This window comes from Verrucomicrobiota bacterium (assembly GCA_039027815.1).
Taxonomy (GTDB): Bacteria; Verrucomicrobiota; Verrucomicrobiia; order Verrucomicrobiales; family JBCCJK01; genus JBCCJK01.
This window is the reverse complement of the sequence record JBCCJK010000005.1, coordinates 1-55,957: the sequence shown is the minus strand read 5'-3', so window position 1 is coordinate 55,957 and position 55,957 is coordinate 1. Positions and strand designations below refer to the sequence as shown.

53 protein-coding genes (1 of these 53 cut by a window edge) are annotated in these 55,957 nt (G+C 61.3%); 20 read left to right on the top strand and 33 right to left on the bottom strand.

Features of this window, described 5'->3' with window-relative positions; all coding sequences use genetic code 11:
- Both AAF555_02870 and AAF555_02865 read right to left on the bottom strand, forming a co-directional pair.
- Positions 1-64, bottom strand: the 5' portion of a protein-coding gene (locus AAF555_02870) for a hypothetical protein (protein MEM6910502.1). 167 nt of this gene lie to the left of the window's left edge; 64 of the gene's 231 nt are visible here — the first part of the coding sequence; it begins with the start codon at positions 62-64; its stop codon lies off the left edge, out of view.
- A 182-nt stretch (positions 65-246) separates the two neighbouring features.
- Positions 247-1,299 carry an Mrp/NBP35 family ATP-binding protein gene (locus AAF555_02865; GenBank protein ID MEM6910501.1) on the bottom strand — a complete coding sequence of 351 codons (1,053 nt, stop codon included), beginning with the start codon at positions 1,297-1,299 and terminating at the stop codon, positions 247-249.
- Between the two features lie 76 nt (positions 1,300-1,375).
- Between AAF555_02865 and AAF555_02860 the strand changes: the two genes are divergently transcribed.
- Entirely contained in the window at positions 1,376-1,708 is a 333-nt protein-coding gene (locus tag AAF555_02860) for a rhodanese-like domain-containing protein (protein MEM6910500.1), read from the top strand.
- Positions 1,708-2,394, top strand: coding sequence for an HAD family hydrolase (locus tag AAF555_02855; protein ID MEM6910499.1), 687 nt, complete (start codon positions 1,708-1,710; stop codon positions 2,392-2,394). The genes AAF555_02860 and AAF555_02855 overlap by 1 nt, the downstream gene beginning before the upstream one ends.
- Here AAF555_02855 and AAF555_02850 read toward each other — a convergent pair.
- The 5 genes from AAF555_02850 to AAF555_02830 form a co-directional block, all read right to left on the bottom strand.
- On the bottom strand, positions 2,363-3,109 hold the full coding sequence (locus tag AAF555_02850) for a 16S rRNA (uracil(1498)-N(3))-methyltransferase (GenBank protein ID MEM6910498.1): 747 nt from the start codon (positions 3,107-3,109) through the stop codon (positions 2,363-2,365). The two genes, AAF555_02855 and AAF555_02850, sit on opposite strands and share 32 nt — an antisense overlap.
- Positions 3,110-3,194: 85 nt before the next feature.
- Complete coding sequence (dnaJ, locus tag AAF555_02845; GenBank protein ID MEM6910497.1) at positions 3,195-4,334, bottom strand: molecular chaperone DnaJ; 1,140 nt, start codon at positions 4,332-4,334, stop codon at positions 3,195-3,197.
- Positions 4,335-4,367: 33 nt separating this feature from the next.
- Positions 4,368-5,021 carry a nucleotide exchange factor GrpE gene (locus AAF555_02840; protein ID MEM6910496.1) on the bottom strand — a complete coding sequence of 218 codons (654 nt, stop codon included), beginning with the start codon at positions 5,019-5,021 and terminating at the stop codon, positions 4,368-4,370.
- Between the two features lie 108 nt (positions 5,022-5,129).
- Entirely contained in the window at positions 5,130-5,636 is a 507-nt protein-coding gene (locus AAF555_02835) for an STAS domain-containing protein (GenBank protein ID MEM6910495.1), read from the bottom strand.
- Between the two features lie 78 nt (positions 5,637-5,714).
- Positions 5,715-6,182 carry a hypothetical protein gene (locus tag AAF555_02830; protein MEM6910494.1) on the bottom strand — a complete coding sequence of 156 codons (468 nt, stop codon included), beginning with the start codon at positions 6,180-6,182 and terminating at the stop codon, positions 5,715-5,717.
- 103 nt (positions 6,183-6,285) lie between these two features.
- Here AAF555_02830 and epsC point away from each other — a divergent pair, with 103 nt between their 5' ends.
- The gene (gene epsC / locus AAF555_02825; GenBank protein MEM6910493.1) at positions 6,286-7,152 is read left to right on the top strand and encodes a serine O-acetyltransferase EpsC; all 867 of its coding nucleotides are present in this window, start codon (positions 6,286-6,288) and stop codon (positions 7,150-7,152) included.
- 5 nt (positions 7,153-7,157) lie between these two features.
- On the opposite strand, the gene AAF555_02820 is transcribed toward epsC, so the two are convergent.
- Complete coding sequence (locus AAF555_02820) at positions 7,158-7,481, bottom strand: hypothetical protein (protein ID MEM6910492.1); 324 nt, start codon at positions 7,479-7,481, stop codon at positions 7,158-7,160.
- Between the two features lie 152 nt (positions 7,482-7,633).
- Here AAF555_02820 and AAF555_02815 point away from each other — a divergent pair, with 152 nt between their 5' ends.
- From AAF555_02815 to truA, 3 genes are read left to right on the top strand one after another with little or no spacing between them, the layout of a single operon-like run.
- A complete protein-coding gene (locus tag AAF555_02815; GenBank protein MEM6910491.1) occupies positions 7,634-8,710 on the top strand; it encodes a mannose-1-phosphate guanylyltransferase in 1,077 nt (358 codons plus the stop codon).
- Between the two features lie 21 nt (positions 8,711-8,731).
- Complete coding sequence (ruvX, locus tag AAF555_02810; GenBank protein MEM6910490.1) at positions 8,732-9,154, top strand: Holliday junction resolvase RuvX; 423 nt, start codon at positions 8,732-8,734, stop codon at positions 9,152-9,154.
- A 52-nt stretch (positions 9,155-9,206) separates the two neighbouring features.
- Positions 9,207-10,007, top strand: coding sequence for a tRNA pseudouridine(38-40) synthase TruA (gene truA, locus AAF555_02805; protein MEM6910489.1), 801 nt, complete (start codon positions 9,207-9,209; stop codon positions 10,005-10,007).
- Here truA and AAF555_02800 read toward each other — a convergent pair.
- On the bottom strand, positions 9,982-10,689 hold the full coding sequence (locus AAF555_02800; protein ID MEM6910488.1) for an ABC transporter ATP-binding protein: 708 nt from the start codon (positions 10,687-10,689) through the stop codon (positions 9,982-9,984). The two genes, truA and AAF555_02800, sit on opposite strands and share 26 nt — an antisense overlap.
- Before the next feature lie 17 nt (positions 10,690-10,706).
- Here AAF555_02800 and AAF555_02795 point away from each other — a divergent pair, with 17 nt between their 5' ends.
- From AAF555_02795 to AAF555_02745, 11 genes are all read left to right on the top strand, one after another.
- The gene (locus AAF555_02795; protein MEM6910487.1) at positions 10,707-11,510 is read left to right on the top strand and encodes an RNA pseudouridine synthase; all 804 of its coding nucleotides are present in this window, start codon (positions 10,707-10,709) and stop codon (positions 11,508-11,510) included.
- 27 nt (positions 11,511-11,537) lie between these two features.
- Positions 11,538-12,722, top strand: coding sequence for an ADP-forming succinate--CoA ligase subunit beta (gene sucC, locus AAF555_02790; protein MEM6910486.1), 1,185 nt, complete (start codon positions 11,538-11,540; stop codon positions 12,720-12,722).
- A gap of 31 nt (positions 12,723-12,753) precedes the next feature.
- Positions 12,754-13,650: a succinate--CoA ligase subunit alpha gene (sucD, locus tag AAF555_02785; GenBank protein MEM6910485.1), complete on the top strand. Its 897-nt coding sequence runs from the start codon at positions 12,754-12,756 to the stop codon at positions 13,648-13,650.
- A gap of 38 nt (positions 13,651-13,688) precedes the next feature.
- A complete protein-coding gene (locus AAF555_02780) occupies positions 13,689-14,831 on the top strand; it encodes a citrate synthase (GenBank protein MEM6910484.1) in 1,143 nt (380 codons plus the stop codon).
- A gap of 24 nt (positions 14,832-14,855) precedes the next feature.
- Positions 14,856-15,422: a methylated-DNA--[protein]-cysteine S-methyltransferase gene (locus tag AAF555_02775; GenBank protein MEM6910483.1), complete on the top strand. Its 567-nt coding sequence runs from the start codon at positions 14,856-14,858 to the stop codon at positions 15,420-15,422.
- Positions 15,423-15,613: 191 nt separating this feature from the next.
- Positions 15,614-18,088 carry a ligase-associated DNA damage response DEXH box helicase gene (locus AAF555_02770; GenBank protein ID MEM6910482.1) on the top strand — a complete coding sequence of 825 codons (2,475 nt, stop codon included), beginning with the start codon at positions 15,614-15,616 and terminating at the stop codon, positions 18,086-18,088.
- 74 nt (positions 18,089-18,162) lie between these two features.
- Positions 18,163-18,858, top strand: a complete 696-nt coding sequence (gene radC, locus AAF555_02765) for a DNA repair protein RadC (GenBank protein MEM6910481.1) — start codon at positions 18,163-18,165, stop codon at positions 18,856-18,858.
- Positions 18,855-19,643, top strand: a complete 789-nt coding sequence (gene lpxA, locus AAF555_02760) for an acyl-ACP--UDP-N-acetylglucosamine O-acyltransferase (GenBank protein MEM6910480.1) — start codon at positions 18,855-18,857, stop codon at positions 19,641-19,643. Before radC ends, lpxA begins: the two co-directional genes overlap by 4 nt.
- 75 nt (positions 19,644-19,718) lie before the next feature.
- Positions 19,719-22,106, top strand: coding sequence for an LPS assembly protein LptD (lptD, locus tag AAF555_02755; protein MEM6910479.1), 2,388 nt, complete (start codon positions 19,719-19,721; stop codon positions 22,104-22,106).
- On the top strand, positions 22,103-23,323 hold the full coding sequence (locus AAF555_02750) for an RsmB/NOP family class I SAM-dependent RNA methyltransferase (protein ID MEM6910478.1): 1,221 nt from the start codon (positions 22,103-22,105) through the stop codon (positions 23,321-23,323). Before lptD ends, AAF555_02750 begins: the two co-directional genes overlap by 4 nt.
- Positions 23,324-23,353: 30 nt before the next feature.
- Positions 23,354-23,515 (top strand): hypothetical protein, encoded by a 162-nt coding sequence (locus tag AAF555_02745; GenBank protein MEM6910477.1) that lies wholly within the window; start codon positions 23,354-23,356, stop codon positions 23,513-23,515.
- On the opposite strand, the gene AAF555_02740 is transcribed toward AAF555_02745, so the two are convergent.
- The 3 genes from AAF555_02740 to rpsO form a co-directional block, all read right to left on the bottom strand.
- Positions 23,475-25,145 (bottom strand): glycosyltransferase family 39 protein, encoded by a 1,671-nt coding sequence (locus AAF555_02740; protein ID MEM6910476.1) that lies wholly within the window; start codon positions 25,143-25,145, stop codon positions 23,475-23,477. The two genes, AAF555_02745 and AAF555_02740, sit on opposite strands and share 41 nt — an antisense overlap.
- Before the next feature lie 12 nt (positions 25,146-25,157).
- Positions 25,158-27,293 (bottom strand): polyribonucleotide nucleotidyltransferase, encoded by a 2,136-nt coding sequence (locus AAF555_02735; GenBank protein ID MEM6910475.1) that lies wholly within the window; start codon positions 27,291-27,293, stop codon positions 25,158-25,160.
- A gap of 145 nt (positions 27,294-27,438) precedes the next feature.
- Positions 27,439-27,696 carry a 30S ribosomal protein S15 gene (gene rpsO / locus AAF555_02730; protein ID MEM6910474.1) on the bottom strand — a complete coding sequence of 86 codons (258 nt, stop codon included), beginning with the start codon at positions 27,694-27,696 and terminating at the stop codon, positions 27,439-27,441.
- 204 nt (positions 27,697-27,900) lie between these two features.
- On the opposite strand from rpsO, the gene AAF555_02725 reads away from it, so the two are divergent.
- Complete coding sequence (locus AAF555_02725) at positions 27,901-28,518, top strand: LON peptidase substrate-binding domain-containing protein (protein MEM6910473.1); 618 nt, start codon at positions 27,901-27,903, stop codon at positions 28,516-28,518.
- Positions 28,519-28,524: 6 nt separating this feature from the next.
- Here AAF555_02725 and AAF555_02720 read toward each other — a convergent pair whose 3' ends face one another.
- The 3 genes from AAF555_02720 to AAF555_02710 are packed head-to-tail and all read right to left on the bottom strand — an operon-like array spanning position 28,525 to position 30,442.
- Complete coding sequence (locus AAF555_02720; protein MEM6910472.1) at positions 28,525-29,679, bottom strand: deoxyguanosinetriphosphate triphosphohydrolase; 1,155 nt, start codon at positions 29,677-29,679, stop codon at positions 28,525-28,527.
- 28 nt (positions 29,680-29,707) lie between these two features.
- Entirely contained in the window at positions 29,708-30,151 is a 444-nt protein-coding gene (locus AAF555_02715) for an NYN domain-containing protein (GenBank protein MEM6910471.1), read from the bottom strand.
- A gap of 39 nt (positions 30,152-30,190) precedes the next feature.
- On the bottom strand, positions 30,191-30,442 hold the full coding sequence (locus tag AAF555_02710; GenBank protein ID MEM6910470.1) for a hypothetical protein: 252 nt from the start codon (positions 30,440-30,442) through the stop codon (positions 30,191-30,193).
- A gap of 414 nt (positions 30,443-30,856) precedes the next feature.
- Between AAF555_02710 and rho the strand changes: the two genes are divergently transcribed.
- On the top strand, positions 30,857-32,479 hold the full coding sequence (gene rho / locus AAF555_02705) for a transcription termination factor Rho (protein ID MEM6910469.1): 1,623 nt from the start codon (positions 30,857-30,859) through the stop codon (positions 32,477-32,479).
- Positions 32,480-32,523: 44 nt separating this feature from the next.
- Here the strand turns inward: rho and ilvN are convergent, their stop codons facing one another.
- Together ilvN and ilvB are read right to left on the bottom strand one after the other, a co-directional pair.
- The gene (ilvN, locus tag AAF555_02700; GenBank protein MEM6910468.1) at positions 32,524-33,057 is read right to left on the bottom strand and encodes an acetolactate synthase small subunit; all 534 of its coding nucleotides are present in this window, start codon (positions 33,055-33,057) and stop codon (positions 32,524-32,526) included.
- 97 nt (positions 33,058-33,154) lie between these two features.
- A complete protein-coding gene (ilvB, locus tag AAF555_02695) occupies positions 33,155-34,882 on the bottom strand; it encodes a biosynthetic-type acetolactate synthase large subunit (protein MEM6910467.1) in 1,728 nt (575 codons plus the stop codon).
- 110 nt (positions 34,883-34,992) lie between these two features.
- Between ilvB and polX the strand changes: the two genes are divergently transcribed.
- The gene (gene polX / locus AAF555_02690; GenBank protein ID MEM6910466.1) at positions 34,993-36,783 is read left to right on the top strand and encodes a DNA polymerase/3'-5' exonuclease PolX; all 1,791 of its coding nucleotides are present in this window, start codon (positions 34,993-34,995) and stop codon (positions 36,781-36,783) included.
- Here polX and ftsA read toward each other — a convergent pair.
- The 16 genes from ftsA to AAF555_02610 all read right to left on the bottom strand — a co-directional run bounded on the left by ftsA (position 36,764) and on the right by AAF555_02610 (position 55,711).
- Positions 36,764-37,990, bottom strand: a complete 1,227-nt coding sequence (gene ftsA / locus AAF555_02685; protein MEM6910465.1) for a cell division protein FtsA — start codon at positions 37,988-37,990, stop codon at positions 36,764-36,766. The two genes, polX and ftsA, sit on opposite strands and share 20 nt — an antisense overlap.
- Before the next feature lie 11 nt (positions 37,991-38,001).
- A complete protein-coding gene (locus tag AAF555_02680) occupies positions 38,002-39,066 on the bottom strand; it encodes an FtsQ-type POTRA domain-containing protein (protein ID MEM6910464.1) in 1,065 nt (354 codons plus the stop codon).
- A gap of 13 nt (positions 39,067-39,079) precedes the next feature.
- The gene (locus tag AAF555_02675; GenBank protein MEM6910463.1) at positions 39,080-40,009 is read right to left on the bottom strand and encodes a D-alanine--D-alanine ligase; all 930 of its coding nucleotides are present in this window, start codon (positions 40,007-40,009) and stop codon (positions 39,080-39,082) included.
- Positions 40,006-42,306 carry a UDP-N-acetylmuramate--L-alanine ligase gene (gene murC / locus AAF555_02670; protein ID MEM6910462.1) on the bottom strand — a complete coding sequence of 767 codons (2,301 nt, stop codon included), beginning with the start codon at positions 42,304-42,306 and terminating at the stop codon, positions 40,006-40,008. The genes AAF555_02675 and murC overlap by 4 nt, the downstream gene beginning before the upstream one ends.
- Positions 42,303-43,400: an undecaprenyldiphospho-muramoylpentapeptide beta-N-acetylglucosaminyltransferase gene (murG, locus tag AAF555_02665; protein ID MEM6910461.1), complete on the bottom strand. Its 1,098-nt coding sequence runs from the start codon at positions 43,398-43,400 to the stop codon at positions 42,303-42,305. Before murG ends, murC begins: the two co-directional genes overlap by 4 nt.
- 15 nt (positions 43,401-43,415) lie before the next feature.
- Positions 43,416-44,567, bottom strand: coding sequence for a putative peptidoglycan glycosyltransferase FtsW (locus AAF555_02660; protein MEM6910460.1), 1,152 nt, complete (start codon positions 44,565-44,567; stop codon positions 43,416-43,418).
- Between the two features lie 6 nt (positions 44,568-44,573).
- Positions 44,574-45,077 (bottom strand): LysM peptidoglycan-binding domain-containing protein, encoded by a 504-nt coding sequence (locus AAF555_02655; protein ID MEM6910459.1) that lies wholly within the window; start codon positions 45,075-45,077, stop codon positions 44,574-44,576.
- 6 nt (positions 45,078-45,083) lie between these two features.
- Complete coding sequence (murD, locus tag AAF555_02650) at positions 45,084-46,385, bottom strand: UDP-N-acetylmuramoyl-L-alanine--D-glutamate ligase (GenBank protein ID MEM6910458.1); 1,302 nt, start codon at positions 46,383-46,385, stop codon at positions 45,084-45,086.
- Entirely contained in the window at positions 46,382-47,506 is a 1,125-nt protein-coding gene (gene mraY / locus AAF555_02645; GenBank protein MEM6910457.1) for a phospho-N-acetylmuramoyl-pentapeptide-transferase, read from the bottom strand. The genes murD and mraY overlap by 4 nt, the downstream gene beginning before the upstream one ends.
- A gap of 3 nt (positions 47,507-47,509) precedes the next feature.
- The gene (gene murF / locus AAF555_02640) at positions 47,510-48,850 is read right to left on the bottom strand and encodes a UDP-N-acetylmuramoyl-tripeptide--D-alanyl-D-alanine ligase (GenBank protein MEM6910456.1); all 1,341 of its coding nucleotides are present in this window, start codon (positions 48,848-48,850) and stop codon (positions 47,510-47,512) included.
- Between the two features lie 17 nt (positions 48,851-48,867).
- Positions 48,868-50,373: a UDP-N-acetylmuramoyl-L-alanyl-D-glutamate--2,6-diaminopimelate ligase gene (locus AAF555_02635; GenBank protein MEM6910455.1), complete on the bottom strand. Its 1,506-nt coding sequence runs from the start codon at positions 50,371-50,373 to the stop codon at positions 48,868-48,870.
- A gap of 4 nt (positions 50,374-50,377) precedes the next feature.
- The gene (locus AAF555_02630; GenBank protein MEM6910454.1) at positions 50,378-52,219 is read right to left on the bottom strand and encodes a penicillin-binding protein 2; all 1,842 of its coding nucleotides are present in this window, start codon (positions 52,217-52,219) and stop codon (positions 50,378-50,380) included.
- Positions 52,220-52,222: 3 nt separating this feature from the next.
- The gene (locus AAF555_02625; protein MEM6910453.1) at positions 52,223-52,564 is read right to left on the bottom strand and encodes a hypothetical protein; all 342 of its coding nucleotides are present in this window, start codon (positions 52,562-52,564) and stop codon (positions 52,223-52,225) included.
- Positions 52,565-52,607: 43 nt separating this feature from the next.
- Positions 52,608-53,570 carry a 16S rRNA (cytosine(1402)-N(4))-methyltransferase RsmH gene (gene rsmH / locus AAF555_02620; protein ID MEM6910452.1) on the bottom strand — a complete coding sequence of 321 codons (963 nt, stop codon included), beginning with the start codon at positions 53,568-53,570 and terminating at the stop codon, positions 52,608-52,610.
- Positions 53,571-53,662: 92 nt separating this feature from the next.
- Entirely contained in the window at positions 53,663-54,112 is a 450-nt protein-coding gene (locus AAF555_02615; GenBank protein ID MEM6910451.1) for a hypothetical protein, read from the bottom strand.
- Positions 54,113-54,250: 138 nt separating this feature from the next.
- Positions 54,251-55,711, bottom strand: a complete 1,461-nt coding sequence (locus AAF555_02610; protein MEM6910450.1) for a Gfo/Idh/MocA family oxidoreductase — start codon at positions 55,709-55,711, stop codon at positions 54,251-54,253.
- Between the last annotated feature and the right edge of the window lie 246 nt (positions 55,712-55,957).

Here is a 55,957-nt window from a genome sequence, read left to right as displayed (position 1 = left end):
CAGAATTTACCAAGAGCGGATCGGACGAAGAGCCATCCCGGTCCTGGTGGGAGGTTGGTTTCATGGCGGTCACTACGGGAGGGGGGGGTGAGTCGTCAGGCTTTCCGAATGGTCCGTCCATCCCGAAGGATTTCATGAAAATTGGGAAAATGATGGTCGATAGGACCGTCCGAGCGGCCAACTCATTCGAAAAATCGCTATGGTGTCCGCCTAAAGACTCGATTTTGCGAATTTTGTCGAGCAAAATCAGCTCACTTTTTCATAACTTTTTTCGAGGATGCCGGAAGCGATTTCTCGAAAGACCTGAGCCGCCATTCCCCCCTTTTTTCGCAAGACCACCGGCACGCCCTCGTCCCCCCCTTCCCGCACGGCCGGTTCCAGCGGGAGCCGCCCCATGAGCGGCACCCCTAAGCGCTTGGCTTCGCGCTCTCCTCCCCCTCGGCCAAAGATGGGATACTCCTGGCCGTTGTCTGGACAAAGGAAGTAGCTCATGTTTTCCACCAGGCCCCAGACCGGCACATTGACCTTGGCAAACATGGAGGAAGCCTTGCGCGCGTCGATGAGGGCCACTTCTTGAGGAGTGGTCACGATGAGGGCCCCATCCACCGCCACCGTTTGCACGATGGTTAGCTGGACATCGCCTGTCCCAGGTGGGAGGTCGAGGACCAGAAAATCCAGATCCGGCCAAGCCACTTGGCGGAGAAATTGTTGAATGTAACGGGTGGCAATGGGACCGCGCACGATCACGGGCGAGGTGTCGCTCAAGAGGAAGCCCATGGAAACGACGTGGACCCCGTGGAGGCGATGGGGAACGATTTGGTTTTCCGAGGTGGCGCGCAATTCATCGTCCGAGCCAAACATGAGGGCGGCGCTCGGTCCGTAGAGATCGCAATCGCACAGGCCCACTCGCTTGCCTTGTTCGGCCAGAGAAACCGCCAGATTGGTGGCCACGGTCGATTTTCCCACGCCACCTTTGCCGGAAGCCACCGCTAGAATCTGTTTCACCCCGGGGATCGACGACTGCCCCAAGCCCTCGGCCTGCTGCTGCTCGGGTTCCTTGACGTTGAGATCGATTTGCACATTCCCAATGCCCGGCAGGGGATCGAGAGCCGCGCGCGTTTTGGTGTAAATGGCCTCGGGGACCTGCGGATCCTTGGTGGCCACTTCCATGACCACGGTCACGTCGCGGTCCTCGCCGATGTGGACCGCCTTCACGAGCCCGAAGGAGACGATATCCCGCTTGAAGCCAGGGTAGGGCACGGTCGCAAGGGCTTGGCGGACAAGGTCTTCAGAAATCATCGAATCGCGCAGTTTTACGAAGGAGCCGCCTTGTCAGTCGCTGCTGCCTGTCGTAACCGCAAGGAAAAGCCAACCCATGGAAGACCCCCCCCTAGAAATCACCCCACTGGACTTGGCCGCGCTCCAGGAAAGCGCGGACGAGTTTCGTCTCATCGATTGCCGAGAAGACGATGAATGGCAGCATTGCCGGATCGAGGGCGCCGATCTCCTGCCCTTGAGCAATTTCGCTGAAGAGACCGCTCGCTTGGACGACCTGGATGCCCGGCTCATTGTCTACTGCCACCATGGGATGCGCTCTCTCCAGGCGACGAAGTTTCTCCGGAACAAAGGCTTCGCACAAACTTCCAGCTTAGCGGGAGGGATCGATGCCTGGTCACGCGAAATCGACCCCGCCGTTCCCCGCTATTGATGCGCCTTTCTGCCCTCGTCTTTGACTTCGACGGCCTCCTCTTCGACTCGGAGATCCCCATCTTCGAGTCCTGGCGCTGGCTCTACGCCCAGCAGGGCCACGAACTGACCCCGGCCGAGTTCGCCCAATGCATCGGGAGCGATTGGCAGACGTGGAATCCCGAAAGACGCTTGGAGGAATTGGTCGGCCACCCACTGCCCTGGGAAGCGCTTCACCCGGAGCGTCATGAAATTTGTCGCCAAAAAATGGAAGAGGCGCAGCTTCTCCCGGGGGCGCGCGACCGGATCGAAGAAGCGGTGGCGCTCGGTCTGCCCCTGGCAGTCGCATCCAGCTCACCCCACAGCTGGGTCGACCCCTGGCTGAAAAAGTTTGGCCTCCTTGCCCATTTCCACAGCCTTCACTGCGCGGACGACGTCGAGAGGGTCAAACCCGCTCCCGATCTTTTCCTGCGGGCGACCGAAGCCCTCGGCCACCCTCCCGCCGAGACCCTCGTCCTCGAGGACAGCCGAAACGGGCTCCTGGCCGCCCGGGCCGCCGGCAATCCCTGCTTGGTCGTCCCCAACGAGGTGACCCGAGCGCTTTCCTTCGAAGGCGCCTGGCGGCGGGCCGAGAGCTTGGCCGCTTTCTCTTTCCAAGCGCTCTTGGAAGAGACCGCTACCGCATCAGCTCATAAGCCAGCACGCTGAGAGAATACAAGGCAGCCGTTTCGGTCCGCAGGATGATGGGGCCTAGGGACAGGGGAAGGCAGCCACTGCCCTTGGCCAGGTTGATCTCGGCCGGCGAGTAATCGCCCTCGGGGCCGATCAAAACCAAGACCTTCTTCGGCCGCACCTCGTGCATTTCTTGGTGCTCGGCCAGGATTTCGAAGAAGGGCCGGGCGTCGCTCTGGAGCGAGGCGATCAGCTTGAGATCACAATCCCCGGTTTCGGCCAAGACGCCTTCCAAGGACTTCGGCTCGCGGATTTGCGGCACCCAATTCTGGCCGCACTGCTTGCACGCTTCGATGGCCGTCCGTTGCCACTTCTCCTGCTTGGACCGGGCCTCTCCCGGATCCAAGCGAACCACCGTCCTCTCCGTCAAGACCGGCCCCACCACGGCCGCGCCTAGTTCGGTGGCCTTTTGCACGATGAGGTCCATGTTCTTGCCCTTGGGAATGGCTTGGGCCAGCACGAGCGACGCCGGATACCCGAAGGTTTTCTGCTCCTGGAGGACTTGCACTTGGACCTCTTGTTTTTGAGCGGAAGTGATCTCCGTCGTGGCCTCGCGACCCTCCCCATCGAAGACCACCACCTTCTCTCCTGGACCTAGGCGCAGGACACTCGTGGCATGGTGGGACTCCTCTGCGTCGAGCGTGAGAGTCTGCCCGTTCCAGCTTCCGGGTTCGAGATAAAAACGATGCATGCGAGGGCGGGTTCAGGGGTCGAGGGCGGCCAGGCCCGTGCCAGGAGAGCGTTCCACTGCGAGCGACGCTCTCTTTCTGGGGGGGTCAGAGATCGAAGAAGCGTTTGGCTTTTTTGAGGAAGCCCTCCTCCATGGGGGAATTCTTCTCGCCGATGGACTCGGAGAAAGCCTCCAGCTTTTCCTTCTGTTCTTTGTTCAAACTACTCGGCACCTCGATCTGGGTCGTGACAAAGAGGTCGCCCTTCCCGCCCGTTTGCGAGAGATGGGGAACGCCTCGCCCCCGCACCCGAAAGGTGACGCCACTCTGGGTGCCCGCCGGAATCTTGATGTCCGTCTTTCCCTCGAGCGTCGGCACTTCTTGTTGCCCACCGAGGGCCGCCTTGGCGAAGCTGATCGGGATCTTGCAGTAGAGGTCGCTCCCCTCCCGCTCGAAGACATCGTGAGGCTTCAAGTGGATCACGACGTAGAGGTCTCCCGGGGAGCCCCCACGGAGGCCGACGTCGCCATTGCCAGTCGAACGCAGCTTGGACCCCTCATCAATGCCCGGCGGAATGTTCAGTTTGATGCGGCTTTTGCGCTGCAAGCGTCCCTCGCCCTGGCAATCAGAGCAGGGATCCGCGATGATTTGTCCGGTGCCCTCACAATCGGGACAGGTTTGCTGCACTTGGAAAAAGCCCCGCGAAGAAACGACTTGGCCACTGCCCCCGCAGGTCGGGCAGGTGCGCATCGCGTTCCCCGTCTTCGAACCCCGGCTGTTGCAGGTTTCACAGCGGGCATACTTTTTTAGTTCGAGCTGCTTCTCGACCCCCATCGCGGCCTCTTCCAGAGTGATGGAAAGATCATAGCGGAGGTCCGACCCGCGCTGGTCGACGGCCCGGCGACGCGCTCCCCCCCCGCCCCCGCCGAAGATGTCTTCGAAGCCAAAGGCACCCCCGAAGACTTGCGAAAAAATGTCGGCCGCATCGTTGAAACCGCCTCCCCGGGCACCCCCGCCCCCGCCTTCGAAGGCTGCGTGGCCGTAGCGATCGTAGGCCGCTCGCTTCTCCGGATCCGAGACCACTTCATAGGCCTCGCCCAACTCCTTGAACTTGGCTTCCGCGGAGGCGTCATCGGGATTTTTGTCCGGGTGGTATTGGATGGCCAGCTTGCGATAGGCCTTCTTCATCTCGGCCTCGCTGGCATTGCGAGCCACGCCTAGCACTTCATAATAGTCTCGTTTCGCCATGGGGCTGCGGGTGGATCCGGCTTGCGGGCCAGATCAATCGTTTTCCTTGGTTTCTTCACTGGCCGCCGAAGAGCTGGCCTCTCCCGCCGGGTCTTCGGCCTCCGCCTCGGCCGGACCGGAGGAGACGATGACCGAAGCCGCGCGCAGCAGGCGGTCCCCCCGCAGCGTGAAGCCTCGTCGGATCACTTGGATGACTTGGCCCTCGGCGAACTCTTCGCTGGCCTGAGTGCTCATGGCTTCCTGCCGCCTGGGATCAAAGGCCGTTCCCGGGGCGACCTCCACCGGCTGGGCACCTTGGTCCTGAAGGAAATCCTCCATTTGCTTGGCCACCATTTCCATCCCTTTGAAAATGAGGGAATCCGCTGATTCGGAACGGGCGGCCTCCAAGCCCATCTGGAAGTTGTCCAGCACCGGCAAGAGGCTCTCGATGAGGCTGGAATTGGCATAGCGAACCGCTTCGGTTTTCTCCCGTGCCATCCGCTTCCGAAAGTTCTCCAGCTCGGCTTGGTTGCGCAGGGCGAGGTCCCGCCACTTCATGAGCTCTTCCTCGACCGTGGGCGGGGTCACCTCCTCGGTAGCCTCCTCGGCTGCGGTTTCGGGTTCCCCGGAGGCGTCTTCCGCCTCGGGCGGAGCGCCCTTTTCATCGGGTTCTTCGGTCTGGGGATCGGCTTTGGCGGAATCGGTCATGGTTCGTGGCTCGCTACGAGTGCGCCCGCCGCAGGGCGGCGGAGGGCGGGAGTATTGTCCCCATTTTCCCAGCAATCAAGATCCAGTCTGAAAGGGTCTTCGGAACGCTCAATCCAAGGACTCCCGCAAGAGGCTGACCACGTCTCGAAAGCGCCCCTTGTTTTCCTCATCCACCTCCCCGAGCGCCTCATGCGCCTCCAGCATATGGCGGGCCCGCTCCTCCTGGCAGGAGGCCTTCCGATCGGCCTCCTCCAGCGCATGACAGACCTGCTTCTGCTGGGCCGAGAAGTCTCCCACATCAGGACGGACCGGAAAAATCTGATCGAGGCCGAGCCCTTTCAAGAGCCGGAAATTGCGCTTGTCCGCATTCACCACCTGGAGGTCTCCCCGATTTTGTTCTCGCGCCCGGAGCGCCAAGCCCGTCAGGGTGCCCATGAAGGTGGAGTCCAGGCCGGTGCAAGCCTCCAGATCCACGATCACGAGCGACCCCTCGGCCTGGCTCTGGTCGATGTAGCTCTTCATGGCCGGACTGTTTTGGAAGCTCCCTTTGCCCACCACGCGAATCCAGAGGAAGCCCTCGAAAGAACCGGCGAGAATTTGGCCTTCGGCATTCATCGGTGTGGAACCCTCCTTCGGATCAGCCAGGAAGCGGTGACATCTCTATGGTATACCGAAGCACTCGCTGAGAACACTTCAATCGTGCCAGACGAAGGACTCTTCCTCCGCCAACTCGACCCCCTCTTGTCGCAGCGAAAGCCTCCACGAAGTGATTCTGCCTCGCTCGGCATACTCGGGCCCATTCACGGCGAACTCCGCTCGGTTGCGGGACTTGATTTCTCCGGCCGGAATCTCCAGCACCTGCCGATGAAGCTGTGAAGTCGTGCTCTCTTGGCGATACTCCAGCAGCAGGCTGACCGGGAGGCTTGGGTCGGCCACCTTCCAATCGACCCAGAAATAATGGCCTTGCCGGGCTCTTCGTTCGCTCCCGGAAAGGGCCCCATAAAGAAGGCGTTCTTTCTCGAAGTGCAGCATCTGATTCTCCCGCCGATAATCGATCTCCAAGTCCGAGAGATGGACCGGCTTCACTTGGAGATGATTGGCCGGTGGCGAGGTGCACCCGAGCCAAAGCGTTCCGAGGAGAGAGAGCCAAGCGAGTCTCATTATGGGAATCCTCTCCACTCGCGCGGCCCCCTCTCGCAAGCAGGAAATTTGCGTTTTCTTGCTTCCTCCGCGACACATTCGGCCTGCCGCTCTCCTCTCACCCATGCCCACACCCGACCCATCTTCCGAAAGAGCCAGCAAGGCCCATGAGCTTTGGGACCTCTCGCGACCATGCGGAACGCGCCCCTCCCGCCGCGCCGTTCACGAATTCTGTGACCAACTGCTGGAAGCGGTCTTTCAAGGGTATTTTGGGATGACCGCCGAAGAGCTGACCGAATGGATGTCCATTTTGTCCGAAGAACTCCCCAAGGCCTTCTGCGCTGCGGGGCACGAGCTGGGCGTCGCCTCCGAGAAAGCCAACCAGGTCCTGGCCGCGATGGACCGCCGCTTTCCCGAGCTGCGGCAAGCGCTCCAATGGGACGTCGAAGCAGCCTACGAGGGCGATCCCGCCGCTCCGAACCTGGCTGAAATCATCTTCGCTTACCCCGCCATCGAAACCATCGCCATCCAGCGCTTCGCGCACGTCCTCTACCAGGAAGGCGTCCCTCTCATCCCGCGCATTATGACCGAGTGGGCCCACAGCCGGACTGGTATCGACATTCATCCAGGAGCCACCATCGGGAAGCACTTTTTCATCGACCATGGCACGGGCGTGGTCATTGGCGAAACCACCGTCATCGGCGACTGGGTCAAGCTCTACCAAGGAGTGACCCTCGGCGCACTCAGCTTCAAAAAAGACACCGAGGGCCGCTTGGTCAAAGGCATCAAGCGTCACCCCAACGTGGAGGACGACGTCACCATCTACGCCAACGCCACCATCCTCGGCGGAGAGACCGTCATCGGCCGCGGCAGCACCATCGGAGCGAGCGTCTTCCTCATGGAAAGCGTGCCGCCCGACTCCATCGTGGCCATCGACCAAGAAGAAAGCCAACGCCAGTTCGTCAAGCGCAAGCGCTCCACCACGAGCTAGCCTCTCTACTTGGCAAACACCTTCTCGGCCGCCTGCTGGTCGTAGACCTCCATCTCCTCGGGCAGACTGCCTCCCGCTGCCCGAATCCCCGAAAGCGCTTGCGACTCCTTACCGGGTCCCATCTTGAGACGACGCTGCACGTAACGCACCGCCACCGGAGCGAGAGCCCCGACCCCGGCCAGGAGCAGGCCGGCCGCCACGCCGCGGGCGGTTTTCTTGGTAAGCGACGAACCCACCACCACGCCGAGGGCGCAGCTGAGGGTGGCAGGAGTCACCGTGTAGGCGACCAATTCGGAAGCATCGGGACGGGACGAGCGGGACAAATTCATCTGGTGAACACTATACGTGGGAGAAGGCAAAGAACCAGCGGGAAATCTTGAGGAAGACCTGCCACCAAGTGGCTCACCTGCCTGGCTAAAGGAGGGTCGAGAGACGGGGATTTTGCTTGGACAAGCTGGCCCCCGCAGTTTTTATGAGGCCCATGCCCAGCTCCGAAAACACCTATGCCCTCATCCTGGCGGGCGGAAGCGGGACTCGCTTCTGGCCCCTGAGCCGCGACGCCAGCCCCAAACAGCTCCTCCGGCTCTTCGGGGAGGAAACCCTCCTGGAGCAGACAATCCAACGCCTCGAAGGGCTGGTTCCCTTGGAAAACATCTTCATCCTAACCAATGCCCTGCAGGAGGCAGCCGTCCGCCAAATCGCCTCCCAGATCCCGGCCGAAAACATCGTGGCCGAGCCAGCCAAGCGGGACACGGCTCCGGCCATCGCCCTCGGGATCGGCCTGGTCGCGGCCCGCAACCCGCAGGCCACCATGATGGTGCTGCCCTCCGATCAGTTGATCCAAGACGTGGCTTCCTTTCAGACCGTCTTGGGCGATGCCCTCTCGATCGCAGAAGGCTCCGATTCTCTCGTCACCATTGGGATCAAGCCGACCTGGGCCTGCCCCAGCTACGGGTATGTCGAACGGGAAAAGCCGGCCGCCCTTTCCGGGATAGAACACAGCACACCGGCCTTTGAAGTGAAACGCTTCCGAGAAAAACCCGACCCGGCCCTGGCCGAGTCTTTCCTGGAACAGGGAAACTTCAGCTGGAACGCGGGGATGTTCATTTGGTCGGTCAAGAGCGTGGTGCACCAGCTCCGTCTTCACTCCAGTGAGCTGGCAGACTTTGTGGGAGAGATCCAACAAGCACAGGAGGTCCTCGCCACCATCGATCGCCAATTTGGCCAGCTCACACCCATCTCCATCGACTACGCCCTCATGGAAAAGGCGGACCACGTCCTGAATTTGGAAGCCACCTTCGACTGGGATGACGTCGGCTCCTGGCTCTCGGTCGGGAAATATCTCCCGGACCAGGACGGCAACGCCACCAATCAGCCGCTCAAACAAATCGACTCGGGCGACAACATCGTCTTCAACGCCGAGAGCCAAACCATCGCTCTCCTGGGAGTGCAGGACCTCATTGTGGTCAACACCGGCGATGCCGTGCTCGTGGCGCACAAGAGCAAGGCGGACGGCATCAAAAAAATCGTGGAGCAGCTCCCCCAAGAACTCCGCTGATCCGCCTCCCCTCCCGCCCTCCTGAATCCGGAAAAAGCCAACGTCCTAGGGATCGACCACGGGGAGGCCCGCCTGGGTCTCGCCATCACCGATGGCCTCGGACTGCTAGCTCATCCGCTCGAGACCATCCATCGCCGCTCGACCGATGCCATGGCTCGCATCCAAGAGATCGTGAGCGAGCGCTCCATCTCCATCATTGTCCTGGGGCTCCCCCTTCTGCGGGACGGCCAGGAGGGCCCCGCCGCAAAAAAGGTTCGAAGATTTGGGGAGGCCCTTCGTCGGAGGCTGAAAGGGATCGCCCTGCTCTACGTCGACGAAAGTTTCACCACTCTCGCGGCCTCGGAAAAGATGCGCTCCGCCGGAAAACGAAGTCACCAGCAAAATGAGCACATCGATCAAGCAGCCGCCGTTGAAATCCTCGAGGACTACCTCCAGCAGCCCTAGCCTGCCAGGGCAGCCCAGCGATTGGCTCGACCTGCTCACTCTCACCCCTTCCATGCCCGAAGACCTGCAACCCAACTCGCTTAGCCAACGGATCCGGCTGACGGTTGCCTACGATGGCCGCCCTTACCAAGGCTGGCAGAGCCAACCCTCCGGTCACACCATCCAAGACCACCTCGAACGCGCCCTGGAAGCCGTGGCCGGCCAGCGCCTGCGCGTGCACGCCTCGGGCCGGACGGACAGCGGCGTCCACGCGCTCGGCCAAACCATCCATTTCGACGCACCGAGTGACAGTCGCTTGCAACCAAAAAATTGGCTGGCCGCGCTCAACAGTCATCTTCCCCGCACCATTCGGATCATGGACGCCGAGCGACGTGGCCCCGATTTCCACGCCCGTTTCAGCGCGCAAGCCAAGACCTACCGCTACCGACTCTATGTAGGCCACGTGCTCCCGCCGCAGTTGGCCGGCATGGCCTGGCACCTGCGAGAGATGCCCGAGCTCTCGACCCTTCTGGCCACGAGCGATCTTCTTTTGGGCCGACATGACTTCTCCGCCTTCGCGGCCAACCGAAGCGATGGCAGTGACGCCGCCCATGGCAGCGGCCAGAATGAACGAACCATCAGTTCAGCCCGTTGGCTCATCGGCGATGAGGGGCTCTTTTTCGACATCACGGGGGATGGCTTTCTCTACCGCATGGTCCGGCTCATCGTCGGCGCCCTGCTCCGCACGGCCGAGGGCCAAATGGACGTGGCCGAATTTGGAGCTCTACTAGATCAACCTCGAGATAGGCCCCTCAAAAAGAGTCCTTTCTGCGCCCCGGCCGACGGTCTCACACTCCTGCGGGTGACCTACTGAGCGACTCCGTCGGAGCCGCCAAGCGCCCGTCCTTCATGCGGATTTCGCGCTCCGCCCGCTCCGCAATATCCCGGCTGTGAGTCACGAAAACCACCGTCAGGTCCCCGGCCGCGTGCAGCTCCTGAAAAAGAGCCAGGACCCGCTCGGCATTGTCGCTATCCAAATTGCCAGTCGGCTCGTCCGCCAAAAGCAACCGCGGCTCGTGCACCAAGGCTCGGGCCACGGCCGCCCGCTGGATCTCGCCCCCACTCAGTTGATGCAGGCGGTGGCGGCGCCGCTCGCTCAGCCCCACTCTCTCCAAAACGGCCTCCGCCTTCCGGTCGCTCTGACCGGCGGAGACCCCGGCTAATCGTAGCGGCAGCCCCACATTCTCGGTCACACTCATCCCTGGGAGCAGATTGAAAAACTGGAAAATGAACCCCACCCGCTCGCGGCGAAAGCGCGTCAGCTCCTTTTCAGAAGCCTTGTGCAAAGGCACCCCATCCACCACCAATTCGCCATCACTCGCGGTGTCCAAGCCTCCTAAAAGGTGCATCAAAGTGCTTTTCCCACTGCCACTGGCACCGCGAACCGCCACGAAAGCCCCGCGCTGGATTTCGAGGGAAACGTGATCGAGTGCCGTCAAGGGTTGTTCCCCTGGAGCGCTGCGGTAACGGCGTGTGAGCTTGCGGGCTTGGATCACGTCATCGATATACGCCCGTGCCTCGCGAATTGTCTTCCACTGGCAAATTCTTCGATCCCGACTTCCAAGTGATCGAAGAAAGCTCCCAGTGGATGGCGGTCGCCAAGCCACCCCACCTGCAAGTTCACCCCAGCAAACCGGGCGATCCCCCCACACTCTGGGACGGCTTGCAGGAACTGCTCGTCTACGATCTCGCCAACGGCGGGCAAATCTCCCTCATCAACCGACTGGACCGGGAAACGAGCGGCGTGGTCCTGGTCGCGAAAACCCGCCAGGCAGCCCGCGAACTCGCCCTCGCGATGGAGCGCCGTGAATTCCAAAAACACTACCTCGCCCTCGTCCACGGCTGGCCCACCTGGGAAGAGCATTGCCACCGAGGGCCGCTCCGTCCCCAGCATGAAGTGGGACCTTTCCAAATCTACGTGAAGCAAGTCGTCGCGCCGGGAGGGAGAGCTTGTCAGACTACCTTTCGGGTCCTCGAGCGCTGGAACTCCCCCATCGGACCGCTGGCCGCCATCCAGGCCCTCCCCGAGACCGGCCGGATGCATCAGATCCGGGTCCACTTGAGCGACTTGGGGCATCCGCTGCTGGGAGACAAAATCTATGGTCCAGATGAAACCTGCTACCTGGACTTCATTGAAAAGGGGTGGACCAGCGACTTGGCCAAGCGGCTTCATCACCCTCGCCATGCCCTCCACGCCTGGCGACTTCATTGGAGGAAGCACCGCTGGGAGGCCCTCTGGCCCAAGGATTTGGAAAGATGGTGGCAGCCGGAACGATTGCCCGATTGCTCTCTTGACGGGCAATCGGCCGCTCCCTAAACTTGGCCGCTTTCCGGCTCTCCCCCCATGAACATTCACGAGTATCAAGCCAAAGAACTCTTCGAGAAATTCGGCGTTCCCTCCCCTAACGGACAAGTGGCCCACCACCCCGAGGAAGCCCAAAAAGCCGCCTCCGCCCTCGGCACGAGCGATCTCGTGGTCAAGGCCCAAGTCCACGCCGGAGGACGGGGAAAAGGCACCTTCAAGAACGGTTTCCAAGGCGGGGTTCACCTAGTCGATTCCGCCGAAAAGGCGGCCGAAATCGCCGGGAAGATGCTGGGCGAAACCCTCGTCACCCACCAAACCGGAGAGGAAGGCCGTTTGGTCAATCAGGTCATGGTGGCGGAGTCGGTCGAGATCGCTCACGAATACTACCTCGCCATCCTCATGGACCGCGAAACCCGAAGCCCCATGATCGTGGCCTCGACCGAAGGCGGGGTGAACATCGAAGAGGTGGCCGAAACGACCCCGGAGAAAATCATTCATCAGTCGGTCCACCCCCTGCTCGGGCTGCAAGCCTACGAGATCCGCAAGATCGCGGCCGCCCTCCGCTTCGGGAAAGAAGAGGGCAAGCAATTCGCCAAGCTGCTCAAAAATCTCTTCCGGCTCTTTTTGGAATGCGATTGCTCCATGGTGGAAATCAACCCCCTCGTCCGCACGCCCGATGGCCGCATCCTCGCTCTCGATGCCAAGTTCGACTTCGATGACAACGCGCTCTACCGCCATCCCGAAATCGCCGCCCTGCGGGACCCCAGTGAGGAAGACCCCCGCGAGGTGGAAGCTTCCAAGTATGACCTGAACTACATCGGTCTCGACGGCAGCATCGCCTGCCTCGTCAATGGCGCCGGCCTCGCCATGGCCACCATGGACATCATCAAATTCCACGGAGGCAACCCAGCCAACTTCCTCGACGTCGGCGGAGGCGCCAGCCAGGAACAAGTCGAAAACGCCTTCAAAATCATCCTGGCGGACCCCAAAGTGAAAGGCATCCTCATCAACATCTTCGGCGGCATCATGGACTGCAATGTCATCGCCGAAGGCGTGGTCGCGGCCGCCCAAGAAGTCGATCTCCGCATCCCCTTGGTCGTCCGTCTCGAGGGCAACAACGTCGAAAAGGGGAAAGAAACGCTCGCCGAGAGTGGCGTGGCCCTCATCACCGCGAGCGACCTCACGGACGCCGCCAAAAAAATTGTGGCCGCCGTTTCTCCCTAGCGCCCCCCTCCCCGGCCCCCTTCTTTTTCCCATGTCCATTTTAGTCAACGAATCCACTCGCGTCCTCGTGCAGGGCATCACCGGCAGCTTTGGCGGTCGCCACGCCAAGCTTAGTCTCGACTACGGCACCCAAGTGGTGGCTGGGGTCACCCCGGGCAAGGGCGGCCAGCTCTTCGAGGACCAAGTCCCCATCTTCGACACCGTCTGTGAAGCGGCCGCCGAAACCGGGGCCACCGTCTCCGCCATCTTCGTCCCCCCGCCCTTCGCGGCCGACGCCATTCTGGAATCGGTGGATGCAGGGCTCGACCTCGTGATCGCGATCACAGAAGGCATTCCGGTGGTCGATATGATGAAAGTGCGCGAGGCCATGAAAGGCACCCCCACTCGCCTGATTGGCCCGAACTGCCCAGGGCTCGTGACGCCCGGCACCGGCCCGCAATCTCACGGTGGCTGCCGCATCGGGATCGCCCCCGGCTACATTCACAAGCGAGGCTCCATCGGCGTCGTTTCGCGCTCCGGCACCTTGACCTATGAAGCCGTCTTCCAACTGACCCAGCTCGGCTACGGCCAGAGCACCTGCGTCGGCATCGGAGGCGACCCCATCAATGGCACCTCCCATCAAGAAGTGCTCGCCATGTTCGAAGCCGATCCCGAGACCGAGGCTGTCATCATGATTGGAGAAATCGGCGGCAGCGCCGAAGAAGAGGCGGCCGCTTGGTATCGCGAACACGGCAGCAAACCTGTGGCGGCCTTCATCGCCGGCGCGACCGCCCCCCCCGGCCGCCGCATGGGCCACGCCGGGGCCATCATCTCGGGAGGCCAAGGCACCGCGGAAGCCAAGAAAGCCGCACTCGCCGAAGCTGGCATAGCGGTTGCAGAGAGTCCCGCTGACATGGCCTCCACCCTCGTCTCCCTTTTGTCCTCCTAAGTCATCCCCGCTCCTATTCGAGCCACCCCCATTCACTCATGTCCGCCACCCCCACCATCGCCCGCGGCCTCGAAGGCATCATCGCAGCTGAAACCCGCATCGGAGAAGTCATCGGCCAAGACGGCAAACTCATCTACTCCGGCTTCAACATCAATGACTTAGCCGGTCGCGTCTGTTACGAGGAAGTCATCTACCTGCTCTGGCACAATCGCCTCCCCGGAAAAAGCGAATTGGAACAACTCAAGACCGCCCTGGCCGCCGAACGGGAACTGCCCCAGTTCGTCATCGATTTCCTGCACAGCGCCCCCAAGTCGGCCAAGCCGATCGACGTCATGCGGACCGCCATCAGCATGTTGGGCTGTGTCGACACCGTCCGCCCCTTGCTCGACACCCCGGAAAACCAGCAAATCGCCATCAAATTGGTCGCGCAGATCGGAGTCATCGCGGCTTACTTCCACCGCGCGCGCCAACGGCTGGACTTACCCCCCGTTCGCAAAGACCTAGGCGAAGCAGCGCACTTCCTCTATCTCATGACCGGGGAGGAACCGGGTCCAGAAGCCGTCAAGACGCTGGATTTGGCCTACGTTCTCCATGCGGAACACGGCTTCAACGCATCCACCTTCACGGCCCGCGTGGTGGCCTCCACTTTGAGCGATGTCTACTCTGCCGTCTCCGCTGCCATCGGTGCCCTGAAAGGCCCTCTCCATGGCGGGGCCAACGAAGGCGTCATCAAAATGCTCCAGGAAATCGGTGAGCTGGAGCACGTCGATGGCTATGTCGAAGATGCCCTCGCGCAGAAAAAGAAAATCATGGGTATCGGTCACCGGGTCTACAAAGTGCTCGACCCGCGCGCGCCTCACCTCAAGGAAATGGCCGTCCGCCTCTCGAATGAACTGGGAGAGGCCAAATGGATCAAAATGTCCGAGCGGATCGCTGAACTCATGAAAGACCGCAAAGGCCTGAACGCCAACGTCGACTTCTACAGCGCCACCGTCTACTACAGCCTGGGCATCCCGACCGACCTCTTCACCCCGCTCTTCGCCATCGCGCGCATGTCTGGCTGGACCGCGCATGTGCTGGAGCAGTACGCGGATAACAAACTCTTTCGCCCGCTCAGCAAATACTCCGGTCGCTGGCCCGAAGAAACCACCTTCAAGGCCTTGGAAGACCGCTCCAGCTAGCCCAGGGAGTCGGCCGAAGCCCTCATGAAGCGCGGAATCGCCTCCAGCCCCTTCGGACCCCTCCTGCTGGCCGGAACCGAAGAGTCTCTCTCAGTCGTCTTTTTTGCGATGGCCACCCAAACCGAGCGGCTGGACCAACTCTACCCCGAGGCAAGCTGGCAAAAGGACGACTGCTGGGCAGAAAAGATGGCCGCCAAAATTCTCCGCGGCCCCTCCCTCCCCCTTCGCTTGGAACCCTTGGGCACCGCCTTCCAAAAGAAGGTTTGGACCGCCCTGCAAACGATTCCCAGTGGCAGCACTCGGAGCTACAGCCAAATCGCCCGCCAAATAGGCCAGCCTGGCAGCGCGCGCGCTGTCGGCCAAGCGGTGGGAGCCAACCCACTCGCCCTCGTGATCCCCTGCCACCGGGTGCTTCCGAGCTCGGGCGGTCTGGGAGGCTATCGCTGGGGAGTCGAGCGGAAACGAGCCCTTCTGGCCTGGGAAAGCAGAGACCGGCGGCGCGTCGGATCCCCCACCCCCGCGCCTCCTTCGAGCCAGCAGCAAAATGAGGGGGGCGGAGGCGTAATACCAAGCTGCCGGATAAAGTGGTAGAACGGCCGCGTGAATTTCGGGTCAGACCAAGGCACGACGAGGGCGTGGTGCCGGCACCACAACCGAGGAGCAACGCCGGACTGACCCGAAAGGCACCGGCCCTCCCTCCTCTGCGCGTCAGCGCCTTTCCTAAACCCCTTCTACACTATCGTTCTACCTGTTTATCCGGTCGGTTGGTATTATGCTAGTCGATGCGCATTCGGGAAAGGATTGACCAATGGTTCGCCCAGCAAGGCTGGCAGCCCTTTGACTTTCAAAAAGACCTTTGGCAAGCCTACGCCGCAGGAGAAAGCGGTCTTCTTCACGCGCCCACCGGCCAAGGGAAAACCCTGGCTGCCTTCCTGGCTCCCCTTCTGGCCCACACGCCCTCCGGGCCAGCGCCTTCGGTCGCGCCTCTCACCATTCTTTGGCTGACACCGCTGCGCGCCCTCGCGAGCGATACCGCCCAGAGCTTGGAGCGACCTCTCCTCGACCTCGACCTTCCCTGGACCGTGGCCACCCGCACCGGGGACACCTCCGCCACCCAGCGCAAAAAGCTCAAGCAACGCTTGCCTAGCTGCTTGGTCACGACCCCGGAATCCTTGGCGCTCTTTTTGACTTACCCTGAAACCCGGCAGCGCTTTCGGCATCTGCGCTGTGTCATCGTCGATGAATGGCATGAACTCATGGGCACCAAACGGGGCGTGCAAACGGAGCTCAACCTGGCGCGGCTTCGCGCTTGGCTGCCCGAGCTGAGAACCTGGGGATTGTCCGCCACGCTGGGAAACTTGGACGAAGCCCGCGAGGCTCTCCTCGGAAGCGAGCTCGCCCAGCGGGCCCGCACCCTCCAAGGACGGGCTTTCAAAAAGATCGAAATCGAAACCCTCCTCCCAGAGGAAATCGAGCGCTTCCCCTGGTCCGGGCACTTGGGCATCCGCATGCTGCCCCAGGTCGTGAAACGACTCCATGCCGCTCACTCCACCCTTCTCTTCACCAACACCCGCAGCCAAAGTGAAATCTGGTTCCAAGCCCTCCTCGACTTCCAGCCGGAACTGGCCGGCCGCATAGCTCTCCATCACGGCTCCATTGATCGCAAGGCTCGCCAGCTAGCCGAAGAAGGCCTCAAGCAAGGAGACCTCCTGGCGGTGGTCTGCACCTCGTCCCTCGACCTCGGGGTGGACTTCTCCCCCGTGGATCAAGTGGTGCAAATTGGCTCTCCCAAGGGCATCGCACGGCTCCTCCAGCGGGCGGGTCGCTCGGGCCATGCGCCCGGCCAAGTGAGCCGGATTCTCGGCGTGCCTACGAATGCCTTTGAGCTGGTGGAATTCGCTGCCGCGCGGGACTCCCTCGAAATCGGCCAAGTGGAACCTCGCACCCCCTTGCGAAACAGCCTGGATGTCCTGGTGCAACACCTGGTCACCTGCGCTCTCGGAGGGGGCTTCGAGCCCGCCGCCATGCAGAAAGAAGTCCTCTCCAGCCACGCCTTCGCCGAGCTGAGCGAGGCGGACTGGGAATGGGCGCTGCGCTTTGTCACCACCGGTGGGCGCGCCCTCGGCGCCTACCCGCACTACCGCAAGGTCGTGGAGCTAGAGGGACTCCACCGGGTCACCGACCGGCAGCTGGCCCAGACCCACCGCATGACCATCGGCACCATCACGAGTGATACCGCCATCTCGGTCCGCTACGCCAACGGGCAGCGGCTGGGCACGGTCGAAGAATGGTTCATCAGTGGCATCAAGCCCGGAGGCCAATTCGCCTTCTCTGGCAAGCGCTTGGAACTGGTGCGTTTTCGAGACTTGGTGGCGACCGTCAAACCAGCCAGCCAACCCAAAAAGGGCCAGATCCCCTCTTGGCAAGGCGGGAAAGCCCCCCTCTCGAGTGAACTGGCCTTGGCCGTGGCCGAGCGCTTGGCGCAGCCCGCCTCTCCCGACGACCCCATTGAGCTGAGCAAGGTCCGCCCCATCCTCGATCTCCAGCAGAGTTGGTCCCACCTCCCCTCGCGCGAACGCCTCCTCATCGAACTGACCGAAACCCGGGAGGGACAACACGCCTTTCTCTATCCCTTCGCGGGCCGCCTGGCCCACGAAGGCTTGGGCAACCTGGTGGCCTTCCGTCTCGCCCGCGAAAACCCCGCCTCCATTAGCATCTCAGTGAACGACTACGGCTTCGAGCTACGGGCACGTCAGGGTCTCTTTCTCGATCGAGAAAGTTGGCGGCAAGCGCTTGTTCCGGCAAATCTATTGGATGACTTGCTGGCCTGCCTCAACACCGCCGAACTGGCCAAACACCACTTCCGGGAAATCTCCCGCGTGGCCGGTCTCGTGCTCCAAGGCTTCCCGGGCCAACCCAAAAGCAATCGCTCTCTCCAAGCCAGCAGCGGCCTTCTCTATGAGGTCTTCGCCCAGTATGATCCGGAAAACCGCCTCCTAGGCCAAGCCCGTCGGGAAATCCTCGAACGCCAGCTCGATCTCACGCGACTCAAAGCCACCCTCGAGCGGCTGGAAACCATTGAAATCGACCTCCTCTACTGTCCCCGCCTGACCCCCTTGGCCTTCCCCCTCTGGGCCCAGCAGCTCCACACCCACCTCAGCACCGAAGACGCCACCACCCGACTGGAAAACATGCTGGCCGACCTCACCCAGGAAGCCAGCCGCGGAAAAGTCGAATCTCCAGAAGTGCTCTCCTGATCTTCTCCCCGAGGCGAAACCCTCTCCCCTCTTAGGAATTGACCAAATGAACAGTTGTTCTAAACTCTCCCCTCATGAAGGTAGCACGCATCCGGGACCTCCCCGAGCAGGAGCAACCCCGGGAAAAGCTCGCGGCTCGCGGTCCCCACGCCTTGGGGGATGCGGAGTTATTGGCCATTCTTTTGCGCACCGGCACCGTCCAGCGGGATGTGGTGGCGCTCTCCCGCTTTCTCCTGAGCGAGTTTGGTGGGCTCGATGGGATCGCCCGGGCCGAGTTCCAGGAACTCGCCAACGTCTCCGGCTTGGGTCGGGCCAAGGTCTGCCAGTTGAAAGCCGCGCTCGAGCTGGCTGTCCGCCTGGCTCGGGAGCGGCTCCGGGAAGAACCTCTTAATCACCCCAAGGCCGTCTATCGTTACCTCGGCTTGGAGCTTCAGCAGTTGCCGGTGGAATCGCTCCGCGTCATCCTCCTGGACGTGCGGCTTTGTCCCCAGCGAGCCATCGAAATCACCCGCGGCTCCGTGAATGAGAGCATCGCCCATCCGCGGGAGATTCTTCGCCCTGTCATCGCCCATTCCGGCTACGGTTTTGTTCTCGTCCACAATCATCCCTCGGGCGATCCCACGCCCAGCCAGGCGGATCGCGCCGTGACCAAACGAGTGGCAGAAGCGGCCGAGCTCATGCAAGTCCGCTTCTTGGACCACCTCATCATTGGCTTGCCTTCGCCCGGCCGCGAGCCTTACTACAGCTTCCAAGAAGAAGGCCTGTTATGAGTCACATTCACCCCACTGCCCTGGTCGATCCCACTGCCGAACTGGGTCAGGACGTGGAAGTGGGTCCCTTTGCCCTGGTCGGGGCCGGGGTGCGGATTGGCGAGGGGACTCGGATCGGCCCACGGGCTACCATTTTGGGGGACACGCACCTGGGAGAAAACAACACCGTCGGCGTGGGGGCCGTCCTGGGAGAGCCTCCCCAGGACTTGAGCTTCGATCCCAGCCAGCCCAGCTCCCTCACCATCGGAAAGGGCAATACCTTTCGCGAATACGTCACCATCCATCGCAGCGCTTCCACGGAGGGAGTCACCTCGCTGGGGGATGACAATTTTCTCATGGCCAACGCGCACGTCGGGCATGACTGCCATCTAGGAAACGGCAACATCCTGGCCAACGCCGTGCTCCTGGGAGGGCATGTCACGGTGGCCGATCACTGTTTCTTCGGAGGCGGAGCCGTCTTCCACCAGCAAATCCGCATCGGCTCTTTCGTCATGGCCCAAGGCATGGCGGGCCACTCCCAAGACGTCCCTCCCTACCTCATGACCGCCGGGGTCAATCAGGTGGCGGGGATCAACGTGGTGGGCTTGCGGCGAGGCGGTTTTTCGGCGGCCGAGCGGAAGGAAATCAAGGAGCTCTTCCGGCTCCTCTACCGCAGGGGATTGAACTTTCCCCAAGCCCAGGCGGCCATCGCCGAGGGCACCTGGGGGGAGGCGGCGGAGGCCTTCGTCCAGTTCCTTCAGGCAGACTCCAAAAAAGGAGTGCTCACTCGATTGGCCGCTGATTGAGGATCTCGCTCGTCCCGGCCTTGTCATCCTCGGAGGGGCAGGCTATGACAAGACAAGCCGCCCTGCCCGCCTCCCATGATCCGCCGCTTTCTTGCTCTCTTGTTTGTCTCGGGGCTCGCTGCCCCCCTCGCCTGGGGGCAGGGCTTGGGAAATCTCACCGAGCTGGGCTCGGAAGTGCTGATCAACAACGTGGGCGGGGTCGATCTCGATCCGGAGACAGGGGTCGTCGTCTACCAGAAATCGGTCCGCATCGCCTACCAAGGGACAGAAATCTTTGCGGATGAAGCCACCTACCACACGCAAGAGGGCTTGGTGCGCGTTCGAGGCAATGTCGTGATCTACCGCGATGGGGACGTCTTCGCGGGGGAGGAGGCCACTTACTACCTGGAGACCGATGACCTCGACGGCAGCCGCCTCCGCACCCTCTATGCCCAGGGAGACGGGACCCTCTTTTTCAAGGCAAAGGACTTCCGATCCAACACCGCCGATCTTTCCCTGATCGAAAACCAACAGGCCACCCTCACCACCCACGACAGCCGCAATCCCAACTGGCGGATCGAATCGCGGGAAATTGACATCCTCAACGATTCCGAGTTAGGCGAGGTGGATCGGATCATTCTCCGAAACAGTTGGATCTACGCGGGCGACCAGAAAATCTTTTGGCTGCCCTACGCCTCCATCCAGCCGGACAGCCAGCTGGGGTATCGGGTTCTCCCAGGCTACCAAAGTGAATGGGGTGCCTTTCTTCTGAATAGTTACGGCCAACTGCTCGGCCGCGACCGCCACACCCTGGCGCGTTATGAATTGGACTTGCGCCAGGAACGTGGCTTAGCCGGCGGGGTGGAATTCACCTCCATGCGCTGGCGGGGGCAGGACGAAATTGGCCGCCTTTACCTCTATTATGCCGACGATGGCGATCCCGCCCAAACGACCGCTTCCACCTCCCGCTCCCCAGTGCCCGATCGCGAACGCTACCGGGTCAATCTCCAGCATCGGATTTATCTCAAGGGCCACGATGACGAATACAGCCAGTCCCCCGAGGGAGACGGGATCATCCTCTCCCGTCGAGGAGAGCCTCGGGATGACAGCCTCTTCTTGGATATCGATCTCAATCTCCTGAGCGATGACTTCTTCTATGAAGACTTCTTTCAATCGGAGGCGCAAACCGACCCCCGGCCCGACAACCTCATCCAGTTGGTCAAACGCTATCCCCAAGGCACCTTCACTCTCCTGGGACGTTTTCACATCAATGACTTCTACCAGACCGACCAGCGTCTCCCTGAAATCGCCTTCGACTTCACCCGCCAACCTCTCTTCGAGAGTGGCTTGTTCTATGACGGATCGACCAGCCTCGGCTACTACGAAGAGCAGCTCGGAGACTTCACCGAAGAGACCCGCCGCCGACGCATCGAATTTCTGGAGTCCCAGCCGAGCACGGTCGAGAACCTCAATGAGTTGACCGCCCTGCAGAACTCCCTTCTGACCCCTTCCTTCTTCCGTTTCGACAGCTTCCACCAACTTTCCCGCCCCACCACCTTCTTCGGTTGGTTGAATCTGCTGCCTAAGATTGGCGCGCGCGCCACCTCTTACACCGGGGTGAATGGCCTGGCCTCCGAGGATGAATTTCGCTTTCTTTTCAACGCCGGGATCGATGCCTCCACCAAGTTTTCCCGTCGCTATCCCGGGATCATCTCGCGGGCCTTCGGCTTGGACGGTCTTTTGCACGTCTTCGCGCCCTACGTGAATTTTTCCTACCTCGCCGGAGAGGATTTCAGCGAAGACTACCCGGCCATTGATCGACTCACCCCCGTCACCTTTCTCCGTCCTCTCGACGCGGGACAATTCACCGCGGTCGATCAAATCAGAGATTGGAGCCTCCTGCGGCTCGGCTTTCACAATCGATTCCACACCAAGAGAGATGGCCGGAGCTTTCGTTGGCTGGAGGTGAACAACTACCTCCAGGCCTTTTTGAATGATCCGGAAGAGGATCGGGATTTCTCCAATTTTTTCACCGAGCTTCGCTGGCGGCCGGTCCCTTGGGGGAGTTTTGCTCTGGACTCTCAGCTTCCTCTTCTCGACGACCCTTCGAACTTCACAGAGATCAACAGCTCGGCCAACTGGATGCCCACGGACAATCTGAGCTTCTCACTCGGCTACAACTACCTCTCCGGCCATCCCGTCTTCGCCAATGGCAACCGGATCTCCCTGCTAGCCTACCGACGTCTCTCCGATGAGTGGGGCGTGGGCATTCGTGAGATCATCGAGCTAGAAGAAGGCACTCTCGAACTCCAGCAATACAGCCTCTACCGGGACTTGACCAGTTGGACCGCTGCGCTGGGGGTGGTCATCCGGGACAACCAAAGGGACGAGCTCAACTACGGCCTGGCTCTCACTCTCTCACTCAAAGGCTTCCCGGGGGCTACCGCGCCCGTGAACTTTGAGCCCTCGGGCTTGGCTCAATGAGCCGCGCCTTGGCGCTGCAAGTTCTCCAAAAATGGGAGAACGGCTCCCACTTTGCCGAAGATCTCCTTCGCCCAGCCAGCGCTTCGCTTCCCGAGCGGGACCGCGCCTTTGTGCGCCACCTGGTCTACGGCGTCCTCCGAAACCGCCTTCTCTTGCAGCACTGGAGCAGACAGCTTCGTCGGCAGAAGTGCTCTGCCCGCGTCGAGAGACTCTTGCAGTTGGGCCTCCTGGAAACGCTCCTCTCTCCCGCGCCCGCCGCCTACGCCAGCGTGAATGAATGCGTGAAACTGGCCGGTTCTGCCAAGGCTTTGGTGAACGCCGTTCTTCGCCGAAGCCTTCGTGAGCGGGGCGAACTGCTCGCGAGCGTCCAGCAGCTCCCCTGGGAAACCCAATACTCCACCCCGGCTTTTCTCATCCAGCGCTGGCGAGCCCATTTTGGAGAAGCGTCCACTTGCGCCCTCTTGAAGTGGAATCAAGAACCCGCCCCCCTCACGGTGCGCTGGAACCGCTTGCAAGGGCCGCCTCCCACCCCTCTCCCCGCCAACTGGAAACCCTTGCCTGCCTGGACGGACTTTTACCAAGTGGACTCCCTGCCGCTGGCGGAATTGTCGAGCGGACAGCTCTACGTTCAGGATCCGAGCACCTCGCTGGCGACGAGCCTTCTCCAAGCCCGGCCCGGGGAAAGGATTTTGGACGCTTGCGCTGCCCCCGGCGGAAAAACCGCCCAACTAGCTCAATCCATGAACAACACGGGGCAACTCTTCGCGAGCGACCGCGACCCCCAGCGGCTGGCCCGGCTGAAAGACAATCTCGCCCGACTGGGTGTCCAGAACGCCTGCCTCCAAAAAGGGGACGCCACTCGGATCGACTCCTCGGGCGAACCTTTCGACGGGATCCTCTTGGACACTCCTTGCAGCAACAGCGGCGTCTTTCGTCGTCGTATCGATGCCCGCTGGAGACTGAGCGAAGCTTACTTCGAGGAAGTGACCCAGCTCCAGCGGCGCATGATCGAATCGGCCTGGCAGGCCCTGAAACCAGGCGGCCGCCTCGTCTACAGCACGTGCAGCCTCGATCCGGAGGAGAACGAAGCCGTGGTCCGCACAGTGAGTGAGACCCTACCGGGCTTGCTGGCGATCGAGTCCCGCGACACCAAGCCCTTTCGCGAAGGCGTCGACGGAGCCTACGCCGCCCTCCTGCGAAAGGCGCCCCGCGATTGACAGGGGCTGGCAACCAACCCATCTTTTTGCATGCGGGGTTTTTTCAGCTTTTTTGTCTCGGTGCTCTTGATCGCGGTGACCGGTTTGGCGGCCTTCTACTTCTTCGACACCAACAAAAACCTCCGCTACGAGCGCTCTGATCGCCCGGACATCATCGTGCTGGAGCGGGAGAATCCCGCGAACGAGCCATGAGGACATACGGCCGGTCGCGGGACCAATGGCGGTCCTCAATGATGGCTAGCTCTTCCCACGCACCCCAAAGCGCCTCCAACTCGCCACGCGAAGACTCCAGCTCGTCCTGAAACAGGAGGAGATAATCCGGACGGGCCTCCTGCGGGTCGTTCCGGCTGCCCCATTCCTCGACCGGCCCCTTGAAATAAAAGACTTGGGGCATGTAGCCCATCTCGAGAAGAACCACTGGCTCCACCCGATCCGGCGGCAAATGGGCTTCGATGGCCTCCGCCACCGGTGTGAATTTCATGCGGTGGCTCAAGACCGCTTCCGCGAGGTAGGCATAGGCAAAACTGACCGAAACCAAGCCCAAACCCAGATGCAGGACGAGCCCATAGTCACGATGCGCCCTCCGCCCAGACCGTGCGACATATAGCAAAGTGAAACTGGCCAACAAGAGGGCGGCCACCCCGAACTCCACCCCGGGGGCCCAGGAAAAATCCTTCTCACGGGTGTAGACCACGATCCCGAGGCTGGCCACGATCGCCACCACCGCGCCCACCAGACCGGCCATGGCGCCCAAGAAACTCGCGATTTTTTCCCCTCGCTCTCCCAAGCCTCGTCCCACCAACTCTCCCGCTAGTAAGCAGACCGGAATGATGAGGTGGAGGGTGAAGCGCGGCCGCGAGGTCGGCAAAATCGCGATCGCGAAATAAGCGATCACGAGCCCCCAGAAAAGAGCCAGGAACCTGCGACGGCTTTCCACGATGGCCACGTCCCCCCGCCGCCAGCGCCAGAAGCCCAAAGGGACCAAGGCGACCCAGGGCAGAAAATTGAGCCAGCCTTGAAAGGTCTGCCGAATCCAATGGCCCAGCGGGACCTCCGTATCGAAGGTCATCCGCTCAGCTAGCTGCTGCCACCAGACCGCCGAGACCTCCCATTGCTCCCCGGAAGGACCGGTGGCTCCCGCCATCCGCTCCTGGCTGAGCCAAAACCAAGGCGCGGCCACCGCCGCAAAGACCAGCCAGCCCACCAAGTGCGCCGGGTGAAGGAGAAAGAATCGATTGCGATGCGCCACGCTCAGCGAAATGGCCAGGACATAAAAGTAGAAAACGTGGAGAGGGCCTTTGATGACCATGCCCCCTCCCAGAAGAGCCATCGCCAGGAGCCAGGCTTGCCAGGGTCTCTCTTTCTCAATCGCACTCCACCAAACCAGCCAAGCAAGGCCGAAGAGCGATACATAAAGCGCCTCGATCTCGATCAGACGGGCCTTCTCCAGCATGCCGACCGAAGCCAGAAAGAAAAAGGCGGCCAAAAAGGCGCTTCGCCGACCCATCACCCCCTCCCCCAGAAGCAAAAACCCGAGGCCACAGGCCAAGACACCCAGGACAGAAGGGAGGCGGGCGGCCCATTCGTCCTGACTGCCGGTTAGCAAAAAAGAAGCCGCCACGGACCAATTGATCCCGGGCGGCTTCCGAAAGTATTCCTGCCCGGCGATCCGAGGAATGAGCCAGTGGCCTGACTGGATCATCTCCCGGGCCGGCAGCACGCGGCGCGGCTCCTCGCCCCTCAACTCCCGTGAACCGAGTCCGGGGAGATACATCCCGGCCCAGAGGAGCAGTAGGAGGGCGATGGCTTGCCAGCGCGCCATGGCGAGGGGTTTTTAGGCGTTCTGTTCTTCGGCTTTCTTGGCCTCTTCTTTGAGGATGGCGCGGCGACTCATCTTCACGCGCCCTTTGTCATCGATCCCGATGCACTTGGCCGTGATGGTATCGCCCACTTTCACGATTTCCTCGACCGTCCCGACCCGGCGATCAGCCAGCTCGGAGATGTGGATGAGGCCGTCCTTCCCGGGGATGACCTCCATGAAGGCGCCGAAGTTGGTCGTGGAGACCACCTTGCCGGTGTAGCTCTCACCCACTTCGATCTCGGCCGTCACTCGCTTCACCAGTTGGATCGCACGATCCAGGCCTTCCTTCTTGAGGGCATAGATGTGGACCGTGCCATCATCCTGAATGTTGATATCGGCACCGGTCTCGGCCTGGATGGCCTTGATGTTTTTGCCGCCTGGGCCGATGACATCGCCGATCTTGCTGGGATCGATCTTGATGGACTCGATCCGGGGAGCGAAGGGGCTCAGCTGCCCGGGAGCACTGATGGACGCGGCCATCACTTCCAGCACCTTGCCGCGGCCCGCCTGAGCCACGCGAATCCCCTCTTCCAAAATAGAGAGCGGAATCCCGGGGAGCTTGAGGTCGAGCTGGTATCCCGTGACGCCCTCGCTGGTGCCACAGAGTTTGAAGTCCATATCGCCGTAGAAATCTTCGCTCCCGATGATGTCGAGGAGAACCTTGTGCTCCTTAAGCGATCCGTCTTCATTGAACTCCGTCACGAGCCCCGCTGAGATTCCGGCTACGGGCGCCTTCAGGGGCACCCCAGCGTCCAGCAGAGACATGGTGCCAGCACATACGGTGGCCATGGAAGTGGAACCGTTGGATTCCATCACTTCAGAGGAAACGCGCATGGCGTAAGGAAAGTCTTCCTCATCCGGGATGACGGGAGCAATCGAGCGCTCGGCCAGGGCACCGTGCCCGATTTCCCGTCGATTGAGCCCGCCCATCCGTCCGGTTTCTCCCACCGAGAAAGGCGGGAAATTGTAGTGGAGAATGAAGCGCTTGCTGTCTTCTCCTCCGGCATAGTTGTCGAAATACTGTCGCTCATCCGCCGGCGCCAAGGTAGCGACCCCGAGGGCCTGGGTTTCCCCACGAGCAAAGAGAGCCGAGCCGTGCACTTGCTTGGGGAGCACTCCGGATTCGGCCGAGAGAGGACGGAGGTCGTTGATGCCCCGTCCATCGGCCCGCTGGCCTTTCTCCATGATGCTGATGCGGAAAGCCTTTTTCTGAATGTATTCAAAAACTTGCTCAATCTCAAAGTCGCTCGTCTCGGGAAAGCGCTCCTTGATGGCCGCTTCCACTTCATTCCGGAGGGCCCCCACCTTTTTGCCTCGCTCGACTTTCGACGGAGCGTAAATGGCTTCCTCAATCCGGTCGCCCGCGATTTCGTAACCCACCTCAAGCAGTTCGTCTTTGGCCACGCTGACCTCGAACTCTCGTTTCGCTTTCCCGCAGAGCCCCACCAGTTCTTCTTGGGCTTCGACCAGCTTTTGAACATTGGCTTGGGCGAAATGAAGCGCCGCGATGAAATCATCCTCGGGCAGCTCCTCAGCGGCCCCTTCGATCATGATGACATCGGTCTTGTTGCCGACGTAGACAAGATCCAGATCGCTTTCTTCGCGCTGGTCGAAAGTGGGATTGATCACGAAATCACCTTCGATTCGCCCCACTCGCACCGCCCCAATGGGTCCGGCAAAGGGGATGTCAGAAATGCAGAGAGCGGCCGAAGCCCCGTTCATGGAGAGAATGTCCGCGTCATTGACGCCATCGGCGCAAAGCAGCAAAGCCACGATCTGGGTATCGTAGAGGTAGCCTTTGGGGAAGAGAGGGCGCAGGGGGCGGTCCGTCATCCGGCAGGTGAGAATCTCCTTTTCGGTGGGACGCCCCTCCCGCTTGAAGTAGCCTCCTGGGAAGACGCCCGCCGCGGAGGCTTTTTCTTTGTATTCGACCGAAAGAGGGAACCAACTTTGGCCCTCTTTGATTTTGGGTTGGGAGACCGCGGTCACGACCATGACGGTCTCACCGCATTGGACAGTGACCGCGCCGTCGGCCAGACGGGCCATTTTTCCGGTTTCGATCGTGATGGGATTCTCGCCGACTTGGCAAGTGATGGAGTGGATACTCATGGTTTTTGATTCTATAAGTTAGGAGAGGGAAAAAAGGGAGTCCGATCGCAGAGCGGCTCGGAGGAAAGAGGGCCGAAGCCAAGCGCCCGGTCACAACGCATGAAGAAGACGCCCTCAAACGGAGGTCGCTTGGGAGAGGACGAGGTTAACGGCGCAAACCAAGTTCTTGGAGCACTTTGCTGTAGCGCTCCTCGTTGGTGCGTTTGAGGTAGTCCAAGAGCTTGCGGCGACGAGCCACGAGCTTCAAAAGGCCGCGTCGGGTCGAGAAATCCTTTTTGTGCCCCGAAAGATGCTCGGTGAGGTGGGTGATGCGCCCTGTTAGAAGGGCGATCTGGACGTCCGCGCTGCCGGTGTCCTTTTCGTGCAGCTTGAGTTGGTCTAGGGATGTGGCTTGTGCAGTCATTTTTTGTCAAATCGACCCTCAGACCGACTTGGCCCGAGACCCCCCCGGATTGGAAGGGGCGGAATTAAATCACAATTGCCAGGAACATCAAAAGAAACTTTGGATTTTGCCGAGGCCTCGCTCCCTCGAAAATTGATCCACCCCCCCCTCAACCGATTGCCGACGCGTCTCGTAAAGGATGCAGGCATTCCGCCTTCCGATTCTTTGGAAACCGAACCCACCAACTCTCACGACTCCATCTATCCGGTCATGTCCTTGCCGGGAAGTTGTCTTTTGCCAACCGGCGTCTTGCCCCTCTACATCTTCGAGGAGCGTTTCCAAAAAATGCTGGAGGAGGCTCTCTCGGGCGACCGAATGTTCTGCATCGGGACCCGCGTTTCCGGTGAAGACACTCCATTGCGCTTTTCTTCCCTGGGCTTGATTCGAGCCTGTGTCACCCGGCCCGATGGCACGGCCCATCTCATTCTTCATGGCCTGCGGCGGGTGGAGTTTGTGGAGTGGTTCTACGATCAACCTTATGACCGCGCTCGTGTTCGGTCGATCCCGACCGAAGGACTGAACGCTCCCGAGGTGGACGACGAACTGGAGGAACTTCGATCGATCGTCCGGGAGCAACTCCTGCCCCAAGTGGTCAATTCCGACTCTCTCGCCCAGCACTTGGAAACCATTGAGGATCCCGAAAGCTACGCGGACACCATCGCTTGCAACTTTGTGAGTGAAATGGAGGACCTCCAAGTCCTTTTAGGAGAGCCCCGTCTGGGGAGGCGTTTGGGGCACCTTCGCCACATGTTGAGCGCTCTTTTGGAGAACTCGCAGGCCTGAGGGCGCTCAAAGGTCGATTTCGTTGTAACGCTGCATGAGATAGCGATCCGTCATCCCCGAGACGTAGTCGCAAACGGTTCGTTCCAGACCCTGCTCCTCCAACCGCCGTCGAGTCGTCTCCCCCAGGCGCTCGGGATGGTGCAAATAAAACTGGAAGACCCGGCGGAGCATATCGCACCCCCGATCGTTGGCTCCTTGGACTTCCGGGTGGTAGTAAAAGTATTGGAAGAGAAACCGCCGCAGCTCACGGTTCATTTCCGTCTGCTCCTGGCTGTAAGCGATCAAGGGCTTGGGAAATCGACGGACCTCATCGGAGGTTTCCACCCCGGCTTCCTGGATGCGCCGAGAGGACTCGTGCAACACTTCCGCCACCTCGTAATCGATCAAACTGCGGACCACATAGCGTTGGAATCGTCGGCCCTCCAAATGGGGAAAATGCTTTTGCACAAACCGGGCGCACTTTCTCCAAATCTCGAGCTCTTCCAGCTGCTCGGGGAGGAGAAAGCCGTGGGCGATCCCATCGTCCAGGTCGTGGCTGTAGTAGGTGATTTCGTCCGCTCGGTTCGCGATTTGCCCTTCGAGCGAAGTTTGCTGGAAGGCCTCTCGTTGGCCTGTTTCCGGATGAAGCCGCTCGTAGGAGGCCTCATGCTTGCGCAAGCCCTCGAGAACTTCGTAGCTCAAATTGAGACCATCGAAGTTCGGGTAGACGGCCTCGATTTTTTCCACAATGCGGAGACTCTGGAGATTGTGCTCAAAGCCGCCCTGGCCTTCCATCAAGCGGTCCAGCTCTTCTTCCCCAGCGTGCCCGAAGGGCGCATGACCGAGATCGTGGGCCAAGGCAATGACTTCGGCCAAGTTCTCATTCACCCCCAGCGTGCTGGCCAGGCTCCGACTGACCGAGGCCACTTCGATGGTGTGCGTCAAGCGATTGCGGAGATGGTCGCCTGTCCCATTGAGAAAGACCTGGGTCTTGTATTCCAGCCTGCGAAAACTCCGGGAATGAATGACGCGGGCTCGATCCCGTTGGAAGGCCGTCCGATGAGGGTGAGGCGGTTCCGGATGAAGGCGACCGGCTGTCTCCCCCGTCTTCTGGGCAAAGGGCGCCAAAACGGCCAGCTCCGCTGCCTCCAATCGCTTCCTAACTGTCTCGTCCAAGTTCATCCGACTCCCCATTCTTGCCTCCAGGGCTTCACGATCTCCGAAGTCGATCGAGGCGATCTCTCAGAACCCGCTCGGCCCGATCGATCTCGGTCTGCAAGCCACCTGAAGACAACCAGAAGGCGTCCAAAGCGCTCACCGTCTGGCGGACCATGCCATCGTCTGAGGCCACGCTGATTTCCATTTCCGCGGCATACTTGCCGACGAGGCGTTCGATGACATCATCGGCCGTTCGATGGGCCGCGGAGTAAAACACCTGAATCCGATCGGCCTGCTCATCTGCCTGGGTCTTGGCTTGCGTCCCATCGAAAACCACCACCACATGCTGCCCGACCGCATCGGCATAGACTTCTAAGACCCGAACCAACTCCTGACGCGCTCGCCGTCTTTCCGGTCCTTGGTGAAGCGCCCGCAAATCGGGCCACGCATGGATGATGCTGTGGCCGTCCACGATCAAGCAGCGCTCCTGGGACATATTGGCGAAAGTGTCCGCGCAGAAACCCCGCGGTGCCAATCAGGATTCCTGGGACGGGGGCGTTTTCTTAGGAGCGGCCTTTTTCTTGGCGGACTTCTTTTTGGCCGCCTTCTTCTTAGCGGCTTTCTTTTTGGGAGCAGGCGTGGCTTCCTTGGCGGGGGCGGCTTTCTTTTTAGGTGCGGCTTTCTTGCCTCGTTTGGCTGCTACCGCTGCTTCGTCGCGCTCCTTCTTGCGCTTGAGGTATTCCTTCCGCTTGCGCCGTTTTTCCGTCTTGTTGTATTGTTTGCCCATAGATCTTGCAGCCTGCTTTTGGCCGCAGTGGTTTGGCGGCCGGCCTTTGACCTAGCCTCCAATCTTTGGAGTTCAAGATCGAATCCGATTGAAAATCAGCTTGCGTCAAGGGAGGGGCGGCGTATGGACCTCTCATCACAGCATCCTAGCTGTGATCGGAAGTCTCCCGTTGGATTCACGACCTGTTTCGATTCTGGGTCACCCCGGATCCCTGATTTCCCCGAGCCAGACCGGCATCCCCATTTCTTTGGCGGATTCCCTCACTCTCCCTCTCTCGGTCCCTCGCGACCTCCAATTTTCACCGAACCACCTTTCTTTCGCCCATGGCCGCTTCTGCCCCTTCTTTTCGGGTTGGGAAACTCTCCCTTCAGCCGGCTCGAACCCGCCGGAGCCGCTGGCGGCTTTCCTACTGACATGAGTTCCTCTGATTCCGTCCCCGAAGCCAACCCGACCGCCGACCCTTCCGAGCTGGGAGAACAGGCTGTCGAAGAGCCCCCTGCCCCGGTGGCCAAGAAAAAAGCGGCCCGAAAAAAGAAGTCGGCCGAAACCAAACCGCCCGCCTCTCACTCCGTTTCCTCCGACGAGACTCCGGCCTTGCCTAGAGATCCTTCGGAGGGCTCTTCGCCCTCGGTCCCAGAGCGCACGGAGGGGCCTCAGGCGGAGGCTCAGGAGACAGAGGAACGGCCCCAACCACGGCCACCCAAGCGCTCCCGACGTTACCGTGAGCAGCAGGCCGATGAGGAGGAGCCTCCTAGCGACCACCAAGCGGACTCTCCTGAGAGCGGGCCGGAATCGCCTGCCGTTGAGGACGAGACTCGCCCCGGAGGAGGGCGCTCCAAGCGCAAACGCCGCCCTGGCCGCGGCCGAAACCGGGACGAGGAAGGCTTCGACGAGCCCCCGAAAAAGAAGCCGCTTGGCCCGCCCCAGCCCTGCTCCGGTCTACTGGAACTCTCTCCCAAGGGTTTTGGCTTTTTGAGAGTCCCCGATCGCGAATACCGCCAAAGCACCGATGACGTCTTTGTCACGCCTGAGCTGGTGCGCACCCATCTCTTGCGCAATGCGCAGTTCCTCGAAGGCATCGCCCAAGAAGGACACCGGGGGCCCCAAATGACCGAGATCAGTCGGGTCAATGGACGCCCTCCTGAGGACTACCTCCATCTGCCACTTTTTGAGGAACTCACGGCCATCAACCCGAAGGAGCGCATCCGCCTCGAGACCGAAAGCAAGCGCTACACCACGCGCGTCATCGACATGATGACCCCCATTGGCAAGGGCCAGCGCGGTCTCATCGTGGCGCCCCCCCGGACCGGGAAAACCACCATCCTCAAACACATCGCGGAAGCCATCCGCCAAGAACATGAGGACATTCACCTCATCGTGCTGCTGGTGGATGAACGACCCGAGGAGGTCACCGACTTTGCCCGCTCTCTTCCCGGAGTGGAACTCATGGCCAGCTCCAATGACAGCGATCCGAGGAACCACACGCGGATCGCGGAAATGACCATCGAACGAGCCAAGCGACTGGTGGAAGCCGGAGAAGACGTCATCATCCTACTCGATTCCATCACCCGCCTCGCTCGTTCCTTTAACAATCAGACCCGAGGCAAAGGGCGGACCATGAGCGGCGGAATCGATGCGCGGGCCTTGGAGATTCCTCGGCGGCTCTTCGCGGCCGCGCGGAATTTGCGGGAGGGCGGCTCCCTCACGATTGTGGCCACCGCCCTCGTGGAAACGGGCAGCCGCATGGACGACCTCGTCTTCCAGGAATTCAAAGGAACCGGCAATATGGAAGTGGTTCTGGATCGGAGAATGGCGGAAATGTTCATCTACCCGGCTATCAACATCTACAAGTCTGGAACTCGCCGAGAGGAACTCCTCCTTCCCGCCCACCAGTTGGAGAAGACCTACTTCATCCGACGAGGTCTCTCAGGCCACCGACCGGAAGACGCCATGGAGCGCATGCTTTCGCTCATGCAAAAGTTCCACTCCAATGCCCAACTCCTGATGGAGATCAAAGCGCCGAGAGTGGAAGCGTGATGGGGAGACCCGGCCGGTCAAGGACCCGGTAAGTGGAGACTCCGCTAAGTCGCCAAACCCCCACGCGCCATGACCACCTTGCCGGTCCGCACGGTCTCGATGATCTCAAACTGCGAGAACATGCCGACCGCCGCGTTGATCTTTGGGGTGTCGCCCGAGATCATGACAATCATGGAGGTAGGCGTGAGGTCGACCGTTTTGCCTCCGAAGTGCTCTGTGATCTGCAAGGATTGAGATCGCTCCTCCGGGGAACACTTCACTTTGAGCAAAATCATCTCCTTGGTGACGGAATTTTGCGAGGTGTGCTCGAAGCAGTGAATGACGTCGATCAACTTGTTCACCTGCTTGATGATCTGTTCCAGGCCCTCGGGGTCGCCCGAGATGCCAATCGTCATCCGAGAAAATTGAGCGGTTCGCCCCTCCGAGACCACCAGAGAGTCGATGTTGAAACCCCGGCGTGAAAACACCTGGCAAATCCGCATGAGAACCCCTGGCTCGTTGTTGACCAGAATCGAAAGGGTGTGGCCGGCTCCTTGGTTGGACTCCGCGATGGGGGTGTCGGTGGTGACGATGGACATGTAGAAAACTGGGTGAGAAGGGAGGCTTGCAGAATGGAAAGAGAACTGGGTGGACTCGTGGGACAGCTCGGCACGGGGACGGCTGGCCGACTCGCCATCACGTCGATCCCACGGGCTTGGCCATCTTCGTTTTGGGTGGCTCCACCAGCATGTCTTCCAGCGCCGCTCCCGCCGGCACCATGGGGAAGACGTTTTCATGCTTGATGCATTCCGCGTGGATGAGAATGGGGCCGTCGTTGTAAGCCAAGGCTTCCTCAATTTTGCGGGAGACGTCAGCCGGGCGCTTGATATTGACACTCGGAATGCCGTAGGCTCCCGCCAACTTGCAGAAGTCCGGATTGCCCAAGAGATCCACTCCGCTTTCTCGGTTGTCGAAGAAGAGTTCCTGCCATTGGCGCACCATCCCGAGATAGTGGTTATTGAGGACCACGATCTTGACCGGCAATTTGTGGATCTGGGCCGTCGCCAATTCAAAGAGCGTCATCTGAAAACCGCCGTCCCCCGCGATCGAAATCACGCATTTGTCCGGGCAAGCAAACTGGGCGCCGATGGCGGCCGGGAACCCAAAGCCCATGGTCCCAGCTCCTCCGGAGGACAGCCAATGGAACGATTCATCATTGCGATAAAACTGGGCGGCCCACATCTGGTGCTGCCCCACATCGGTCGAGACAATCGCTTTGCCTTCGGTTTGTTTGTAAAGTTCGTCGATCACCTGCTGCATGCGAAGGCCACCCTGCTTTTTGTAATTCAGGGGGAACTTCTTTTTGTAGCCGTCCAGATGGGCTAACCAGTCCTTGGTCTCCAAGCGGCTGACCTGCTGGTTGAGCTGAGTGAGCGCTGCCTTGGCATCCCCGATCACCTGGACGTGCGGGCGAATCATCTTGTCCATCTCCGCTTTGTCGATGTCGATGTGCACGATCTTGGCATCCGCGCAGAACTTGTCAGGCTGCCCGATGATCCGGTCATCGAAGCGCGAACCCACATTGATGAGCAGATCACACTCGACCATGGCCTTGTTGGCATAAGCCGTTCCGTGCATGCCCAGCATGCCGAGGGAAAGCGGGTGCGTCTCCGGGAAGACCCCTTTGCCCAGGAGAGTGCTGGTGACAGGGCAGCCCAGCGTCTCGGCCAGAGTCATCAGCTCCTGGTCCGCCCGCGAGATCATGGCCCCTTGGCCCGCCAAGATCACGGGACGCCTGGCCACCTTGATGAGCTCGGCCGCTTCGGTGACGGCTGCCGGATCGATGTTGAAAGACTCATAGGGATCATACCCCGGGAGCGATAACTCGGGATCCATCTCGCCCCGTAAGGGCCCTTGGGAAATATTCTTCGGCACATCGATCAAAACCGGGCCCGGGCGGCCCGTGGTGGCGATGTGATAAGCCTCGCGCGCGATCCGAGGGAGCGCGTCACTTTCCTTGACCAGGTAGTTGTGCTTCACGACCGGGATCGTGATCCCAAAAATATCCGCTTCCTGAAAAGCGTCCTTGCCCAGCATCCAAGTGACCTGCTGTCCCGAGATCACAATCATAGGAACCGAATCCATCATGGCGGTCATGAGACCCGTGACGGTGTTTCCGGCTCCCGGGCCGGAGGTCACCAGAACGGCGGCTGGCTTGCCGGTGGCCCGCGCGTACCCATCTGCCATGTGGACGGCACCCTGTTCGTGGCGCACTAAGATGAACTTCATCTTGGTCGGCACCGTTTCGAGCGCATCGAAAATCGGGATGGCCGCTCCTCCAGAATAACCGAAGATGTATTCGATCCCGAGGTCATCGAGGGTTTTGATGAGAGCTTGGGCTCCGTCCATTTGGGTTTGGCTCATGGGAAAAGATGGGGTTTTCTCTGAAAATCGATTTCTCGAGCTCCGATTGTCTCTTAAAATAACGATTTCGCAAACAAAAAAGCCATTTTCAGTTTTATCGACCATCCAAAATGCCCCCTACCCCTCAAAAACCCCCAAAAAAGCCGCTCACTCGCGAGGAAATCGCCTCCATTCTGGAACAAATCGCTCTCTTGCTTGAACTCCAGGGAGAAAACCCCTTCAAAATCCGCGCCTACCGCACGGGAGCGGAAACGGTTCGCTCTCATCCGGAAGACCTTCTTCGCCTCGCCCGAGAGCGGCAACTTACCGAGATCAAAGGCCTCGGGAAAGCTCTCCAGGACAAGCTCCACGAATTGGCCACCACGGGCGGCCTGGCTTTTTACGAAACTCTCCGGGGACAATTTCCGGAGTCCCTCTTCGAACTCTTTGAACTGCCCGGCCTCGGACCCAAGAAGATCAAAGTGCTTTATGACAGCCTCGAAATCGATTCGCTGGCCGCTCTCCAAGCAGCCTGCCAAGCGGGGAAACTGGCCCCGCTCAAGGGCTTCGGGAAAAAGACGGAGGAGAAAATTCTGGCGGCCCTCACCTACCACTCCTCCAACGCCAGCCGCTTTCTTATCGATCAAGCGGCGGCCGTGGCCTCGGAACTCCGGGCCTGGCTACGAGCCCATCCCGAAGTGTCTCAGCTCGAAGTGGCGGGGAGTCTTCGCCGGAGTAAGGAGACCGTCCACGATCTCGACTTCCTGGTAGCGGCGCCCGAGGGCAATCAGCTGACCCGAGATTTCGCGGAGGCGGATTTTGCGCAAGAGGTTCTGGCCTGTGGAGAGACCAAAGCCAGCATCCGGCACCGAAGCGGCCTTCCTTGCGACCTGCGGGTGGTCCGCAATGAGCACTTCCCCTTTGCCCTGCAATACTTCACCGGTTCAAAGGAACACAACGTCGCCCTCCGACAGCGCGCTCTCCAGCGCGGCTATTCTCTGAATGAATACCGACTCGAGCCCACCCAAGGCGCCCCCCAGCCCAGTGGCATCGAGACAGAAGAGCAGCTTTATCGTTTCCTTGAGCTCGATTGGATCGATCCCGCCTTGCGGGAGAACCAGGGAGAAATCGAGGCCGCCGAACAGGGAGCCCTCCCCTCGCTCGTGACTTGGACCCAGCTTCGCGGCACCTTTCACAATCACACAACAGAGAGCGACGGCACCGCCACGCTCGCGGACATGGCGGAAGCCGCCATCGACCTCGGCCTGCAATATCTCGGGATCGCCGACCATTCCAAAAGCTCCTTCCAAGCCAATGGCCTCGACGAAACACGGCTCCTACAGCAGATCGAGTCCGTTCGGGACCTCAACCAAAGCTACGCGGAACAAGGGGTCGATTTCCGCCTCTTCAGCGGCTCCGAAGTCGACATCTTGAAGGACGGCCGGCTCGATTTCGATGACGAATTGCTGGCCCAGCTGGACTACGTGGTCGCCAGCGTCCACAGCGCCTTCTCCCTTCCAGAGGAGGAAATGAGCGCGCGCCTCCTGCGTGCCATTGAGAACCCGCACGTCACCATGCTGGGCCACCTCACGGGTCGCCTTCTCTTGAAACGCGAGCCCTACGCTCTCGACATCCCGAAGATCCTGGAAGCCTGCGCCCGCACCGGAACGGTCATCGAGCTCAATGCCCACGCCCGCCGTCTCGACCTGGACTGGCGGTGGTGGAAAAGGGCCAAGGAAAAGGGGATTCTCTGTAGCATCAATCCCGACGCTCATTCCCCCTCAGGACTCCAGCATCTCCGCCACGGGGCCGAAGTCGCCCGCAAGGGCTGGCTGACGAAAGCAGACGTGCTCAACACCCGGACGCGCCCGCAGATCGAGCGCTTTCTCCAAACCGGAAAGCCTAGGGCTTCGAAGAGCTGAGCAAACTCTTGAGCTTCCGGCCCAAGCGAGCCAGGCGGGACTTCGAGGAGCGCTCTTCGTCGAGAATCTGCGCATAGCGGATCAGGCCAATGGGCGTGGCGTATTGCGGATTCTCGAAGGTGGCCGTGATGCCGCTGATGGCCGAGCTGGCGCTGGGCCGGTGGACCGGCATTTGAAAGAGATTGGCCACCGCTTGATCAATCCCGTGCAACTGGCTGGTCCCTCCAGTCAAAAAAATGCCGGAACTCAGGCGATCCAAGTAGCCGGTTGGTTGCAAGCGCTTCTTAATGAGATCAAAGATCTCATGGATACGGCTCTGGATGATGGAGTCGAGCAATTCGCGCTCGATCTCCCGACCCACAAATTGCATGTCATCTTCAAGGTAGACATTCTCGCTGGCCTCGGCTCGTCCAGGAAGAGCGCTCCCTTCCTCCACTTTCAGCTTTTCCGCCACCGATTGGGGAATCCGCAAAACCACCGCGATGTCATTGGTGATATGATCCCCTCCCAGGGGCACGCAACCGGACGCGGCCATCACCCCATCTTCGTAGAGTACATAGTCCGTGGCGCCCGCGCCGATGTCGAACACGAGCGCGCCATCCTGTTTGGCTTGCTTGGTCAAAACCACTTGGGCGGAGGCGATGGGGGCAAAGACCACATCCTCCACCTCGAGCGGAATCTCCCGCACGCAGCGGATGGAGTTGGAAAGCCGGGTCCGGATGCCATGGATGATATGATAATCCGCTTCCAAGCGCTGGGCCATCATGCCGACGGGATCCAAGACGCGGTCCTGCCCATCGAGGTAGTAATAGCGCACTACGCTATGCAGAATGATATGGCTCTCCGGGAGATCGACCTCGCGAGAAATGTTCTTCACCTCTTCGAGATCCCCTTCGGTGATTTCGTTTTGGTCCTCGGGGATGGTGATGCACCCCCGGTTGGTGAAACTCTGAACGTGCCCGCCCGTCACGCTGAGAAAGACACTCCGGATGATGACATCGCTCAAATCCTCGGCTCGCAGCAAGGCGTCGTTCAGGCAGGTCTTGGCCACCTTGAAATCGACGATCTCCCCCTTGCGCACCCCTCGAGAAGGGGCGTGGCCCACTCCCAAAATCTTGATGGCTCCATCTGGGCGGACCTCTCCCACCACCACCGCGATCTTGTGGGTGCCGATCTCCAATCCAACGTGGATACTACTCTTGGCCATGGCGAAAGGGGTCAGCGGGGGTGAAGAATGGCCTCGATTTCCTCCGCCAGATCGAGGGGGGGTGCCGGAGAGTCTTCGAGAGCCGGGGGCGGGATGGGCGGCCCTTCCCCCGTGGCCTCCCTCTCGACCGGCCGGGCCTTTCGGACCGGCAAATCCAGCTCTCCGAAATCCGCCTGGTCGGCAAAGCGCGCCGCCAAATTCGTCTTCATCATGAGGTTGAGAGACTCCAGCTCTCTCCCACTGCTCTCCACGTAGGACAGCACCACATCCAAATCGGCGATCTGCCGCTCCAAGTCTTCCTTGCGAAAAAGAACGCTTTCGCCGGACTCCAAGCGGAGCTCGAGGGAGAAGGCATTGCGCACCGCGAGGTCCTTGACCGCCAGCGGATGATGCGGAAGCCGCTCCTCCAAAAGCCGCAGGAGGCGCATGGCGTGCCCCACCTCGGGTGGCCGGATGGCTTCCTGGGACAGCTCTTCCTCCAACTGATCCACTCGCACAATCGGGAGCGTCAAAAACTCCCGCTTCAGGCTCGAGCAGGGAAAAACCACTCCGTCGGCATCGATGAGGTAGCCCCCTTGTGACACGCGGGGCCGCACCCCCCTCCCCGGACAAAAGAGCCAAGCCCGGGCCCGACGCTCCTCAATCCTCAGGGAAAGGGTGTCGGGAAAGCGGCGAGCGACCTCCGCCTGAGCGATCAGAGGATGAGCCGCCAGCCTGGCTTGGATGGCCTCCATCTCCAGCTCCAACAGACTTTGGCCCAACCGAACGCCGGCCAGCGCGCGAACTTGGGCCTCCGACAAAAGATCGCCGCCCTCCACCTGAACTCGCTCCAGCCGGAAAGGCCCGTCTTCCGAAAGAAAGCCCTGATAAACGCGGGTCATGCCGTAGACCGCCCCCCCGCCGAAAGACACCACCAAAAGCCAAAGGGTCAGCATTCGCACCCGTCGCCAGCACCGCTGCCGGTGGGAACGCCGCGAGTCCACCCGCACATTGAGCCCGCGAAAGGCCCTCGCCCCCGGCTTGGAAGCCGCATTTTGGCGGGGGCGACCGGGAGGCGATTTGCGGCGACGGTTCATTGGTTAAGTGACCTTAAGCAAAAAATCGGGTAAAGGAAAGCTCGGCGATTCGCTGGCAGAGATCGCCAAAAGAATAGCCCACCACTCCGGCCGCTTTCGGCAGCAGACTGGTGCTCGTCATGCCGGGAATGGTATTGACCTCCAGGACAGAGGGCCCGCCTTCCTCGGGCAGGAGGACATCGACCCGGGAATAGACCTCGACCCCGAGAGCGTCATGGGCCTGCTTGGCGGCCGCTTGGACCGCTTGGGTCAGCTCGGCCGGGAGATCGGCCGGCACGATGTAGTCACTCCCGCCCCCGGACTTTTGCAGCCAGGGATACTTGTTCTTCATGTCGTAAAAGCCGTCTTGCGGTTGGATGTGCACGATGGGGAGCACCTCCTGGCCCACGATGCCGACTGTCAACTCCTTGCCTGGCACAAACTCTTCCACCAAAGCCACCTCACTGAATCTCCCCACGTCCGCGAGGGCGGCTGGGATTTGGCGCTCGTCCTTCACGATGTGCACCCCCACGCTCGAACCCTCGCGGGGAGGCTTGATGACACAGGGCACGGGCAGGTTGGGAGGCTGGCTGAGCGCGATCTCGAGAGTCTCCCAGCGCGGCGTGGGAACCCCCGCTTTTTCGAAGACCTCTTTGCTGTCGATCTTATCGAAAGCCCGCTCGCTGCTGGCCGCACCCGCTCCCGTGTAGGGAAGACCCCGTGCCTCCAAAAGGCGCTGCAGCTGGCCATCTTCGCCAAAGGTCCCATGGATGACATTGAAGGCCAGAGTGACCTCGGGGGGGAGCGCGAAGTCGTCTCCCTGGACATCGACGCCCACCACCTGGTAGCCTTTTTCCCGGAGGGCCTCTTCGACACTGGCGGCCGAGGCCAAGGAGATTTCACGCTCGGAGCCGGGGCCGCCTTGGAGCACCGCAATGATCGCTTGGTCTGGCAGTCGTTTCATGAATCAAAAATCGTTTCTTCGCCCAAAATCTGGACCTCAGGATGCAGATCGAGTCCCCGCTCCTGGCGGGCAATCTCTTGGATTTCCTCCATCAAGCGCAAAACCTCAGACGCGCTCGCTCCTCCCCGATTCACAATGAAATTGCCGTGTACCTCGGACACCTCCGCCGGGCCGATCGCCCGCCCCTTCAGCCCCAGTTCTTCCACCAGCTGCCCCGCGGGAATACTCTCCGGGTTCTTGAAGGTGCAGCCGGCACTGGCCGCCAGGGGCTGGCTCGAGAGACGCTTCTCCTTGGAGGCTTGCAGGAGACTCGCGATGGCCTCCGATTTTCCAGGATGGCCGACCAAGCGAGCCGAAAGCGCGTAGCGTCGCCGCAGGCTCTCGACATTCCGGTAAGCCGCCCCCAACTCGGGACCCTGCATTTCCACCACCTCATTGCTCTCATCGATGACCCGCACCGAGACCGCTTGGTCGAAGGTCTCCACCCCCATGGCGCCGGCATTCATGCGGAGCGCTCCGCCCAGGTTCCCGGGGATGCCCTCCATCCACTCGAAGCCGGTCAAGCCCGCTTTCTGGGCCACACTGGCAATTTTTTTTAGCCGCGCCCCCACCCCCGCCACGATCTCATTGCCGTAGACGTGGACCTCGGCGAACTCGCCCTTCATGGGATGGAGCACCACCCCGCGGATGCCGCCGTCCCGCACCACGAGATTCGACCCGCGACCCACCACCGTGAGGGGCAAATCCATCTTGCGACAGAAGGCCACCACCCGCGTCATCTCCTTCTCAGTGACCGGCTCGACCCAAAACTGGGCCGGGCCGCCCACCCGCAGGGTGGTGTGCTTGCGCATCGGCTCATAGAGGCGCGCCTCTCCCCCGTCGCCCAGCAAGTGGCGCAAAAAGGAGAGGGTCTCGATATCGCGGGCCAGGGCCTTGCCAAAAAGATGGATATTGCCTGCACCTAAAGAAAGGACCAAGTCGCCCGGCTGCAATCGATTGGCGAGGGCGGCGCAGGCCTCGGCCGGATCAGAAAAGCTCTCCACCCCTTGGTGCCCCACCCGCGCCACCTCCTCGGCAATCAGCTGGGAGGTGACCCCTTCGATGGGGAGTTCATTGGCGGGGTAAATGGGAGCGAGCGCCACCACCTCCGCCAAGGCCAGCGCGGGACCGAAGTCCTGGGCCAGCTTTTGGGTCCGAGAATAGCGGTGAGGCTGAAAGAGCACCGCAATCCGTTTCGGCTGGAGCCCGCGGGCGGCCTCGAGAGTGGCCGCGATTTCGCTCGGGTGGTGTCCGTAATCATCCACCACTTGGTAGTCGGGCGAGCGGAAAAGCGTCTCAAAGCGGCGGCGGGCGCCCCGGAAGGTTTCCAAGCCATCACGAATCCGATCCGCCGTCGCCCCCGCGGCCCGGGCCACCGCCACCGCAGCCAAGGCATTCAAAACATTGTGCCGACCGGAAATTCCCAGGGTGAATTTCCCGAGCGATTCCCCCCTCTCCACGATTTCGAACTGCATCCGGCTATCCTTTCGTTTCACCCCCCGCGCGAAATACTCGCATTGCTCATCCCAGCCATAGGGCACGGCCTGGGGCAGATCCCGGCAGAGCGCCTCGGCCCCCTCGTCCGCCCGGCAGTAGATGACCGAACCAGTGGCCTTCTGGAGGGGCACCAAGAAGACCTCTCGGATGGCCTCCAAATCTGGGTAAAAATCGAGATGCTCTGCCTCGAGATTCAGCACCACCTGATGATGGGGCTGGTAGTGGATGAGCGTGCCATCACTCTCGTCCGCCTCGGCGATGAACCACTCACTCTCCGGCGCCCAATGGGCATTCCGGCCCAGAAGCGGGATTTCCGCTCCGATGTAATGACTCGGCGTGAGGCCGGCTGTTCGAAAGAGGTGCGTGGTGAGCGAAGAGGTGGTGGTTTTCCCATGGGTCCCGGAGATCACGACATTGCGCCGGGAGTGCATCAATGTGGTGAGCGCCTCCGCTCGCCGAAGAAGAAGACAGCCTCGCTTCTGGGCGGCGGCCAAGGCCACATTGGTGGGGCGGATGGCTGAAGAGTGAATCACGACCTCGGCGTCCGCGACCGCTTCCGCGGAGTGGGGACACTGGAAGGCGAGACCGGCGGCCACCAGCCGCTCGGTTTCATCCGAAGAGACTTTGTCCGAACCACTGACGCGGTGCCCCTGACCTAGAAGCAACCAAGCCAAGCCCGACATCCCGGAACCGGCCACCCCGATGAGGTGGACCCGAAGCGAGGTCTCTCCCTTTTGCAGCTGGCGGAGGACATCGCTCATGCCAGCAGCGCCTCCACCGCTTGCACCACCGCCTCGGTGGCTTGGGGTCGGGCGATGGCCGCCGTGGCTCGCACCATGGCCTGCCGCTTGGGCGCGTCCTGGAGCAAGCCAATCACCAGATGGCCCAACTGATCGCCCCGGAGGTCGGCCTCCTCCACCATGAGGGCTGCCCCGGCTTCTTCGAAAACCCGGGCATTGGCCCGCTGGTGATCATCGGCCGCGTGGGGATAGGGAATCAAAAGGGAAGGCAAGGAGAAGGCCGCGATTTCGGTGAGGGAGGAGGCCCCCGAACGAGACACCACCAAGTCGGCCGCCGCCAAGATGGAAGGCATTTCATGGGAAAAAGGGGCGATCCGGCCCCTGACACTGGACTTCATGGCCTGTTCCTCCATGGCCTCAAAATTTCGCGTTCCGGTCAGATGGATGAGTTGGATGTCCGCGCTGGCCAGGCGCTCATAGGAGCGGCCAATGGCCTCATTCACCCCTTGGGCCCCTTGGCTCCCTCCCAAGACCGCGAGGACCGGTTTCGTCAAATCCAGACCGAGTTCCTGCCGCACTTGCTCCCTGCTCGGTCGATCCTGAAAATGGCTCCGCAGAGGCGTCCCCACCACCTTGACCGTGGCCTTGGGAAAAAAGTCTCGGGCTTGCTCGAATCCTAAGAGCACTTGCGTCGCCACCTTGGCCGACCAGCGATTCGCCCTCCCCGGGATCACATTGGACTCATGGATGAGCGAGGGCAGTTCGAGCGACTTGGCGGCATGGAGCGGCGGCAGCGAAGTGAAACCACCCATCCCCAAGACGAGATCCGCGCGGTAGCGTCGAATGGCCTTGCGCGAGAGCCCGATAGCCTGCCAGAGCTTGAACAAGAAGGAAAGAAACCGCGGCGAAAAGACCGGAGGCATCCCAATGGCGGGAAGGAACTCGTAGATGAACTCGGTCCGCTCGGCCGAAATCTCGTAGTCGATCGGCTTCTGCGAAACGAAGAGGATCGGCTCGTAGTCCTTCTCCAAAAGCACCTCGGCCACGGCGATCCCGGGAAAGAGATGCCCTCCGGTGCCTCCGCAGGCGATGGCGATTCGTTTGGGTCGAGGCATGGCGGACAATGGCGCTCAAATGCGCGGCGTAAACTTCTCTCTCTCCAACCAATCATGCCGCGTCTCCCGTCCCCGCGAGCCAAAGCGAAAGATGCTCACTAAAATTCCGATCTGCACCAAGTGAATGACGAGACTGGTTCCGCCGTAGCTGATGAAGGGCAAGGGCAGCCCGGTATTCGGGACCGCGCTCGTGGTGACCGCGATATTGAGCGCCGCCTGCAGGCAAATAATGGTGATCAAGCCACACCCCAAGAGCTTGCCCACGCGGTCTTCCGAATTGAGCGCCACCAAGAAGCCGGCCACCGCCAGCGTGACAAAAGCCGCCACCACTCCGAGCGAACCCCAGAGACCCAGTTCTTCCGCGATGATGGGGAAAATGAAGTCGGTGTGCGCAAAGGGCAGACGAGAGCGTTTCTCCCGGCTGGCCCCGATTCCCCGGCCGTGCAGCCCCCCATTTTCCAAGGCTATTTTGGCTCGCAAAGGCTGGTAGGCGCTGCCATCGGCATGCGCCTCCGGGTTCTTCCAGGCTTCAATCCGGACCATCTTGTCCTCCTCGACCGTGGAGACCATGAACCAGACCACCCCGGAGCCGAGAAGAAGCAGCGCCACCAAGTAACGCAGCCGAGCCCCACCGAGATAAATCATGACGCCGGCCGCTGCCGCCAAGGTCGCCGTCGTTCCCATGTCCACTTCCATCAAGATGAGGACACCGAGACTGCCGACAAAGAGGCCCGGGAAGAGAATCCCGTAGAGGAAGGTCTGTGACTTCTTGGCAAACTGCCCGAACCAAGCCGCCAGCACCACCACGCCCGTCAGCTTTCCGATTTCAGAAGGCTGGAAGGTAAGGCCCAGCAGGCTGATCCAGCGCCGTTCCCCATTGATCTTCTGGCCGATGCCCTCGACAAAGCAGAGCCCCAAGAGCCCGAGGGTCACGGCCAGCAGCCAGGGCCAAAACTTGATCCACCAGCGGTAGTCCACGAGAGCGGCGACCGCCGCCAAGCAGAGGCCGAGCAAACCGTGCAGCACTTGCCGCTCGACGTTGTGGTAGGGATTGCCACTCTTGCGGGCCACCTCGGTGTAGACCCCGGTGCTGGTCAGAGTCACGCAGCCCACGCCCACCAAAAGGCAGACGGCGACCACCACGAGATAGATAGCGGCTTGGCGCATCCTGGCCTAGCGGTTCGGAATCACAATCAACTGTCCCACCTGGAGGCGAGAAGCGTCGTCCATGGTCAAGCCATTGGCGCTCAGAATCTCCTGCACGCTCACCTCGTATTTCCGGGAAAGCGCCCACAAGCTCTCCCCCGCCTCCAAGCGATGGGAAAGCGCCGCCGCGGAGGAGCCAGGACCCTCGGCTGCCGCCACGGGGGTCGCCGCCTCAGCCGCCGGGCCCGAGGCTTCCGGCTGGAGAATGGCTCGTTCCTCGGCCAAAGCGTCCATCCCGGCCACCGGGAGGCTCGGCTCGACCGGCTCGGCCACTTGGCTGTTGGCGGCCGACCCGGCCGGGCTGGGCTTTTCTTTGCCGCCCACGAGTTCAAACAAGAGGATGCCCCCGACTGCCACAATGTGCAGCAGGAGCACCACGAGGAAGGCGCGCGAGAGCCGGATGCTCGGCACCTCAGTGTCCCAATCGGCTTCGCCGGTGAGATTCGCGCTTTTGCGGATGTATTTTTTCATAATGGTTCAGATCAGGGATGCAACGAGTTGACGAAAGTGGTCCCCCCGCGCTTCGAAGCCGGTGAATTGGTCGAAGGACGAGGTGCCAGGAGAAAGGAGAATGCGGTCGCCCGGCTGCGCGAGTTCCCGGGCCCGAGCGACCGCCCGCTCGATCGTTTTCACGACCTCGCAGTCAGCCTGCCGCGCCCAAACCCCCGCCACCGCCTCGGCCACTTGGCCCACCAGGAGCGCTGCCCGCACCTGGCCACCTGCCGGGAGATCGGGAAAGACAAAGCCCTTGTCCTTGCCCCCAGCGATCAGGACCGTCGGCCGCTTCTCGGCCAAAAGCGCCTTCTCGAGCGCGTGGGGATTGGTGCCCTTGGAGTCGTTGATGTAATCGGCTCCCTCGAAATGGCGGACCCATTCGTAGCGGTGAGCTGGCGGCCGGTAGGTCCGAAGCGCCTCCCAGGCCTCCTGGCGCGGCACCCCCAGCCCCCGCGCCACTTCCAAAGCCGCTCGCGCATTCAGGACATTGTGCTGTCCGCGAAAGGCCAGCTCTTCCAAAGATCCCAGCACCTGCTCGCCTTCTTGTATCCGACCGCCCTTCTCCTGAAAATGCCCGGCAGCCGTGTCGTAGCCGACCGTAGGGACCGCCTCCGCCACCACGCCGATCTCCCCGGACAGGATGAGAAGATCGTCGGGGCCGAGGTTTTCCAGCAAGCGGGCCTTCGCTTGGAAGTAGGCATGGAGGTCGGGGTAGCGGTCGAGGTGATCGGCCGCGAAATTCAGCCAGACCGCGATCTGAGGATGAAAGCGCTCGATCCGCTCCAGCTGAAACGAACTGATCTCGAGAATTTTCCACCCCTTGGGATGATGCTCCACCAGTTCGCTGTAGGGCGTCCCGTAGTTTCCACCCACCCCATGCTCCAAGCCCGCCCGCAGGGCGATCGCCTGCACCATCTCGGTGGTGGTGGTTTTGCCGTTGGTGCCGGTCAGGGCCACCACCCGCGGGTCCGGATCCAAGCGCCAAGCAAACTCCACTTCGCCCAAGAGCGGTCGACCGCCCGCCTCCGCCGCCTGCACCAAAGAAGACTCAGGCGGAATCCCGGGGCTGACCACGACCGCCTCGGCCCTCTCCAGACCTTCGGGGCCGAGGGCAAAGTTCGTTCCTTGGGCTGCCAGCTGGGCCACGACCTCTCGCCTGGCGTCGACCGCTTTCTCATCATGGACCGTGACCTCCATCCCGTGGGCACAGGCGAGGGAGGCGGCCGCCAGCCCGCTGCGACCCGCACCCAAAACCGCGATTTGTTGGAGGTCGGCGATCTTCATCGAAGTTTCAGAGTGGCCATGCCAGCCAGGGCCAGGAGGAAGGAAAGAATCCAAAAGCGGATGATGACTTGGTTCTCATGCCAGCCCTTCAACTCGAAGTGGTGGTGAATGGGCGACATCCGAAAGACTCGCTTGCCTCGGGTTTTGAAGCTCGTGACCTGGATGATGACCGAAAGCGCCTCGATCACAAAAACGCCCCCCACCAAGACCAGCAGAAGCTCATGGTGAGTGCAGATGGCGAGCATGGCGATGGCCGCGCCCAGCGAAAGGGATCCGGTATCTCCCATAAACACCTTCGCCGGATGGCAATTGAACCAGAGAAAGCCGAGGAGCGCGCCCATGAGAGCGGCCGCGAAGATGGCCAACTCCGCCAGCTCGGGATGGTGCGGAATGAAAAGATACTCGTAGATGGGGATGGGCGTTTCCCCAATCAGGAACGTGGCCCCCCCCAGGTAGGAAAGCACGGTGAAACAGAGAGCGACCGAGACCGCACTGCCCGCCGCCAGCCCGTCCAGCCCATCGGTCAGGTTGACCGCATTCGAGGTGCCGGTGATGACAAAGGGAATCATCAAAAGCACCAGCCAAAAGGCGCTCGCAAAGAGAGGTTCCTTAAGAAAGGGCACCCAGAATTCGCTCATGTAATCGCCGGTTAGCGGGTGCAGCAGCAGAAAGAGGGCGGCCCCCAAGCCGATCAGCACCTGCCCGCCCAACTTGGCCCGCGCCGAGATGCCGCCGGAATTGCGCTGCTTGACCTTGGTGTAGTCATCTGCGAAGCCCACCAGCCCGGCCAGCAGCGTCACCACCAGGGTCACGCTCACAAAAGGATTGGAAAGACGGGCAAAGAGGATCGTGGCCAGCACCACCGCCAGCAGCGTCATGAGCCCGCCCATGGTCGGGGTTCCCGCCTTGCCGCCATGAAGCTCGGCCAGTTTGTGCACCTCGTCAGCCGTCCGGATGGGCTGCCCCACCTTAAGGGAAAGGAGCAGGCGGATGAAGCGACGCCCCGTCAGCAAGACAAACAAGAAGGCAAAGACGGCCGCTCCGGCTGCCCGCACCGTAATGTAGCGGAAGAGATTGGCGACTTCGACTTGGTCGCTGAACTGGCTGAGGTAATAGAGCATGGGTCAATCGAGGGCGAGGGAATGAAAGAGTCGTTCTAGAGCGGCCCTACGGCTGCCTTTCACTAGGAGCAAATCCTCGGGACTCTGCTCAGCGCGAACTTGGCTGACCAAGGCTTCCAAATCAGGGCAGTAGCGCACCGCGGCCGCTGGCGCTTGGGCGGCGGCCGCCTCCCAGGTCGGGCCCACCAGATAGATCCGGTCGAGCGCTTTCGCCAAGGCCCGCTCGAGAAGCTCTTGGTAGGTGGTCTCCCGATGCGCTCCCAACTCCGCCAATTCGCCGAGGGCGATGGCTCGCCGACCCACCACTTTCATTTCGGAGAGCGTTTCCAGCGCGGCCAAGACCGATTCACGATTGGCGTTGTAGCAATCGTCGATCAAAGACAGCCCGCCCACCTCCCGCGCTTGCATGCGGCCCGGGGTCAGCTGGACCGAAGCCAGGCCCGCCTGAATCTGGGAGAGGGAGAGCCCTTCGTGCAGGCCAATGGCGGCCGCGAAGAGAGCGTTGCCCACCATGTGACGTCCCGTGAGAGGCAGCTCCACCGGAAAACGCCCTTCCGCCGATTCGACGTGGAAGCGCGAGCCATCGACCCCGCTCTCAATGTCTGTCGCCCGCACCTCGGCCCCTTCGCTCAGCCCGACCGTGCGGACGGGGACTTGCAATCTTTCCAAGGCCGCCGGCGTGAAATCGTCTTCAGCCTGCAAGAGGGCGAGGCCGTTTTCAGAAAGGCTTTCAAAGATCGAGTGCTTCTCTCGGGCGATCCCGGCACGGTCCGCGAAGAACTCGATGTGGGCCGTGCCGACATTCGTCACCAGCGCCACGTCCGGCTTGGCCATGGCGGCCAGAGGAGCGATCTCACCCGGGTGGTTCATGCCCATCTCCCACACGCCGAAGCAGTCCTCTGGGCTGGTCTTGAGCAGCGTCAAGGGCACCCCGATGTGGTTGTTCAGGTTTCCCCGAGTGGCATTCACGGGACCCGCTTGGTGGAGAACGGAAGCCACCAAATCCTTAGTCGAGGTCTTGCCATTGCTTCCCGTGATGGCGATCACTCGCAGCGACAAGCCCTCCCGCCAGCCAGCCGCCAAGCGTTGCAAACCGAGCAGGGTGTCCTCGACCCGAATGACTTGCGCCCCGGGCGGCGCCTGCCCTGGCCACTTCTGGTCCACCATGACGGCCGCGGCCCCTCCTTGGAGGGCCGTTTCCACGAAGGCGTGGCCATCGAAATTCTCTCCCCGCAAGGCCACAAAAAACTCCCCTGCCACCAAGGCGCGCGTGTCCGTCTGGACGCCGGCCACGGGCGTCGTGGGCGAGCCCGCCTCCAGCACGCCCCCAGACCAGGCGGCCATCTCTCCCAGGCTGGCCTTCACGAAATGCCCCCTTCCCGCTGCCGCTCTTCCGCGGCCCGATCCTGCCCCGCGTCCCGCAGCGCGATGCGGGCGTGCAGTTGATCGCTGAACTCATGTCGGACTCCCTCAATTTCTTGGTAGGTCTCATGGCCCTTGCCCGCGATGAGCACGATGTCACCACTTTCGGCGAGGTTGACCGCCGTTCGAATCGCCTCCCGCCGGTCGGCAATGACTTCGTGGGGCACCGACGCCAAGAGACCCCCTCGAATGTCGCCAAAGATTTGCGCAGGGTCTTCTGTCCGGGGGTTGTCATTGGTCACAATGACCCCATCACTGAGGGCGGCCGCCGCCCTCGCCATGAGGGGTCGCTTCCCGCGATCCCGATCCCCTCCGCAACCAAAGACCGTGAACAAACGCTTCGGTTTTAGATCGCGCAGTGTGGCCAGAACGTGAGAGAGCGCATCGGGGGTGTGCGCGTAGTCGACGAGGACCTTGCGTTTTTGCCCGGGCGTCAGGTCTTCCATGCGGCCCGGAACCTGAGGAGCGCTTTGCAGGGCCCGGACCGCCCCGCGCAAATTCAGTCCCAGGGCCGAGACGGCCGCCAAGGCCCCCACTAGATTGTAAGCATTGAATCGGCCAAGGTAAGGGGCCCGCACCATGAAGGAGCGGCCCTTGGCTGCGAGCGCGAAGGAGCAGCCCTCGAAGTCACTCCGGAGCTGGCTCATGCGGAAGTCCGCCCCCGCTCCAAAGCCGATCGTGCAGACTCTTTCCCGCCCCAGCTCGCGCAGCATTCGCTGGCCGTAAGCATCATCGGAATTGATGACCACCCAGCCCCCGGCCTCGCGCGTTTCTTCGATGAAGCGCTTCTTGACCTGGTAGTAGGCCTCCATCGTTTTGTGGTAGTCGAGATGGTCCTGACTGAGATTGGTGAAGAGGCCGACCTGGAAACGCAGGCCGCCCACCCGCGCCTGATCAATGGCGTGGGAAGACACCTCCATGGCAGCGGCCTGGCAGCCATTCTCCCGCATGCGAGCTAGCCAGGGCAGCAGATGGATCGATTCGGGCGTGGTGTGGGTGGCCTCCGTCTCCTCCACCCCATCCTGATAGCGGATCGTGCTGAGCAGCCCACAGCGCCGACCCGAATCCTGCACGAGGTGTTGCAAGACCCAGGCGCTGGTGGTCTTCCCATTGGTCCCCGTCACTCCGAGAAGCTCCACCTCCCGATCGGGGTGTCCATGAAAGGCCCCTGCCACTTGCGCCATGGCCTCTCGGACATTGCCTACCACCAACCAGGGAGTCGGCCAGACCTCCTCCGGCGCTCGGGAGGCCACCACGGCGCTCGCCCCTTGCTCAATGGCTTGGCTCGCGAATTGGGTCCCATCCGAGACGGTCCCCGGAACCGCGAAAAAGACCTCCCCTGGCTGGACGGCTCGGGAGTCGACCGCCAAGCCCGCGATTTTCCCTTCTCCGCCTCCGTGAAATTCGGTTGGCTGGAGGAGATCGCGAAGTTGGGCCAGCGTCATGGGCTTAGCGGGCAGTCACCTCGACGGCGGCACCGGGTTCTTCTGCCAGGGGGAGACTCGGGGTCACATTGAGATACTGCATCGCTTGGGCCCCGATCCGGGAAAATACGGGAGCGGCGATCGAGCCGCCGGAGCGTGCCACCTCGGTCGTCTGGGGATCATCGATCACTACCACGCAGACCACCCGGGGGTCCTCCGCCGGGAGAAAGCCAGCGAAAGAGCAGACGGCGCGGGTGCGGTCATAGTCCTTGATTTTCTCGTCATATTTCCAAGCCGTCCCGGTCTTGCCTGCGACCGCATGGCCAGCCACCTGCGCTTGCTGGCCGGTTCCCTCTTCGGAAGCGGCCAGTTGCAGGACCTTTCGGATATCGGCCGCGGCCCGCGGGCTGCAGGCGCGACCGCGGACACTGGGTGGAAAGGCTTGCACCTTTCTCCCTTCGAGGTCGGTGATCTCGGTCACCAAGCGGGGACGGGGCAGCTCCCCCTCATTGGCAATGGCTGCCACCGCTGTGGCCAGCTGGAGGGGGGTGAGGTGCAAGGCATACCCGTAGGTCATGCTTGCAAACTCCACCGCGTTCGGAGTGGCCCGCACCAGGCCCTTCGCTTCGACGGACAGCCGGACTCCGGTCCGCTGGTCCAGCCCAAAGCGGAGGAGGCTTTCCCGAAAACGACGGAGGCCAAGCTGACGCCCCACTTTGTAAGTGCCGATGTTGCTCGAATTGGCCAGCACCTCCGCCACGGTCATTTTTCCAAAGTAACGGTGGTCGTGGACGAGCACCCCTCGGTTGTCTCGATAGGGGCCGGTGCCGCAGTCGACCACATCCCGCAAGGTGCAGACCCCCGCGTCCAAGGCAGCGGCTATCGTCAGGATCTTGATGGTGGAGCCCGGCTCGAAGTGACCAGAAACCGCTAGGTTGTAGAAGTTCCCACGGCGCTCGTTGAGATCGAAGTGAGGCCGATTGGCCAGGGCCAGGATGTCACCGGTGGAAGGCTCCAAAAGAACGGCCGAAGCCCTGACCGCGGCAAATTCCACCATCGCCCTCTCCAACTCCCGCTCGACGATGTTCTGCAAGCCCATGCTGATCGAGAGATGGACATCATGGCCATGCTGGGGGGCTTGGAAACCGCCTTCCACGGGAGCCACCTCCCTTCCATATCGATCGCATTCCACGCGACGCCAACCATCCTCGCCCGCCAGCCAATCATCCATGGCCTTCTCGACCCCGGCCTGGCCCACTTCCTCGGCATTGGTATAGCCCAAGACATGGGTCAAGCGCTGAGGACTCGGGTAGAAGCGCCTTTTGGTTTTTTCCAGCCGCAGGCCCCGCAGGGAATTTTCCCGCAGATAATCCTCCAAGTTTCTCGCCACCTCCACCTCCAGGCGCCGGGCCACGAGAATGTCGTTTTTGGGCGACTCAGTGAAAAGCGCATGGACCTGGCCTGCGCTCTGCCCGAGGAACGGAGCGATCCCTTGGGAGAGATGGTGGAGGTAGCGCCCACTCAATTCTTCAGCCTCCGGAAAGCGCCGGTGAATTTCTTTCTCGCTCAGGGAAAGCGCCTTCGCCAAGGCCCCGGCCGCGATGTTTTCATCCCGAAGATGGGTCTTGTCCGCCACCACCTTGGTCCATTCCCGATTGCGAGTCAGCCGCTCCCCCGATCGATCAAAAATATGCCCCCGAGCCGCTGGCAGCTCGTACTCTTTGAAATACTCCCTCCGCTCGACCGGCTGCCTGGCTTCGTTCTGCGAAAGTTGCAGCAGGATAATTCGGAAAGAAAGGGCGCTCAAAAGCGTGACCAACACCACACAGGCCACCAAGGCCCTCTGTTGTAGACCGGCAGCGCTCATGCCCTAGAGCCCGGGGAGACCCTCCAGATTGACTCGCGCTGTCACCACGTTTCGATCGCGGTCAAACACTTCCGCATCGATCACTTGGATTCGGGATTGGGGAATGGGCACCAATCCCACGTTCAACCACTCTAGCCGATCTGCCAGCGCATCCCGGCTCAGATCCGAGGAGAGCCGGTTTTCAATCGAATTCTTTTCCGCTTTCGTCCTCGCAATGGCTTTCTCTGTCGCCCGGATTTCCTGCAAGGTGACTTCCTGCTGATTTTTGATCGAGACATAAGAACAGGCGATCGCGATTAGAAAAATGGCGGAAAGCACCGTCGGCAAAAGGATAGAAGCTTTCACCTGGCTGCGGAATTGATTGCGTCGCATGGAAAAAAGAAGAGGGTTAGAGGCGTTCGATGATGCGGAGCTTGGCCGACCGGGCTCGGGGATTGGAAGCGGCTTCCTCCGGGCTGGCCACGAGCGGCTTGCGGGTGACGGCTTGGAAAAAATGCTCTGGATTGGGCCTGGGAGCCGGCCAGGTGGGATCGTCCAATTCCGCTTGGCAGTAGCGGCGGAAGGTCTGCTTGATCGGTCGATCCTCGAGCGAGTGGAACGAGATGAGGGCCGCCCGCCCCCCAGGGGCCACCACCCGCGGGAGGGTCTCCAGCAGGCTCTCTAACTCTTCCAGCTCGCGATTCACCACCATCCGGAGGGCCTGAAAAACGCGCGTGGCGGGATGATGCTTGGTGAAGCGCTTCTTGGCCTCTTGGATCACCTCGACCAGCCCCTGCGTGGTGGTAAGCTTTCGTTCGGAACGGCCTGCCACAATGGCGGCCGCCACTCGACGCGACTCAGGTTCCTCGCCATAGCGGGAAAACCAGTGCGCCAGCTCTGCCTCCTCGGCCGTGGCCAGCAAGTCGGCTGCGCTTGGTCCCGTGTCCTGTTGCATGCGCATGTCGAGAGGGCCTTCTTTCTGGAAGGAAAATCCCCTCTCGGCGGCATCCAACTGGCGAGAGGAAACGCCCAGGTCAGCGAGCACCCCGTCGACCTGACTCCATCCCAAGGTCTTAAGGGTGGCCTCCAAACCGGAAAAAGGCGTCTGGACGGCCTGGAAGCGATTCCCATAAGCAGCCAAGCGATCCCGGGCATGCGCCAAAGCCTCGCCATCGCGATCCAAGCCTATGACCCGCGCCCCGGCTTGCAGCAAGCCTTCGGCATGCCCTCCGCCTCCCAGGGTGCAATCCACCAAGACCTTGCCCGCCGTGGGCTGGAGAGCCTGAACCGACTTCTCCCAAAGGACCGAGCGGTGGTAGTCCGAAGGGGTCCCACCGGCCCCACCGGCCCCACCGGCTGGCTCGCTCTCCATGGCCACAGCTCTCCCAGAAAAGGGCCATCCAACAGGTCGGGGCTCCCCTTCCAACTCGGCCGCCATCCAGCTCCAATCCGTAGTGAGCGCGCTCATTCGTATCGAAGCTTCCTTTCCAGTTCTTCTTTCGATTGCGCCGTCTTCTCCTGAGAAGCCTCAAAATCGGCCGGCCGCCAAATCTCGATCCAATCCCGCATGCCTTTTAGGATGACCTCCTCCTTCAAGCCACGGGCTTGGCACAGTTCCATCGGCAAGACCATCCGGCCCGACCCATCCAGGCTGCATTGGATCGCATCTCCATAAATGATCCGGCGAAGAAGGGTCTCCTGGGCATTATCGAGGTCCAACCTCCCCGAATACTTCTCCCAAAAGGCGTCCAGACCCGTCCGGGTCATCATCAAGAGCGCCTTCGTCCCTGAGAGCTGCACCAGAAAGAACGTGCTGATGTTTTCACGGAAAACAGGGGGAATCGTGAGCCGACATTTCTCGTCGAGCTTCCGATTCCACTCTCCGGTGAAATAGCCTGCGTTCTCGTCTCCCATGAAGTGGGCAATTTTGGGATTCCTTGGGATAATGGCCCATTTCAACCCATACTGCAATCCCAAAAGAAGCTCGATTGACGGGAGATTTCTTAGAAAAACCGTCCTTTGGTCTGATCGACTCCGGGCGGGACTCCGTCCTCAGGCCCCTGTCTCCGGGACGACAAAGCCCGGCCGATAGGACCCCTTCACGAGCTGATTGGCGCGCTCCGCCAGCGGTCCCACGAACATTTCTTTTTGTGGATCGAATCGCAAGCTCGGTCCCACCCGAATGCCTTCCGAGGCCAAATCGACCCCGTTGGCCTCGATTTGTCCGAGGAAGGATTGCAGGGATTCCACCAAGGCCTGGTTGGCCTGAAAGTGACTTTCCGCTTCCTCCCGGTCCATTTCCATGCCGAGGCGATACGAAATGTTGGAAACGTGGCAGAGATTGGCTCCGTGATGCCCCGCTTCCATGGAAGCCGTCAGCGCGGAGGCCTCTCCCTTGATAGCTGCGATGAAATTCCCAAAGTGTGGTTGTCCTCCGTTCCCCTTGAACTCTCCTACGGGCTGGCCCTCGAGGTCGAAGGAGCGCCCGCCTGAGCGACCAATGACATAGGAGCCGCCTTCGCACTGCACGAAATTGGCGGAGCGGGTCCCGCGCATGGAGCCGGGAGCGTTTTGGCCGGCCGCCCGGGGGAGATTCCGAACCTCGAAGACGACCGGGAGTCCTTGGTAGTCGAAGTAGGCCAACTGCATATTGGCCGTCTCACCGCCATCTTGCCAAAGATAACGACCGCCGAGCGAAATCACATTGTCCGGAACGGCCGGGGCCTCCCAGCCCAGAAGATGACGGATGTCATCGCTGCGGTGGGGCCCCCAGTTGCCCATCTCCCCATTGCCCCAGTTCCAGAACCAATGCCAGTCATAGTGAAAGCGCTCCCGATGGGTCGTTCCCACCAGGGGAGCCGGCCCCGCCCACAGCTCCTCATCACAAGTGGCGGGGGCTTCCCGAGGAGCGCTCGCCGCCTGAATGGGGTTTCGCACCGAAAAATGCATCGAGTGGATGAACTGGACCGCGCCGAGATCACCTCGCTGGATGGATTCGGCCGCCGCCCGGATGCCGGGATCAGACCGGTGCTGGGTCCCCGTCATGGCTACCAACTGGCTCTGAGCAGCGAAATTGACCAGCTGGCGCCCTTCCCAGATGGAGTGGCTGAGCGGCTTTTCGACATGCACGTGCTTGCCGGCATCCAGGCCTTGGATGCCCATGAGGGCGTGCCAGTGGTTCGGGGTGGCGATCACGACCGCATCGATGGTGGGGTCGTCCAAAAGCCGCCGGTAGTCCTGATGAACCTGGGGAAGAGCCCCTTCCGGGAGCGGGAGCGTTTCCATTCGCTCGCGATCGGCGTCGGAGAGGGCGACCAAATCGACCTCGCCCAACTCGCCAAAGTTGCGCGCCAATTTCCCTCCGCGAGACCCACAACCAATCAGGCCGAGGCGAACCCGCTCATTGGCCCCGGATACCTGGGCGCGACTCTTGGCCGTCCAAGCCAAGCCGGCCGTGGCAGCGGCCGAACTCTTTAGGAAGTTCCGACGAGAAAGGGGCTTTCGGTCCGCCATGAGTCCCCAAACTACAACCTGAGACCGACCTGATCTTTCAACGAAAAACGGAGCCTCGCAGGGCTCCGTTTCCTTGATTTCGACTGTCGGCTGAAGGCCTCATAGCAAGCTGCAGAATTGGCTGGTAGAATGGCCGAGTGGATTTCGGGCCAGACCAAGGCGCGACGAGGGCGCGGTGCAGGCACCGTAACCGAGGAGCAACGCTGGGCTGGCTCGAAAGACACCGGCTCTTCCTTCCCCGCGCTT

What these genes read in the sequence shown, in the direction of transcription:
- AAF555_02680 (MEM6910464.1), bottom strand. Translation starts at nt 39,066, where the DNA reads ATGAACCGTCGCCGCAAATCGCCTCCCGGTCGCCCCCGCCAAAATGCG.
- epsC (MEM6910493.1), top strand. Translation starts at nt 6,286, where the DNA reads ATGCCCACACCCGACCCATCTTCCGAAAGAGCCAGCAAGGCCCATGAG.
- AAF555_02865 (MEM6910501.1), bottom strand. Translation starts at nt 1,299, where the DNA reads ATGATTTCTGAAGACCTTGTCCGCCAAGCCCTTGCGACCGTGCCCTAC.
- polX (MEM6910466.1), top strand. Translation starts at nt 34,993, where the DNA reads ATGCCCCCTACCCCTCAAAAACCCCCAAAAAAGCCGCTCACTCGCGAG.
- AAF555_02715 (MEM6910471.1), bottom strand. Translation starts at nt 30,151, where the DNA reads ATGTCCCAGGAGCGCTGCTTGATCGTGGACGGCCACAGCATCATCCAT.
- mraY (MEM6910457.1), bottom strand. Translation starts at nt 47,506, where the DNA reads ATGCTCTATTACCTCAGCCAGTTCAGCGACCAAGTCGAAGTCGCCAAT.
- radC (MEM6910481.1), top strand. Translation starts at nt 18,163, where the DNA reads ATGAAGGTAGCACGCATCCGGGACCTCCCCGAGCAGGAGCAACCCCGG.
- lptD (MEM6910479.1), top strand. Translation starts at nt 19,719, where the DNA reads ATGATCCGCCGCTTTCTTGCTCTCTTGTTTGTCTCGGGGCTCGCTGCC.
- sucC (MEM6910486.1), top strand. Translation starts at nt 11,538, where the DNA reads ATGAACATTCACGAGTATCAAGCCAAAGAACTCTTCGAGAAATTCGGC.
- murC (MEM6910462.1), bottom strand. Translation starts at nt 42,306, where the DNA reads ATGAGCGATGTCCTCCGCCAGCTGCAAAAGGGAGAGACCTCGCTTCGG.
- rsmH (MEM6910452.1), bottom strand. Translation starts at nt 53,570, where the DNA reads ATGGAGAGCGAGCCAGCCGGTGGGGCCGGTGGGGCCGGTGGGACCCCT.
- AAF555_02830 (MEM6910494.1), bottom strand. Translation starts at nt 6,182, where the DNA reads ATGAGACTCGCTTGGCTCTCTCTCCTCGGAACGCTTTGGCTCGGGTGC.
- AAF555_02740 (MEM6910476.1), bottom strand. Translation starts at nt 25,145, where the DNA reads ATGGCGCGCTGGCAAGCCATCGCCCTCCTACTGCTCCTCTGGGCCGGG.
- rho (MEM6910469.1), top strand. Translation starts at nt 30,857, where the DNA reads ATGAGTTCCTCTGATTCCGTCCCCGAAGCCAACCCGACCGCCGACCCT.
- murF (MEM6910456.1), bottom strand. Translation starts at nt 48,850, where the DNA reads ATGGCCGCCTGGTCTGGGGGCGTGCTGGAGGCGGGCTCGCCCACGACG.
- dnaJ (MEM6910497.1), bottom strand. Translation starts at nt 4,334, where the DNA reads ATGGCGAAACGAGACTATTATGAAGTGCTAGGCGTGGCTCGCAATGCC.
- AAF555_02635 (MEM6910455.1), bottom strand. Translation starts at nt 50,373, where the DNA reads ATGACGCTGGCCCAACTTCGCGATCTCCTCCAGCCAACCGAATTTCAC.
- AAF555_02610 (MEM6910450.1), bottom strand. Translation starts at nt 55,711, where the DNA reads ATGGCGGACCGAAAGCCCCTTTCTCGTCGGAACTTCCTAAAGAGTTCG.
- murD (MEM6910458.1), bottom strand. Translation starts at nt 46,385, where the DNA reads ATGAAGATCGCCGACCTCCAACAAATCGCGGTTTTGGGTGCGGGTCGC.
- AAF555_02775 (MEM6910483.1), top strand. Translation starts at nt 14,856, where the DNA reads ATGAAGCGCGGAATCGCCTCCAGCCCCTTCGGACCCCTCCTGCTGGCC.
- AAF555_02710 (MEM6910470.1), bottom strand. Translation starts at nt 30,442, where the DNA reads ATGGGCAAACAATACAACAAGACGGAAAAACGGCGCAAGCGGAAGGAA.
- AAF555_02855 (MEM6910499.1), top strand. Translation starts at nt 1,708, where the DNA reads ATGCGCCTTTCTGCCCTCGTCTTTGACTTCGACGGCCTCCTCTTCGAC.
- AAF555_02820 (MEM6910492.1), bottom strand. Translation starts at nt 7,481, where the DNA reads ATGAATTTGTCCCGCTCGTCCCGTCCCGATGCTTCCGAATTGGTCGCC.
- ftsA (MEM6910465.1), bottom strand. Translation starts at nt 37,990, where the DNA reads ATGGCCAAGAGTAGTATCCACGTTGGATTGGAGATCGGCACCCACAAG.
- AAF555_02840 (MEM6910496.1), bottom strand. Translation starts at nt 5,021, where the DNA reads ATGACCGATTCCGCCAAAGCCGATCCCCAGACCGAAGAACCCGATGAA.
- ilvN (MEM6910468.1), bottom strand. Translation starts at nt 33,057, where the DNA reads ATGTCCATCGTCACCACCGACACCCCCATCGCGGAGTCCAACCAAGGA.
- AAF555_02770 (MEM6910482.1), top strand. Translation starts at nt 15,614, where the DNA reads ATGCGCATTCGGGAAAGGATTGACCAATGGTTCGCCCAGCAAGGCTGG.
- murG (MEM6910461.1), bottom strand. Translation starts at nt 43,400, where the DNA reads ATGCCTCGACCCAAACGAATCGCCATCGCCTGCGGAGGCACCGGAGGG.
- AAF555_02750 (MEM6910478.1), top strand. Translation starts at nt 22,103, where the DNA reads ATGAGCCGCGCCTTGGCGCTGCAAGTTCTCCAAAAATGGGAGAACGGC.
- rpsO (MEM6910474.1), bottom strand. Translation starts at nt 27,696, where the DNA reads ATGACTGCACAAGCCACATCCCTAGACCAACTCAAGCTGCACGAAAAG.
- AAF555_02745 (MEM6910477.1), top strand. Translation starts at nt 23,354, where the DNA reads ATGCGGGGTTTTTTCAGCTTTTTTGTCTCGGTGCTCTTGATCGCGGTG.
- AAF555_02720 (MEM6910472.1), bottom strand. Translation starts at nt 29,679, where the DNA reads ATGAACTTGGACGAGACAGTTAGGAAGCGATTGGAGGCAGCGGAGCTG.
- AAF555_02615 (MEM6910451.1), bottom strand. Translation starts at nt 54,112, where the DNA reads ATGGGAGACGAGAACGCAGGCTATTTCACCGGAGAGTGGAATCGGAAG.
- AAF555_02780 (MEM6910484.1), top strand. Translation starts at nt 13,689, where the DNA reads ATGTCCGCCACCCCCACCATCGCCCGCGGCCTCGAAGGCATCATCGCA.
- AAF555_02660 (MEM6910460.1), bottom strand. Translation starts at nt 44,567, where the DNA reads ATGCGCCAAGCCGCTATCTATCTCGTGGTGGTCGCCGTCTGCCTTTTG.
- AAF555_02835 (MEM6910495.1), bottom strand. Translation starts at nt 5,636, where the DNA reads ATGAATGCCGAAGGCCAAATTCTCGCCGGTTCTTTCGAGGGCTTCCTC.
- AAF555_02735 (MEM6910475.1), bottom strand. Translation starts at nt 27,293, where the DNA reads ATGAGTATCCACTCCATCACTTGCCAAGTCGGCGAGAATCCCATCACG.
- ilvB (MEM6910467.1), bottom strand. Translation starts at nt 34,882, where the DNA reads ATGAGCCAAACCCAAATGGACGGAGCCCAAGCTCTCATCAAAACCCTC.
- AAF555_02675 (MEM6910463.1), bottom strand. Translation starts at nt 40,009, where the DNA reads ATGAAACGACTGCCAGACCAAGCGATCATTGCGGTGCTCCAAGGCGGC.
- AAF555_02815 (MEM6910491.1), top strand. Translation starts at nt 7,634, where the DNA reads ATGCCCAGCTCCGAAAACACCTATGCCCTCATCCTGGCGGGCGGAAGC.
- AAF555_02630 (MEM6910454.1), bottom strand. Translation starts at nt 52,219, where the DNA reads ATGAGCGCTGCCGGTCTACAACAGAGGGCCTTGGTGGCCTGTGTGGTG.
- AAF555_02850 (MEM6910498.1), bottom strand. Translation starts at nt 3,109, where the DNA reads ATGCATCGTTTTTATCTCGAACCCGGAAGCTGGAACGGGCAGACTCTC.
- truA (MEM6910489.1), top strand. Translation starts at nt 9,207, where the DNA reads ATGCCCGAAGACCTGCAACCCAACTCGCTTAGCCAACGGATCCGGCTG.
- lpxA (MEM6910480.1), top strand. Translation starts at nt 18,855, where the DNA reads ATGAGTCACATTCACCCCACTGCCCTGGTCGATCCCACTGCCGAACTG.
- AAF555_02860 (MEM6910500.1), top strand. Translation starts at nt 1,376, where the DNA reads ATGGAAGACCCCCCCCTAGAAATCACCCCACTGGACTTGGCCGCGCTC.
- sucD (MEM6910485.1), top strand. Translation starts at nt 12,754, where the DNA reads ATGTCCATTTTAGTCAACGAATCCACTCGCGTCCTCGTGCAGGGCATC.
- AAF555_02655 (MEM6910459.1), bottom strand. Translation starts at nt 45,077, where the DNA reads ATGAAAAAATACATCCGCAAAAGCGCGAATCTCACCGGCGAAGCCGAT.